The organism is Cohnella rhizoplanae, assembly GCF_948329515.1.
GTDB lineage: Bacteria > Bacillota > Bacilli > Paenibacillales > Paenibacillaceae > Cohnella > Cohnella rhizoplanae.
Genome location: NZ_CAOJCN010000034.1, coordinates 1 through 43,716, shown reverse-complemented (window position 1 = coordinate 43,716; position 43,716 = coordinate 1). Strand labels below are relative to the sequence as shown.

At 56.1% G+C, this 43,716-nt stretch carries 55 protein-coding genes and 3 tRNA genes; 50 read left to right on the top strand and 8 right to left on the bottom strand.

Annotated features, from left to right (window positions below; genetic code table 11):
* Positions 1-815 precede the first annotated feature (815 nt).
* On the bottom strand, positions 816-1,757 hold the full coding sequence (corA, locus tag PQG80_RS27205) for a magnesium/cobalt transporter CorA (RefSeq protein ID WP_271754952.1): 942 nt from the start codon (positions 1,755-1,757) through the stop codon (positions 816-818).
* A gap of 151 nt (positions 1,758-1,908) precedes the next feature.
* On the opposite strand from corA, the gene PQG80_RS27200 reads away from it, so the two are divergent.
* The 3 genes from PQG80_RS27200 to PQG80_RS27190 all read left to right on the top strand — a co-directional run bounded on the left by PQG80_RS27200 (position 1,909) and on the right by PQG80_RS27190 (position 2,234).
* Positions 1,909-1,983 (top strand) — tRNA-Glu (locus PQG80_RS27200).
* A gap of 10 nt (positions 1,984-1,993) precedes the next feature.
* Positions 1,994-2,069 (top strand) — tRNA-Lys (locus PQG80_RS27195).
* Positions 2,070-2,148: 79 nt separating this feature from the next.
* A tRNA-Leu gene (locus PQG80_RS27190) sits at positions 2,149-2,234 on the top strand.
* 125 nt (positions 2,235-2,359) lie between these two features.
* Here PQG80_RS27190 and PQG80_RS27185 read toward each other — a convergent pair.
* The 3 genes from PQG80_RS27185 to PQG80_RS27175 form a co-directional block, all read right to left on the bottom strand.
* On the bottom strand, positions 2,360-3,568 hold the full coding sequence (locus tag PQG80_RS27185) for a tyrosine-type recombinase/integrase (RefSeq protein WP_271754951.1): 1,209 nt from the start codon (positions 3,566-3,568) through the stop codon (positions 2,360-2,362).
* Between the two features lie 100 nt (positions 3,569-3,668).
* Complete coding sequence (locus PQG80_RS27180) at positions 3,669-4,085, bottom strand: ImmA/IrrE family metallo-endopeptidase (RefSeq protein WP_271754950.1); 417 nt, start codon at positions 4,083-4,085, stop codon at positions 3,669-3,671.
* A 15-nt stretch (positions 4,086-4,100) separates the two neighbouring features.
* Positions 4,101-4,511, bottom strand: coding sequence for a helix-turn-helix domain-containing protein (locus PQG80_RS27175; protein ID WP_271754949.1), 411 nt, complete (start codon positions 4,509-4,511; stop codon positions 4,101-4,103).
* A 232-nt stretch (positions 4,512-4,743) separates the two neighbouring features.
* Here PQG80_RS27175 and PQG80_RS27170 point away from each other — a divergent pair, with 232 nt between their 5' ends.
* The 19 genes from PQG80_RS27170 to PQG80_RS27085 all read left to right on the top strand — a co-directional run bounded on the left by PQG80_RS27170 (position 4,744) and on the right by PQG80_RS27085 (position 19,130).
* On the top strand, positions 4,744-4,974 hold the full coding sequence (locus tag PQG80_RS27170; protein ID WP_271754948.1) for a helix-turn-helix domain-containing protein: 231 nt from the start codon (positions 4,744-4,746) through the stop codon (positions 4,972-4,974).
* Between the two features lie 23 nt (positions 4,975-4,997).
* Positions 4,998-5,270: a helix-turn-helix domain-containing protein gene (locus PQG80_RS27165; protein ID WP_271754947.1), complete on the top strand. Its 273-nt coding sequence runs from the start codon at positions 4,998-5,000 to the stop codon at positions 5,268-5,270.
* Positions 5,267-5,467 carry a hypothetical protein gene (locus tag PQG80_RS27160; protein ID WP_271754946.1) on the top strand — a complete coding sequence of 67 codons (201 nt, stop codon included), beginning with the start codon at positions 5,267-5,269 and terminating at the stop codon, positions 5,465-5,467. The genes PQG80_RS27165 and PQG80_RS27160 overlap by 4 nt, the downstream gene beginning before the upstream one ends.
* 18 nt (positions 5,468-5,485) lie before the next feature.
* On the top strand, positions 5,486-5,665 hold the full coding sequence (locus tag PQG80_RS27155; protein ID WP_271754945.1) for a hypothetical protein: 180 nt from the start codon (positions 5,486-5,488) through the stop codon (positions 5,663-5,665).
* Between the two features lie 508 nt (positions 5,666-6,173).
* On the top strand, positions 6,174-6,446 hold the full coding sequence (locus PQG80_RS27150; RefSeq protein WP_271754944.1) for an AbrB/MazE/SpoVT family DNA-binding domain-containing protein: 273 nt from the start codon (positions 6,174-6,176) through the stop codon (positions 6,444-6,446).
* The gene (locus tag PQG80_RS27145; RefSeq protein ID WP_271754943.1) at positions 6,430-6,639 is read left to right on the top strand and encodes a hypothetical protein; all 210 of its coding nucleotides are present in this window, start codon (positions 6,430-6,432) and stop codon (positions 6,637-6,639) included. The genes PQG80_RS27150 and PQG80_RS27145 overlap by 17 nt, the downstream gene beginning before the upstream one ends.
* 324 nt (positions 6,640-6,963) lie before the next feature.
* The gene (locus tag PQG80_RS27140) at positions 6,964-7,299 is read left to right on the top strand and encodes an amino acid kinase family protein (RefSeq protein WP_271754942.1); all 336 of its coding nucleotides are present in this window, start codon (positions 6,964-6,966) and stop codon (positions 7,297-7,299) included.
* Position 7,300: 1 nt separating this feature from the next.
* The gene (locus PQG80_RS27135) at positions 7,301-8,326 is read left to right on the top strand and encodes a hypothetical protein (protein ID WP_271754941.1); all 1,026 of its coding nucleotides are present in this window, start codon (positions 7,301-7,303) and stop codon (positions 8,324-8,326) included.
* A gap of 3 nt (positions 8,327-8,329) precedes the next feature.
* Positions 8,330-9,511 (top strand): metallophosphoesterase family protein, encoded by a 1,182-nt coding sequence (locus PQG80_RS27130; protein ID WP_271754940.1) that lies wholly within the window; start codon positions 8,330-8,332, stop codon positions 9,509-9,511.
* Complete coding sequence (locus PQG80_RS27125; RefSeq protein ID WP_271754939.1) at positions 9,508-9,693, top strand: hypothetical protein; 186 nt, start codon at positions 9,508-9,510, stop codon at positions 9,691-9,693. The genes PQG80_RS27130 and PQG80_RS27125 overlap by 4 nt, the downstream gene beginning before the upstream one ends.
* Before the next feature lie 8 nt (positions 9,694-9,701).
* A complete protein-coding gene (locus tag PQG80_RS27120) occupies positions 9,702-12,236 on the top strand; it encodes an AAA family ATPase (protein WP_271754938.1) in 2,535 nt (844 codons plus the stop codon).
* 201 nt (positions 12,237-12,437) lie between these two features.
* Positions 12,438-12,590, top strand: coding sequence for a DUF6906 family protein (locus PQG80_RS28935; RefSeq protein ID WP_432432814.1), 153 nt, complete (start codon positions 12,438-12,440; stop codon positions 12,588-12,590).
* Positions 12,591-12,603: 13 nt separating this feature from the next.
* Complete coding sequence (locus PQG80_RS27115; protein ID WP_271754937.1) at positions 12,604-13,470, top strand: helix-turn-helix domain-containing protein; 867 nt, start codon at positions 12,604-12,606, stop codon at positions 13,468-13,470.
* Positions 13,457-13,804, top strand: coding sequence for a replicative helicase loader/inhibitor (locus PQG80_RS27110; protein WP_271754936.1), 348 nt, complete (start codon positions 13,457-13,459; stop codon positions 13,802-13,804). The genes PQG80_RS27115 and PQG80_RS27110 overlap by 14 nt, the downstream gene beginning before the upstream one ends.
* Positions 13,801-15,243, top strand: a complete 1,443-nt coding sequence (dnaB, locus tag PQG80_RS27105; RefSeq protein WP_271754935.1) for a replicative DNA helicase — start codon at positions 13,801-13,803, stop codon at positions 15,241-15,243. The genes PQG80_RS27110 and dnaB overlap by 4 nt, the downstream gene beginning before the upstream one ends.
* Complete coding sequence (locus PQG80_RS27100; protein WP_271754953.1) at positions 15,243-15,659, top strand: RusA family crossover junction endodeoxyribonuclease; 417 nt, start codon at positions 15,243-15,245, stop codon at positions 15,657-15,659. The genes dnaB and PQG80_RS27100 overlap by 1 nt, the downstream gene beginning before the upstream one ends.
* Before the next feature lie 3 nt (positions 15,660-15,662).
* Complete coding sequence (locus PQG80_RS27095; RefSeq protein ID WP_271754934.1) at positions 15,663-16,748, top strand: hypothetical protein; 1,086 nt, start codon at positions 15,663-15,665, stop codon at positions 16,746-16,748.
* A 53-nt stretch (positions 16,749-16,801) separates the two neighbouring features.
* The gene (locus PQG80_RS27090; protein WP_271754933.1) at positions 16,802-18,019 is read left to right on the top strand and encodes a hypothetical protein; all 1,218 of its coding nucleotides are present in this window, start codon (positions 16,802-16,804) and stop codon (positions 18,017-18,019) included.
* A 133-nt stretch (positions 18,020-18,152) separates the two neighbouring features.
* Positions 18,153-19,130, top strand: coding sequence for a phage Gp37/Gp68 family protein (locus PQG80_RS27085; RefSeq protein WP_271754932.1), 978 nt, complete (start codon positions 18,153-18,155; stop codon positions 19,128-19,130).
* A 31-nt stretch (positions 19,131-19,161) separates the two neighbouring features.
* Here the strand turns inward: PQG80_RS27085 and PQG80_RS27080 are convergent, their stop codons facing one another.
* Both PQG80_RS27080 and PQG80_RS27075 read right to left on the bottom strand, forming a co-directional pair.
* Positions 19,162-19,515, bottom strand: a complete 354-nt coding sequence (locus PQG80_RS27080) for a hypothetical protein (RefSeq protein ID WP_271754930.1) — start codon at positions 19,513-19,515, stop codon at positions 19,162-19,164.
* A gap of 107 nt (positions 19,516-19,622) precedes the next feature.
* A complete protein-coding gene (locus tag PQG80_RS27075) occupies positions 19,623-19,796 on the bottom strand; it encodes a hypothetical protein (RefSeq protein WP_271754929.1) in 174 nt (57 codons plus the stop codon).
* 116 nt (positions 19,797-19,912) lie between these two features.
* On the opposite strand from PQG80_RS27075, the gene PQG80_RS27070 reads away from it, so the two are divergent.
* Complete coding sequence (locus PQG80_RS27070) at positions 19,913-20,332, top strand: LexA family protein (protein WP_271754928.1); 420 nt, start codon at positions 19,913-19,915, stop codon at positions 20,330-20,332.
* A gap of 95 nt (positions 20,333-20,427) precedes the next feature.
* Entirely contained in the window at positions 20,428-20,910 is a 483-nt protein-coding gene (locus PQG80_RS27065) for an ArpU family phage packaging/lysis transcriptional regulator (protein ID WP_271754927.1), read from the top strand.
* Positions 20,911-20,966: 56 nt separating this feature from the next.
* On the opposite strand, the gene PQG80_RS27060 is transcribed toward PQG80_RS27065, so the two are convergent.
* Positions 20,967-22,295, bottom strand: a complete 1,329-nt coding sequence (locus PQG80_RS27060) for a hypothetical protein (protein ID WP_271754926.1) — start codon at positions 22,293-22,295, stop codon at positions 20,967-20,969.
* Between the two features lie 252 nt (positions 22,296-22,547).
* Positions 22,548-22,742 (bottom strand): hypothetical protein, encoded by a 195-nt coding sequence (locus PQG80_RS27055; protein WP_271754925.1) that lies wholly within the window; start codon positions 22,740-22,742, stop codon positions 22,548-22,550.
* A gap of 73 nt (positions 22,743-22,815) precedes the next feature.
* Here PQG80_RS27055 and PQG80_RS27050 point away from each other — a divergent pair, with 73 nt between their 5' ends.
* From PQG80_RS27050 to PQG80_RS26925, 26 genes are all read left to right on the top strand, one after another.
* Positions 22,816-23,049, top strand: coding sequence for a hypothetical protein (locus PQG80_RS27050; RefSeq protein WP_271754924.1), 234 nt, complete (start codon positions 22,816-22,818; stop codon positions 23,047-23,049).
* Between the two features lie 51 nt (positions 23,050-23,100).
* A complete protein-coding gene (locus PQG80_RS27045; RefSeq protein ID WP_271754923.1) occupies positions 23,101-24,396 on the top strand; it encodes a site-specific DNA-methyltransferase in 1,296 nt (431 codons plus the stop codon).
* Positions 24,397-24,529: 133 nt separating this feature from the next.
* Positions 24,530-24,745 carry a hypothetical protein gene (locus PQG80_RS27040; protein WP_271754922.1) on the top strand — a complete coding sequence of 72 codons (216 nt, stop codon included), beginning with the start codon at positions 24,530-24,532 and terminating at the stop codon, positions 24,743-24,745.
* Positions 24,746-24,779: 34 nt separating this feature from the next.
* Positions 24,780-25,649 carry a phage terminase small subunit gene (terS, locus tag PQG80_RS27035; RefSeq protein ID WP_271754920.1) on the top strand — a complete coding sequence of 290 codons (870 nt, stop codon included), beginning with the start codon at positions 24,780-24,782 and terminating at the stop codon, positions 25,647-25,649.
* The gene (locus tag PQG80_RS27030; RefSeq protein ID WP_271754918.1) at positions 25,642-26,925 is read left to right on the top strand and encodes a PBSX family phage terminase large subunit; all 1,284 of its coding nucleotides are present in this window, start codon (positions 25,642-25,644) and stop codon (positions 26,923-26,925) included. The genes terS and PQG80_RS27030 overlap by 8 nt, the downstream gene beginning before the upstream one ends.
* Before the next feature lie 18 nt (positions 26,926-26,943).
* Positions 26,944-28,416 carry a phage portal protein gene (locus PQG80_RS27025; protein WP_271754916.1) on the top strand — a complete coding sequence of 491 codons (1,473 nt, stop codon included), beginning with the start codon at positions 26,944-26,946 and terminating at the stop codon, positions 28,414-28,416.
* Positions 28,413-30,230 (top strand): minor capsid protein, encoded by a 1,818-nt coding sequence (locus PQG80_RS27020; protein ID WP_271754914.1) that lies wholly within the window; start codon positions 28,413-28,415, stop codon positions 30,228-30,230. The genes PQG80_RS27025 and PQG80_RS27020 overlap by 4 nt, the downstream gene beginning before the upstream one ends.
* Before the next feature lie 329 nt (positions 30,231-30,559).
* The gene (locus PQG80_RS27015; RefSeq protein ID WP_271754912.1) at positions 30,560-31,183 is read left to right on the top strand and encodes a phage scaffolding protein; all 624 of its coding nucleotides are present in this window, start codon (positions 30,560-30,562) and stop codon (positions 31,181-31,183) included.
* Between the two features lie 15 nt (positions 31,184-31,198).
* Positions 31,199-31,570 (top strand): hypothetical protein, encoded by a 372-nt coding sequence (locus PQG80_RS27010; protein WP_271754910.1) that lies wholly within the window; start codon positions 31,199-31,201, stop codon positions 31,568-31,570.
* Positions 31,571-31,594: 24 nt separating this feature from the next.
* A complete protein-coding gene (locus PQG80_RS27005) occupies positions 31,595-32,641 on the top strand; it encodes a major capsid protein (protein ID WP_271754908.1) in 1,047 nt (348 codons plus the stop codon).
* A gap of 42 nt (positions 32,642-32,683) precedes the next feature.
* Entirely contained in the window at positions 32,684-33,031 is a 348-nt protein-coding gene (locus PQG80_RS27000; protein WP_271754906.1) for a Rho termination factor N-terminal domain-containing protein, read from the top strand.
* Positions 33,018-33,410 carry a hypothetical protein gene (locus PQG80_RS26995; protein WP_271754905.1) on the top strand — a complete coding sequence of 131 codons (393 nt, stop codon included), beginning with the start codon at positions 33,018-33,020 and terminating at the stop codon, positions 33,408-33,410. Before PQG80_RS27000 ends, PQG80_RS26995 begins: the two co-directional genes overlap by 14 nt.
* A 2-nt stretch (positions 33,411-33,412) precedes the next feature.
* Positions 33,413-33,805, top strand: a complete 393-nt coding sequence (locus PQG80_RS26990; RefSeq protein WP_271754903.1) for an ABC transporter ATP-binding protein — start codon at positions 33,413-33,415, stop codon at positions 33,803-33,805.
* Positions 33,805-34,206 (top strand): HK97 gp10 family phage protein, encoded by a 402-nt coding sequence (locus PQG80_RS26985; protein WP_271754901.1) that lies wholly within the window; start codon positions 33,805-33,807, stop codon positions 34,204-34,206. The genes PQG80_RS26990 and PQG80_RS26985 overlap by 1 nt, the downstream gene beginning before the upstream one ends.
* Positions 34,207-34,210: 4 nt before the next feature.
* Positions 34,211-34,636, top strand: a complete 426-nt coding sequence (locus tag PQG80_RS26980) for a phage tail terminator family protein (RefSeq protein WP_271754899.1) — start codon at positions 34,211-34,213, stop codon at positions 34,634-34,636.
* A complete protein-coding gene (locus PQG80_RS26975; RefSeq protein ID WP_271754897.1) occupies positions 34,629-34,865 on the top strand; it encodes a hypothetical protein in 237 nt (78 codons plus the stop codon). Before PQG80_RS26980 ends, PQG80_RS26975 begins: the two co-directional genes overlap by 8 nt.
* 3 nt (positions 34,866-34,868) lie before the next feature.
* The gene (locus PQG80_RS26970; RefSeq protein WP_271754895.1) at positions 34,869-36,182 is read left to right on the top strand and encodes a phage tail sheath family protein; all 1,314 of its coding nucleotides are present in this window, start codon (positions 34,869-34,871) and stop codon (positions 36,180-36,182) included.
* Position 36,183: 1 nt separating this feature from the next.
* The gene (locus PQG80_RS26965; protein ID WP_271754893.1) at positions 36,184-36,651 is read left to right on the top strand and encodes a phage tail tube protein; all 468 of its coding nucleotides are present in this window, start codon (positions 36,184-36,186) and stop codon (positions 36,649-36,651) included.
* 20 nt (positions 36,652-36,671) lie between these two features.
* On the top strand, positions 36,672-37,094 hold the full coding sequence (locus PQG80_RS26960) for a phage tail assembly chaperone (protein ID WP_271754891.1): 423 nt from the start codon (positions 36,672-36,674) through the stop codon (positions 37,092-37,094).
* 203 nt (positions 37,095-37,297) lie between these two features.
* Complete coding sequence (locus tag PQG80_RS26955; RefSeq protein WP_271754889.1) at positions 37,298-39,691, top strand: hypothetical protein; 2,394 nt, start codon at positions 37,298-37,300, stop codon at positions 39,689-39,691.
* 70 nt (positions 39,692-39,761) lie between these two features.
* Complete coding sequence (locus PQG80_RS26950; protein WP_271754888.1) at positions 39,762-40,502, top strand: stalk domain-containing protein; 741 nt, start codon at positions 39,762-39,764, stop codon at positions 40,500-40,502.
* A 70-nt stretch (positions 40,503-40,572) separates the two neighbouring features.
* Entirely contained in the window at positions 40,573-41,289 is a 717-nt protein-coding gene (locus PQG80_RS26945; protein WP_271754885.1) for a LysM peptidoglycan-binding domain-containing protein, read from the top strand.
* A 7-nt stretch (positions 41,290-41,296) separates the two neighbouring features.
* A complete protein-coding gene (locus PQG80_RS26940; protein WP_271754882.1) occupies positions 41,297-42,286 on the top strand; it encodes an XkdQ/YqbQ family protein in 990 nt (329 codons plus the stop codon).
* Positions 42,273-42,569: a DUF2577 domain-containing protein gene (locus tag PQG80_RS26935; RefSeq protein WP_271754881.1), complete on the top strand. Its 297-nt coding sequence runs from the start codon at positions 42,273-42,275 to the stop codon at positions 42,567-42,569. Before PQG80_RS26940 ends, PQG80_RS26935 begins: the two co-directional genes overlap by 14 nt.
* Positions 42,566-42,955, top strand: a complete 390-nt coding sequence (locus PQG80_RS26930; RefSeq protein ID WP_271754880.1) for a DUF2634 domain-containing protein — start codon at positions 42,566-42,568, stop codon at positions 42,953-42,955. Before PQG80_RS26935 ends, PQG80_RS26930 begins: the two co-directional genes overlap by 4 nt.
* Positions 42,948-43,716 (top strand): baseplate J/gp47 family protein (locus tag PQG80_RS26925; RefSeq protein ID WP_271754878.1); only part of this gene is annotated, 769 nt, incomplete at its 3' end. The genes PQG80_RS26930 and PQG80_RS26925, both read left to right, overlap by 8 nt.

The window sequence follows — 43,716 nt, the reverse complement described above, 5'->3', positions numbered from 1 at the left end:
GCGTAGGGCGGCGGGGCGGGGGGCAGTTGGACGGGACCCATGGATCGCCGCATGACGTCTCGGATAGAAACAAACACCTCATCTCGCGTATCGGACGGCCACCAGACGTCTCGGATAGAAACAAACACCTCGTCTTGCGTACCGGTTGGCCACCAGAAGTCTCGGATAGGAACAAACACCCAGGCCCGCGTATCGGATCGCTGTAAGAAGTCTCGGATAGGAACAACCACCTGTTTCCATATCTGAATTGTCCTTAGCTAACCTAGTGATCGTCGATTTGCCGCCCTGGGTAGGGAGCACGCCCCTGTCCAGGCCGCAGCATGCCTTCTTGCGGGCTGTGTGCCTCCCATGCCGTTGCGCGGCCAGTGCCCCAGCCAGCAGGGCGTAGACCATCGGCAAACCTTTTTGCCCGAGATAATACCCGTATGCGCTTAACTCCCGGCACCGGCAATTTCCGTTTGCCCGAGATAGCGCCCAAATGCGCTTAACTCCCTGCACGGGCAACCCCGTTTGCCCGAGATCGTGCCCAAATACACTTATCTCCCTGCCCGGGCAATCCCGTATGCCTGAGATAGTGCCCAAATGCGCTTAACTCCCGGCACCGGCAACCCCCGTTTGCCCGAGATAGTGCCCAAATGCACTTGTCTCCCTGCCCGGGCAACTCCGTTTGCCTGAGATAGTGCCCAAATACACTTATCTCCCAAGGCTTGGTTTGTCACTGCCGCTGCCGCTCCCGCTGTCGGTCCCGCTGCCGGCCCCCCTGCCGCCTCCTTTTCCCGGATACGCGGAGCATAGACCCAAGGCTGGCCGCGGCGTTAGAGCCACTTTTTCCGCCTGTAAAACCACCACAGTCCGCCGGCGATCGCCGCCATGACGACGAGCGCGGCGGGATAGCCGTATTTCCAGCGCAGCTCGGGCATATCGTCGAAGTTCATGCCGTACAGGCCGGCCACGAACGTCAAGGGAAGGAAGATGGAGCTGACGATCGTGAGCGTCTTCATGATCTCGTTCATCCGGTCCGACTTCATGTTAAGCTGCAGCTCGAGAAGTCCCGACAGCGACTCGCGGAATCCGTCGATGGAGTCGAGAACGCGGGAAACGTGATCGTAGATGTCGATGAAGTACACGTCCGCTTCCGCTCTGGTGTACGGGAACTGATGGTGGGTCAGCTGCGCGAGCGCTGCTTTTTCGTCGGCCATGATGCGCCTGACTGTATGCAGCTTCCGCTTGAGCCGGAAGACGTCTCCGGCGATCTTCACGTGCGGATTGCGGAAGACGGCCCGTTCGTGCTTGTCCAGCACGTTCTCCACCTTGTCCGTGAGGTCCGCGTAGTCGTCGACGCAGCGGTCGAGGAGGCGGTAGAGGATGACGCCGGAAAAAGACATGAAGCGCTCCGGCGCGGCTCTGAAGTCGCGCTCGGCCGCTTCGACCGAACCCGCGGACTGGGGTGCGACCGTGATGACGTAGTTGGGGCCAATGACGTGCTCCGTCTCGATGGTCGTCAGATCCTGACCGACCTCGAAGAAGGTGAGGAGCAGATGCTTGTCGTAGCGGTCCAGCTTCGGACGCTGGTTGAGCTTGACGCAGTCTTCGACGATGAGCGGGTGGCAGCAGAAGATGTCGCGAAGCACGCGCTCGATCTCCTCTTGGGGGGAGGCGATCAAGGAGACCCAGGCAATCTCGCCTTCGCCCGGCATACGGACGGACGTCTCTTCGAGGCATTGCGTCGATTCATTATATAGAAGCATTTGAGTCATATCGGGCCCTCCCTTTATGCTCCTAGAATACACCACAAAAAAACTTTTAAAAAATTGCGCGTAGGTACTTGCGATTACTCGAATCGTGTTATATAATCATTTTTGTCGTCTGAAAGAGATCGCGGCAAACAAGCGATTGCGGTGCTTATGCGGCCCGTTGGTCAAGCGGTTAAGACACCTCCCTTTCACGGAGGTAACGGGGGTTCGATTCCCCCACGGGTCACCAACTTCAGCACGAGCCATTAGCTCAGTTGGTAGAGCACCTGACTTTTAATCAGGGTGTCGAAGGTTCGAGTCCTTCATGGCTCACCACCTTCGGTCAGCAGCTTTGATGACAGCTTTAAGAAGTTCCCCGGCACTGCCGCTTGGAGAACGGTAACACTTTTAATATGCGGTCGTGGCGGAATGGCAGACGCACCAGCTTGAGGGGCTGGCGGTAGCAATACCGTGGAGGTTCGAGTCCTCTCGACCGCACCATAACTTAAATTACGAAATCCCTTGATACATAAGGGATTTTTTTATTTTACCGGAGCGGTGAGGGCCTGATTGTCGGGGAGTATTTGTTCCAGTTATGGGCCGTGGGAGCGGTGTGGGAGCGAACTTTATTTTCCGGCACCGGCCTTTGGATCGAACTGATTAAATTTATCGGCGGTCGCCCGACTTGCCTTCTTTGTGACGTGTGCATAAAGATCGGCTGTGGTCGAATACTGGGAGTGGCGAAGGCGTTCCTGGATAATCTTTAAATCCGTGTCGTTCTCCAGCAGTAACGTCGCAGTAGTGTGACGCAGATCATGCAGACGGATCGGTTTGAGCTCGTGCCGCGCGAGGAATTTCTTCCACCATTGGGATGGATTCGAAAAATACAACGGCTTTCCATAGCCGGCATGAAATACATATAGACGCCCATCCGTATATTTCCACTTATCTCGCACCTGCATGTAGTTCTTCTTCCACAGTCGTTCATACTTCTTAAGTTCATCCATGTACCACTTGGGCATATCCACAGTAGCAGCAGAGCTTTCCGTTTTAGGATCAGCGATGATTGCCTCCCCGCCCTCAGTTAGGGAGATACTCTCATCTATCCTTATCGTGCCGGCTTCGAAGTCCACGTCGTCCCATGTCAGCGCCACGAGCTCGCCTCGCCTGAAGCCACCGATCATCGCGCCAAGCATAAACAGCCTCCACATCACAGGCTCAGTGTACAGTGCCTTTATGGCTGCCTGCGCTTCTTCGCTTGTAAAGTAACTCATCGTTTTTTTCTCAAGCTTAGGTTTTTTCACTCCCTCCATAGGATTATCTTTAATCACTCGCCACTCTTGGGCTTGATTAAAGATGCTCTTGATGACCTTGTAGATAAATACGATCGTGCTGCTGGAGAGGGTATCGCTCCGACCATCTTTGCGCGCTCCTGGCTTGGACAACTCGTCGACAAAAGTAACAATGTGCATCGTCTTAATTTGGTCGATCCGCATGTGCCCAAAGTGTGGAATGATGTGCTTTTTAATATGGCCGTCGTAGTTCTTATACGTCCTCGCCGACAGTTCCTTTTTCGCGAACTTCTCGCGCCATTCATCTACGAAGGCTGCGAAGGTCATCTTCTCGGGAGATACGTAGCTACCAGATTCGACCTCCATCTTGAATTTGACCAATTCTTCCTGCAGGTACTCCCGTAGCTTCTTTGGCGCTTTTAGAAGTGCGGTATCCTCGACAACAACGCGACGCCGCTCCATGATCTTGGAACCATCCGCGCGGTAGCCGGCGACTACATTCAGTCTCCAGGTGTTCTCGCTGCGCTTTTCAACGTAAGCCATTCCCATACTCCTTCCATAGTTAGAACATATGTTCTATTGCTGTATATGATGAACCGCCTCGCGGCGGGAAAGCGCGAGTTTGCATTTCGAGTTTGCCGAATCAGAATAGATCGTGAAGTTCCTCAGGAATCCCAAAGCTCGTCAGGAATTCAAAGTATGTCTGTCCGATCCTTGGTGTCGATTCATGTGTGAGCAGCCTGATTGCAAATTGGTTGGCCTGCCGCTCGATTCGATCTACGGACAGGAGGGTGTTACGTCGCAGGAACGGTGTATTGATCTTTGGATGCAGCACGTAATGGCCGAGCTCATGAGCTATGGTGAATCTGGCCAGGAGCTCCGGAAGCTTGTTACTGATATGAATGATGGGGATCCGATTCGCATAAGTGAAGTATCCCCATATGTTGTTTCCGAGCGCCTCGTAGAGTACAAGGATGTTTTTCTGAGCTGCGATCTTTAGAGGGTCGCTGGTTCCGGTTGACTTCGTCAGTCGGCGTACCTCGTCGCGTATAAAGCCCATCCTGCTGCCTCCGAGTCATCGGTATTTTTTCGGTGTGTATTTTTTCTTGGCCATTTGGCGGGATAGACGGAGTGTATTCTCCAGGGAGATCCGCAGGAGTTCCTTTTCTTCGTCGTCCAACGGTTCCCCATGAAACGAGAGCGCTGTATCGCTCTCCAACTCATCCATCATGGCCTCGAGCTTTTTAGCGATGTCACGTTCTTCCTTGTCGTTCAAAGGGGCTTCATTTGACTCTTCACCAAGGAGGACATGAACACCAACTTGCAGCACTTTGGCAATAGAGGTCAAAGTTTCGACGCTTGGATTATACCGATCACCTTCAAGATCGGCTAAATAAGAACGGGATAAATTAGACTTCTCGGCGAGCTCGACTTGAGTCAACTTCCTGAGCTTACGGTACTGCTTAACGTTTTTCCCGATAGTCATGCGCGTTTATCCCTTCGAATGTCGGAATTGCCGACGTATTGATTTGAGTATAAGACGGCTAGGTCGGTAACACAAGTTCTTTAATGTCGGAAATACAAGTATAAATGAGTAAAATGACGTAAATACAAGATAAAATGCCTATCTTGCTCTAAATTGCTCGAAAATCGGGCTATTTGCGGTTTTACATTAATGTCGTGAATACTGTACATTTTAGCTACAGGAGGTGATCAACTTGGCTATCGATAAAAAGGCGCTTGGAACGGTTATCCGGGAAAAACGAAAAAGTCTTAACAAGCGACAGAATGAAGTTTCCACCAAAACGGGCCTTTCAAGAAATTATATTTCCGACATCGAAAATGGTCGTTACGCACCTAGCCTCGATGCGTTATCCAAACTGGGCACATGCCTTGATCTGGATTTAAATCTAATCAAAATGCCGGAAATACAAGTTGTTGAATCATGAACGCCTCGGCGGCTTTCTCCGCGATGTACGAGCAACTGGTCGCCGAGGTGACGGAGCGAGTCACGAAAGACCTCGAAGCCAAGTTCGTGCAGTCCTATCAGGACCGGACCTTGAGTAGCAAAGAGGCGGCTGATTACCTCGGTATCTCTCCGCAGACGCTCTATACACTCTGCCGACAGAAACAGATACGGCACATTCCCGCCGGCTCGCTCACTTCTAAGAAGCCGGTGTTCCTTTTCCGGCAATCGGTATTGGAAGCGTGGATGCGGCAGCGGGAGGAGGAAAGCGTTCGATGAGCGCGGCCAATTACATCGCGAAAGCGATCGAGCATCTTCGGGAGGCACGACATGAACTGCGAACGATACGCAGCGATCAGCATGTACCGGTCGCTGTGCAGATTGCGCAACTGGAGGAGATCTTTGACGCAGTGACCGAGCCGGATCCAGCGGCAACACCAATTGAATGCGGAGACTGCCGAATCATCGGCGATTGAGGGGAGGTGAACAGGAACATGGGCAAGTCGCCATTGACCGGCATACCGATTCGTGAGGATGCCGAGTATATCGTGCTCGCCGAAAACGGCGCGGTCGCAAAGTATAGCCGCGAGAAATTTTATCTCGTAGCCGAGCCGGAACAGCCACCTCAATTGATTTACGGCCTGCATGCGATCGCCGTGCCCTTCGGCCAATGAGCATCTGGTTGGCAATCATCGTAACGGCGATCCTTACAGCGCCGCTAGGCTTTCTAATCGGTGCGCGGCTACCACGAACCGAGGTAGTTGAACTGGAGGATGAAATAGCGATTCTTAGGTTGGAGAACTCTGTCCTGCAAAAGCAAGTCGGAGAAATTTTTAGGAAGAGGTGATCGTCTTGGGAGCACGGCGATATGAAGACACGCAAGAGACGTTCGAAGAGATCTGCAGGCGAGATCTTATAGAGGACGGCAAACTGGTCCTTACAGACAGCGGCTACGAACTGACTGAGCTTGGAAAGCAAGCAGTGCTGAAGGAGTTGCGTCAAAGGTATGAGTTTAGGCCTGCGATGCTCACCATGATCGAAATCTACATCCTTAAACGGCATGAATGCCCAGTCTGGTAAAAAACAAAAAAGCCGCCCGGCATGGCGACTGAATCGCGAAACACAAATTCGATTGCTCCTATGATACCGCAGATGGCGGGGGGAGCACAAGGAGAAACGGAAATGTTGAAATCTACTGGCATTGTACGCAAGATTGACGAGCTTGGCCGCGTGGTTATCCCTATGGAACTGCGCCGAACGCTTGGCATTGGCGAAAAGGATTCCCTCGAAATCTTTACCGACGGCCCGCGAGTCGTCCTACAGAAATATTCCCCCGGCTGCATCATCACTGGCAGCCAAGACGACCTCATCCAATTCCAAGGCAAGCTTTTCAGCCGCGATGCAATTCGCGAGCTGGTGAAAGCAGCAGATAGCGCCCATGGCGTACATTCCTAATCCCGACAAGCCTTCCTCAGTTTCTACAATCCGCCGAGCACTCGACGAGTTAGCCGCATGCCGGTCGGGCGGGGGCTTCAATCTGGCCAAACTCGACAGGTGGATGCAGACGTATCCGGAGCAACTGGAGGAAGCGGCGGAGGAGATCGACGCCGTACTGGACGAGCATTATCCGCCTGACTCACCCGCCTGAAGAGCTGCCGGAGGGGAACCGGCCGAAACCGCCGCGTCGTGATGACGCCGCGTTCGCGGGAACCCGCCATAGAGGTCGAGCTGCAGATCGGCCCTTTATATAAAACCATTCTTATTCGGAGGCGAACGCTTTGGGTGATGCTGCTGAAGCAATTTTGAAAGGTCTGTACAGTCAGCATTGCGGCGATCTGATCGACGGCGACGAGCCGGGTCATCCGCGCACTTGCGGAGGCTGCCAGGAAAAGAAATAAGGCCCGCGGTATCGGGCCAATCAAAGGATGCCCTCATGATACCACGCGATTGTGAGGGCGACAAGGAGGCACTCATGGATAAGCAAGGGATTATTACGAGATTGTTGGCGCTGCCGGCGGAGATTGCGCGGGCGGAGATCATTGTCATCGAATCCAGCCAGGCGGTTTTGGAAGCCAAGTCCGCCCTGCAGGAACGCGAAGCCGAACTGCTGACGAGCTCGGCTAACCCGATTGATGGCAAGAACGAGGCAATCCGCTCCGCGCAGCTTCGCTCCTTCACCACTGAGCAGCGCGAATGGCTGACGGACCGGGAATATGATCAGGTCCGCGCGCGCGCAACGCTGTCGGCTCTCCATACGGAGATGTCCGCGCTGCGCTCCATCGCGGATCTGCTGAAGGAGGCGAATTAAATTGTCCGAGGGGAATCTTACGGTTCTGACTCAGTCCTCCGGCGGCAACGCCGGGGGCGGGGCGATCGTTGATCTGGAGTTCGGCAGCGCGACGGATCTCAGAAAGAAGCTGGATGGGATGAAGCAGAAGTTGAACCTGACGAAGGAATTCTTCCGAGAGGTCATGCAGGAAGGCGTTGACTACGGCATTATTCCGGGGACCGACAAGCCAGCACTGTTCAAAGCCGGAGCTGAAGGGTTATGCGAGTTTTACAATCTCGCTCCTACAATCCCCCCTGGAGGTAAGGTCGAGGACAAAAATCATGAAACGGGTTACTATTCCGTCGATATTACGATTCGGTTAATTCATCGAATGTCTGGATCAATCATCGCCGAGGGCGTCGGTCATGCCAATACGTACGAAAGTCGGTACCGGTGGAGGTGGGTGTCAGAGCGTGATCTTCCGAAGGGTATCGATCCTCGCGGTCTCGTTAGCAAGGAGCGTGATGGCAAGTACGGAAAATTCGTACAGTATCGGATCGAGAACGACGACATGCATTCGATCTGGAACACGGTGCTGAAGATGGCCAAGAAGCGTGCGCTGGTTGATGCGGTTCTGTCAGCTACTCGATCAAGCGGCATTTTTGCTCAGACGCAGGAAGAACTCGATGCGTACTTAAGCGGTCATGATCCGGATGGGGATCCCGAAGGAAACCCGGTGCCGCCTCCCCCGCGTCAGAACCGACAGCAGGGCGCCGGCAATAGGAACCAAGGTTCCACAGGCAGTAGGGCAGCCAGCGGGCAGGGGGCAACAAGTGATAAGAACCGGGCGCTGGAATTGTCGAAGCAAATGAACGGCGGCAACATGGATTGGAATTGGCTCGCTGAGCGCGCTTCAGAGGCGCTTGGCCGGCAGATTCAAAAGGTCGTGCAGGAAGTTCAGGCTAATGAGTGGCGGACCGTCGTTCAGTATTTGGAGCAATATGGGACTGGTCCGGAGGATGACACTGATTTCAATTTTGAAGACCTTCCGGAAGACTTGAGGTGACCCATGAAAATCGCACATGTAGCTGATCCGCATTGGGGCTTTGGGTACGCCGGACCGACGCCGGCTGCGCGCTTCGAGGACATCACTCGAAACATGGATTGGGTGGCCAGCCGGATTATCGATGAGGGTTGCGAGCTGGTCTTGTTCGCCGGCGACGCCTTTAAGGATGCCCGCGTTTTCATTGATCGGGCGACGGCGGAGATTCAGGCATTCGTAGCCTGGCTCCGCCGGCTCTCCGGCGCCGGCATTGAAGTGATCGTCATCAGCGGTACGCCGTCGCATGATGCGATCAGCGCCTATCATCTGATTCGAGAGATGCAGATCCCGGGCGTGCAAGTCTTCACGGAGCCGGGGATCGCGTCGCTGCCGACAGATGGGGACGTCATCGTCGCTTGTATTCCCGGCATGAATCGCTCGTCGTTCGCGGTGCGAGATGATTTTGTCGGACTGCCGCCGCACGAATTCCATCAGCGAATGACGGACGAGATTACGGAAACATGTCGGGAGTTGCGCGGGCAAGTCGGCGGGCAACCGGTCATCCTTAATTCGCACTTATCCTACGAGCTGGCTGACTTGGGATTCGAGGACGCGCTGATGCAAAACGAACCTATTCTGACGGACGAGGCGGCCCGCATGTTCGATCTCGTCTGCTTGGGGCATATCCACCGCGCGCAACACGCCGGCAGCAACGTCTTTTACAGCGGCGCTCCGGAGCGGCATAGCTTCGGAGACGAGGACACCGTGCCCGGGTTTTGGATTCACGACACGGAGACATTCACGACAAGGTTTGCGAACTCGGAGTTCATTTCGACATTACGACCTCGCCGCTTCCGGACAATTGACTGGTGCGACATGGATATCGAGGCATGGCTGGACGGCCAGGTAGACGACTTTTCTCAAGTCCGCGACGCGATCGTTCGCGTACGGTACGCCTGCAGCGAGGATCTTCAGAAACGGTTCGATCGGCGTTCTCTGGAAAAGGCACTTTACGACGCCGGCGCATACTTCGTCGCCGAGATCCGTGCGGAGATCGAGCGGACGGAGCGGATCCGGGATGCCGAGGTGACCGAGGCGCTCAGCCCGCTGACAGCGCTCGCCGCCTGGGGCAACAATCAAGGCTATGGGGATGCCGAGATCAGCGAACTGCAGGTAATGACGACGGAATTATTGGAGGTATCGCTATGAGCGAGTTAATTCGTTGCGCTTACTGCCGTGCTGAACGCCCGGCAAATGAAATGAAGGCTGGTAAGATCAGTTTCCGGGATCGTCACCTGGTGACTCGAAAAGCTTTTGTCAACAACAAAACGAACTACTATTGCGCCGATAAGCCTTGCCACGGGCACGATCAGATGGCGCATGAAGGGTAGGGGCCGCTTTGATTCCTCTTCGTATTGAGCTTAAGAACTTCCGCGCCGTCGAATACGCCGACATTGATCTGTCGGCGGTTTCTCTTGCGGCGATCGCCGGCCGGAATGGCGCAGGCAAGTCTTCCTCCTTCACATTGGCGCCGCGCTTTGCTCTCTTCGGCGACGTTATCTCCGGCGTCGGCCTGGATGATCTGGTTCGGAAAGGCGCGCACGAGATGGCCGTAGTGTTCGAGTTCGAGCATCAGGGCGACCGGTACCGGACCATCCGGACGCGATCGACCAAAGGCAAGGGCAAGTCCACGCTCGAACTGCAACTGCATGTCGGTGACCAATGGGAGAGCCGGTCCGCGGAAAAGATCGTCGACACCGAGGCTGTCATCCGCAGCCTTCTGAATCTCGATGACGAGACGTTTACGGCCAGCTCTATGATCCTGCAGGGCCAGGCCAACGCCTTCACGGGCGCCACGGCCGGCAGGCGAAAGGAGATCCTGTCGCAGATTCTTGGGCTCAACGTTTATGAACAACTGCAGGAGCGCGCCAGGGTGAAGGCCGGCATTCTTCATCTGGAGATCGAGAAGGGCAAGGACAAGCTTCTCGCGCTGGATGAACGGCTAAGTGGCCGGGAATCGAAGCAAGCCGAGTTGCTCGCCGCCGAGGACCAGCATGATGTGATCTACGGCTTGATCGCATGGGATGAACAACAGATCCGGGATACGGAGACGACGTTGGCCGACCTGAAAGCGAAGGCTGAGCGTGCAGGGCAGCTCGTCAAGGATATGGTCTTAATCGAGAATGAGGTCGTTAGTCTGCAGGCAGAGCGTGCTGAACAAGTCGCCCGCCGGGAACGGTCCGAGAAGATACTCGCCAACGAAGCAGCCATCGCGGCCAAGTCGGAGGAGCTCGAGCAGCTTCGCCAGCAGATCACGACGCTAAAGGCCCGCGAGCCTGAAGCCGAGCGGCTGCGGCGGGATCTGGTAGGCACGGTCGAGAAGCTGCGGCGTTTGGATGAGTCTCTTACCTCGCTGCATTCGAGGATTGCTTCTCTTGATCGGCAGTTGGCAGATAGGGAGACGCTCCGAAAGCAAGCCGACGAGCATGCGGAAGAGTCTGAGCGGCTGCTCGCCTATGAGGCGAAGGCGGAAGAGTGGAACCTGCTGGCGGCGGAAGTCGTCGATCTGCAGGCGCGGCATGATCGGGAAGTATCGCGTTTGCTGATGGAGGAGCGCATTCTTGACGAAAAGATCGCCGCACTTGAGAAGCAGGAGGCCCATATCCACGATAGCGGTTGTCTGCCGACGTGCAAGTTCCAGCTGGCGGCGGCCGCGGCGGTTGCCGAGCTTCCGGAGCTGAGGCGGCGGCGGGCGGAATTGGATCGCGAAGAAGTCGCCCGGTTGGTGCAAGCCCTCGCAGATAAGCAACTCGCTCAGCAGGGACTCGGCTACGACGTCGCGGAGCATCGCGCGTGCAAGGCTCGAGCGGACGCCTCGCGAGCGGCAGCCACAGCGTACGCGCAGTTGGCTGGGAAGGAGGAGTTACTGCAGCAGCTCCGGCATCAGCACGCGGATATGGCTACCCGCGAGTCTGAACTCATCTCTCGCAGGAATGATTTAGAGCATGAGATTGTCGTTGTTGCAGATGTTCTCGCTCCGTTGCCTAATCTCATCGCCAAATCTATCGAACTGCAGCGTTGGGCACAGCTCCGTGACCAACTTGCGGCCGCCCGCGAGACGGCCGCAACGGCGGGAGAGCGGCTGCTTGCAATTCACAAGGAGATCGACGCGAAGCAAACACGCCAGGAGGCGCTCTCCTTGGAGCGAGAAGGACTCCTGCTGGAGACGCTGGAGCACGACACTAAGCAGGACGAGTTGGCCAGGCAGCAAGGGATACTCCGCGAGCACCGCAGCCATCTCGCCGCTCTCGTCGAACGCATTGGAGGTATCAAGGCGACGCTCGCCGCCCTCGAGGCTGACCAGCAGGAGCGCGACCGGCTGTCCGACGAGCTGGCGCCGATATCGCAGCGCTGGGCGCGGTACCAGACGCTGATCAAAGCGTACGGCCGCGACGGTATCCCTGCGCTGATCATTGAGAACGCAGTGCCGCAACTTGAGCGGATCGCGAACGAGATCCTCGGCCAGATGTCGAAGGGCAAGCACTATATTCGCTTTGAGACACAGCGCGAGCTGAAGACGCGCGCAGGCTTATCCGAGACGCTCGACATCCTGATCGGCGATTGGTCGGCGGAGCGACCGTACGAGACGTTCTCAGGCGGCGAGCAGCTCCGCATCGATTACGCGATTCGCTTTGCCCTGGCCGAGCTGCTTGCGCAGCGCGCCGGCAGCAAGGTCGAGTGGCTGACGATCGACGAGGGGCTCGGCAGTCAAGACGCTGAGCACCGCGCGCTCGTCCTAGACGCAATCAAGTCGGTCGCCGGTCGTTTCCGGAAAGTGCTCGTCATCACCCACATCGAAGATGCTCAGGCGGCCTTCGATCAGGTCATTCGTTTTGATAACTCCGACGGCGCGGTGTCCGTACTTGTCGGTTGAACCGCAGTACGACGAATACGGTGTGCCACTCACGCGATCCGGCGTGGGCGAGCGCATCTGGGCCTTGTACCATTCGGATCCGACCGCATTCAAGCGCGAGGTCTCCGCCTACTTTGCGCGAGGATACCCAGGGTGGGTTGTGGTCAAGGCTAATTACAAACAGCGCGTTATTTGGATTCAGGACAACAGGGGGCGAAGCGTATGAAGCACGGGAAGCGCCCGACGCGGCGCCAAAAGTTAATGATCCAGGCAACAGGGCTGAATCCCGAGAACTGGCTCGTCGTGAAAGACACGAAACCTACGATGACAATAGTTCATCGTGTATCAGATAACACCAGGGTCATAACAGCTTAGGGGATGAGCATCGATGGCCGCAGACAGCTATCCATTCCCGATGTACTCCGGACTGCTGGAGCCAGGACACTACAAAAACATAGGCAGCGCGATCTGGCTTTTCCTGTGGTGCGTCAGCGCGACGACAGCGGAGAAGGAGAAGGATGGAATCGTCTGGGGCATCGTCCTCGGGAACAAGCCGATCCGCTCGAGTGATCTGGAGCCGATCTTTGGGGTCACGGAGCGAACAATCCGATCATGGATTCGATCGCTCGAAGAGCACGGATATATTCGGGTCACAAGGGCACCGAAGGGGCTTATATTAACGGTCAAAAACTCCAAAAAGTGGAGTCGCTGGATGGCAGAACGGCCGGAAGTGCAGTCCGAGAGACCGGAAGGAAACTTCCGATCACTCGATAGTGATCGGAAAAATACTTCCGATCACTCGGACGAGAGACCGGAAGAAAACTTCCGATCCAATAAAGATATTATAAAAGATCTTGCTGTTGATATTGATACGGCATTTTCCGAGATCATGAACGCCTATTGCAGCATACACCAGAAATTGGACATACAGGTCAGGCCGCTGGACGTGAAGCTGATGTACAAGATGATCGCCATGGGGGTGCCATTCCCCCTAATCATTCGGGTCATGCAGCAAATACACGCTGGAAAGATGGCGAAGGGTGAACGCATTTCAAGCTTCGCGTTTTACGAGGGAGCCATCTTGGACGCCTGGAAGACGGAACAAGCCATAACCGAAGGGGTGCCAATCCCCGAGGGGGTGCCACTCCCCCCGGTCGCCATTGGTGAGCCGTTGCCTCGTAAGTCCAAGCAGCAGCGTGAGCTTGAGGAGCTGCAGCGCATGAGAGAGGAGGCCGAGCGCGTTGAATCGCTCTGAGGTTATACGCATCATGGAGGTCATCAAGCGGACTTATCCGAGCTTCGACGTCAGCGCCGCCAGCATCGATCACTATGCCAAACGGCTGCTGGACTTCCCGTTTGACGCTGCGCTCGAGAATGTGGAGCGCCATGTTCTGACCGAGCGCTTCCCGCCGGTGCTTGCCGACATCCGCGGCCGGCTCGGAGATCAACTGGACAGTCAGCGGAGCAAGACAGAGGCGGCCGCCTATGAAGCCCAGCTTGAGGCATGGCGATCTGGATCGCTCGCGAGCCCGCCGCCGCCCGGCTACTGGGACGAAGTAAAGGCAAAGATTCGGGGGCGGAGCGGTTGAGCAGCATTGACGAGTTTCTCGGCATCGAGACGCCGGCAGACGTCGAGGCAGAGTGGGCAGTACTGGGTGCAGTCCTCGCCTTCCCCGCCGAGGCGGCTGAGACATATCAGACTGTCCAAGGCATTCTGCAGGGCGGAGAGTTTTTTGACAAGGCTAATGCCCGCGTATACAGGGCTATGTGCCTGCTAGCAGGGGAAGAGCAGCCAATCGATCTTGTCTCAGTGACCACCCGACTCAAGGAGACGGAAGAACTGGAAGCGATCGGCGGGGTAACGTTCCTCGCCAAGCTGACGAAGTCAGTACCAACCAACGCGAACGTCGATTTCTACGCCACTCGGGTGCACGAAATGTTCCTGCGGCGCCAGGCGATCGAGACGGCGATGGAATTGCTGCGGCAGGCGGCGCGCGCCAACGATGTAACCGGGTTCGTTGCTAACGCCGAGGCTGCCGTGTCCAAGCTGTCCGATCAAGCGACGCCTGCGAAAGAGTTCCAGCGGATCCGCGACGTCGTCCTGCAGGTTTGGGAGGATGCCGAGGACCGGTATAATTCCCGCGAACTGAACCGAGGCATCAGCGGGATGGAATCTGGCTATCCGGATCTGGACCGCATGACGGCAGGCTTCCAGCGGGGCGATCTTATCATCGTCGCGGCCCGGCCATCGGTGGGGAAGACGGCGTTCGCCCTGAATGTCGCACAAAACGTGGCCGTGAAGGTGAAGGAGACAGTCGGGGTATTCAGTCTCGAGATGTCTGCCGCGCAGCTCGTGCAGCGGATGATATGCGCGGAGGCTCAGATCGACGCGAGCCGCATGCGTACCGGATACTTCGAGGGTGATGATTGGGAGAAGATGAGCGGTGCTGTCGGCGTACTGGCGGACGCGAATATCTTCCTAGACGACACCCCAGGCATCACGGTTAACGAGATCCGCGCCAAGTGCCGCCGGCTGAAGAAGGAGAAAGGGCTCGGCTTAATCCTGATTGATTACCTGCAGCTCATTCAGGGCCGCGGCGGTCGCGGGGTCAACCGACAGGAAGAGGTGGCGCAGATTTCGCGGACATTGAAGCAACTCGCCCGTGAACTCGATGTACCGGTCATTGCACTGTCGCAGCTGTCGCGCGGCGTCGAGCAGCGGCAGGACAAGCGGCCGATGATGTCGGACCTGCGCGAGTCCGGCGCGATCGAACAGGACGCTGACATCGTCGCATTCCTGTACCGGGACGACTACTACGACAAGCAATCCGAAAAGAAGAATATCATCGAGATCATTATCGGCAAGCAGCGGAACGGCCCAACCGGAACAGTCGAGCTCGTCTTCCTGAAGGAATTTAACAAGTTCGTCACGCTGGATCGCTCGCACCATGAGGAGACGGATCCAGAACCGCCAAAGTCGGGCGCCAGGATCCCGGACATGTATCGGCAAGGGAGGCGTGGCGCGTGATCATCCAATTCATCGTCCTGGGAGAGCCTGTCGCTCAGGGACGGCCCCGGGCTTCTACGGCGACCGGGTTTGTCAAATTTTACGATCCAGCCAAGAGCAAGGATTACAAGGATTACGTTCGGCTAGCTGCCGCAGAACATGCGCCGCCGAAACTGCTCGAAGGACCTTTAGCCATCATGCTGATCGCCTATCGATCGATTCCTAAAAGTTTTAGCAAGAAGAAGGCGGCTGCAGCTGAAGCCGGTGAGCTATATCCGGTTTCGAAGCCGGATGCGGACAACTATCTGAAAGGCGTAAAGGATGCGCTTAAGGGCGTGATGTGGGTCGACGACAGCCAGGTTGTTGACGCCTACGTCCGGAAGCGTTACTCCGCTAAGCCTCGGATCGAAGTCAAAATCAAAGAACTGGGAGTGTGACATATGGGATACGCAGAATTTAAAGCAAGCTTGAAGAAGATCAACTTGAAGCCAAAGGGCGTTAAGGAAATCGTGCTCGAGGTGTCCGACGGCGCCTTGGCCGGGAAGATTGACCTGCTCTCCGAGCTGATCGACAGTCGGGTGGCCATCCAGATCGATTCGGAGGTCGTTCGCTACAACGTGCAGATCAACGCGCGGACGGAGCGACCGATCAAGTCTTATCGGGTTGACGACAAAGGCGTCGTATCGGAGGTAAAGCCGGAGGGCGAGCAGGTCGAATTGGAGTTGGGGCTGCCGAAGGAGAAGCAGCAAATCGTAGAAGTTCCGGAAGAGATCGACCTGCAAATCGTCGACGAATTCATCATGGAACTGCTCGCGCCGCAGTTCGACGACCTGCCATATCCGTTTTACGCATGGGTCACGCGCATGGTAGAGGACGGGGAGACCTACAGCAAATTCGCTCGGGAGTGCGATCTGACTGCAGCCAAGGTCGCCGAGCTGGTTGACGACTATCGTTCCCGCGTCGCACCGCTCGCCAAGGCTTGGGACGAATGGCGCCAGGGGAACGGCGGAGCCAGTGCGGAGGATCCGCGGGAGGAACAGGATCCGGACAGCGACGGCGAGCCGGCGGAGGAAGGAACGGCTGACAGCGGAGATGCTGACGGAACATCCGAAGGAGACTCGAACGGATCCGACATCGAAATGGAAGACGGAGACGGCGAATCTGAACAGCATACTGGTTTGAACGGAGGAGAAGCCGAATCGGGCAAGGCAACGGAAGACGAGCTCAGCGACTGGGAACGGGAGGTCATGACCGGCAACGATCCCAAGGCAAATCCATCCGCGGAGCCCGCGGCAGCCATACAGCCGGCCGCATCGGAAGAGGATATCGAATCCTACATCCTGAAGGCCAAACCGACGTATCCCGACATTCAGTACGATTTTCCGTCGTTGTTGGCGAGGAGGAAGTCCGGCGAAACATGGCTGGAGATCGCTCGCTCCCTGGGCAAGTCCTCAGGTACGCTGTCGGCCGCATGGTCCAAGTACAAAAAGCGCGTCGCTGAAGAGCGCGGCCACGGCGCCGCTTAATCCATCGCCCGTCGCTCCAAAAGGGCGGCGGGTTTCCGGAAGGGGAAGGAAACATGCGGGAATACACTTTAACGCCGGAGGAAAAGGAAGCAGAGATCCGACGCCTTGAAGCGATGGGGCCGCGGCGCGCCAAGCCCTGGGAACTGAAGATTGACCGGGAGCAGTACCTGTCCGAGCGCGCCGCTGGCAAATCGGTTGAGGATATGACCCTGAAGCACTTTAACAATGAGCGTGCAAAGCTGACCAAGCAGTTAAAGGCTTGGGGCATGAGCTCGGAAAGCGATGAAGCCGCGGAGGTGGAGGCATTAGCACAAGGCGTGAAAACGGAATTGAAGGTCACGAAGCAGGAGTACCTGCAGCGCCGACTGGCTGGTGAAGGCCGGGCTAATATTATTCGGACTTGGGGCGTTTCCCCCAATAAGGCATACAAGCAATTAGAGGATTGGGGTATTCGTGAGATGGACGCGGAGGAGCGTGAGCTCGAACTACTTTCCCCGCCTAAACCTGCTATTGAAGTCGATCGCCGAACTTCGGAGATGCTGGAGCAGAAAGAAGAGCTGCGCGCGGAGCCTCTCTCGGAGTGCGCTGAGATTTCAGGTCGAATCGAACAGCGCGCGGCAGACCGGGAGCAAGAGCTGGCGAATCTGCAGGCGGCCGTCGTTATGTGGAAGCATTCTGCGGAACAGAAGGATTTGAAGATTCAAGCGTTCGAAAGAGAATTGCAGGATGCGCGGGCAATTTCTGCAGCACTTGAGGAGCAATTAGCGACCCAACGCCTGGCTTACGAAGGGCAGTATGAGCTCGACAAGACGCGGGTGACCAACCTCGAAGAAGATCGGAACCGATTGAAAGACGGATTTGAAAACGTGGTGAACGAGCTTAACCAGGTACGAGCACAGATCGGTGAGCTTGAGACGGAGCGCGCCGTCCTGCTGCAGACGATAGAGGCTGCCGCCTCTACCGAATCTTCATCCGGATATGCTCGCATCCTTATTCCTATCGTCGCCTCGAACGAGCCGATCCGGCAGCGAACGCTTGTATACCGGAACATGGACAGCTTCGTGGCAGCCGTTGAGGAGCAAGCAATAAATCGCGAGCTCGCAGCGCAGGAGCTTTTCAAGCTCGTTCAGGCATACGTGAGTTTCGTGGCCGCAGAACTCGGTGAGCTGCTTCCTGGTCAGTCCGTCGAGAATTATGTTCAGAGCTTCATTGCTCATCATAACCACCGTCACATCGCCGCTGTCTCCATTCCAGGACAGGCCGCCGGATGAACGAAATCACGACTACAACGTTATCGCCTGCGGAGCTCGAACGTCTGCGGGCGGTCCCCTCGAAGCCCCCGACCAACTCGGTCGGGCTGCCGCAGAAGAAGCCCATCATCATACCACAAAGGCGGAGGACGCCATGAGCGATAAAAGCGAATGGACGGAAGCGACGTGGAATCCGCTTCGCGGCTGCAGCAAGGTGAGCGACGGCTGCCGCAACTGCTATGCCGAGACTGTCGCTAATCGTTATTCCGGACCCGGAATGCCGTATGAAGGCACTATCACCGATGGCCGTTGGAATGGAATTATCCGTCTCGTGCCGGATGCTTTGATTAAGCCGGTGCGCTGGCGGCGCCCGCGGCGCATTTTTGTTAACAGCATGAGCGACCTGTTTCATCCGGAAGTGCCGCAAGCATACATCGATAAGGTTTTCGCAGTCATAGCGTTGGCGCCGCAGCATACTTTTCAGATTCTGACCAAGCGGCCGGAGCGAATGCTGCATTACCTGCAGGGCTTGGAGAAGCGCGGCGCCCACCAGCTGTTAGCCGACGCAGCTGAAGCTGTTACAGGCGATGAGGATGCTGGGATATTCGTCGCCAATCGAATCAGCGCGGGGGCATCCAGCAAGCCAGGCTGGCCACTGAAGAACGTCTGGCTCGGCGTCAGCGTCGAGAACCAGAAGGCGGCGGACGTACGTATGCCGTTGCTACTGGAAACGCCGGCTGCGGTCCGCTGGCTGAGCTGCGAGCCGTTGTTGGGAGAAGTGGACCTCTTCAAAGCAGGCGGTTTGCAAGGCGGCGCAGTGGGAGAAACCGAATTTGACGCGCATGGCTTGGTAGATTGGGTCGTCGTCGGCGGCGAGAGCGGCCACAAGGCGCGCCCGATGATTCCGGATTGGGCGCGAAGCCTGCGAGATCAATGCCAGGCAGCAGGGGTTCCGTTCCTGTTCAAACAATGGGGAGAGTGGCGCCAGACGCACGACTTGTGCGCGGGGCAGCCGGGCTACATCGGGAAGCAGTGGTTTACCTGGGATCCTGACACTTCCATGTGTCGGGTAGGCAGGGCGGCAGCGGGCCGCGAGCTGGACGGCCGGATTTGGGATGAGTATCCGGATTAAAGAAAAAGCCGCCTTATCGGCGGTGTATGACTTAACCCTTTTCAGCAAAGCGTCCATAGAATCGACCATTCAAATCAACACGTTCAAGGACTCCATGATCAAAGTAGAGATAAATTGCAACGTAGTTCCGAAAGTCATACCAATTTCCAGAAAAATAGGTGTATTTCTGATAGGCACCAAAATCACGTTCTGATAGCTTTTTGGGCTTTCCACCCATTATATCTACTACTTCTTCATAGGTCATGCCTTTTTCTAAGGAATTGTATTGAGCTTCATTAATGAAGGGATGGTGATTGTATCTAGAATATTTGTCCGCCCATTGAATGCCAACCGCAAGCAATCCGCCGACTGCCAAAAGACACAAGATAAAAACTATAGCTCTCAAATTGGACCGACCTCTCAATGTTTCGAATGCGGGATTTTCGTAATTAAATTCCAATAGTTGCAAATATGTAAATTATAATACAACACGAATTAGCAAGGAATAGGGATTTACGGAGCAGTTGTCGTCAGTAGGTCCAGCGTTTCCCGAAATGCCATGACTTCACGTTCGATCACGTAACCCGGAATCTCGCGGACGCGCAGCCAGAATTCAAAGCGCCGTACCAAGTCGCCGGCCATATATCCATTGATCTCGCTGCAAAATTGATAGGCTAGTTCGCTCATAAGATGCACCTCATGGCAAGTATAAACCGGAACGTTTGTTCGGGATAGGAGTTTGAACAATATGTGAATAAGTTGAAGACCTACCCACATTTCATCCACAGGAGCGAGGGGTTTACATGAAGAAGGTACTTACCAAAAAAGAGGCAGAGGCGCTGGAGACAATCAAATCATTCATCGGCCGTAACGGATACTCGCCAACGATCCGGGAGCTGGCTTCCGTTCTGAAGTACAGCTCGAGCTCAACGGTGCATGCGCTGACCGATCGATTGAAGGAAAAGGGATACCTGAGCAAAACGGAGGCGGGGCCGCGGACGATGCGTGTTTTGGAGGACCTGCAGCCTCCGGTACCGGCAGGCTTTCATGCGATCGGATCCAGCGCTGTCTTTTTTAATCCGGAGACGTTAGAGCTCGTTCTGACCGGCACGCCGCGGGAGGACGATGACACGCATTCCTGCGACGCGCTGGGCTGCTCATCGGTATCGCATGTCATCTTCCGGGGACATATGGCCTCTTTCACGTACAGCGCTGTAAAATAAAAATATCCCCCGCACCTTGGCCGGCCCGCGGGGGAATTTTAAAAGAAATGTCATGCTCACACCCGAAAGTATAGCACATCATGGAGGTGTGGGGCATGGCACAGATTCAGTTTCCCTTTGAAATCGATAGAGAAGCGACTCGGACAGCTGTAGAGGAGCGTCTGGAGTCGGCCCGCATATACAAGCAGGTCGGATTCGTTCGGCGGGAAATGAAAACGACGTCGGCTTGGGAGCCGCGGTTTCACGGCGCGACCAATGTGGTAGGAAAGCCGGCAGAGGAAATCGCCGTTCAGAACGTCGACGCCGAGGAGCGCATGCTTCAGCAGTACGAGCAGGTCGAGCGTGCTGTCGGCCGGCTGGGAAGAATGGAGCGTCGCGTCATCGAGCTGCGGTACCTGGAGGACGACGAGGTCTTCGATTACAACGTTGTTGCCGAGCTTCACTTGAGCGAGCGGAAGTATTATCGAATCAAGAGCAGCGCAATATACAAGTTAGCATTCGCATTGCGGCTGGAGGTCTACATTGACCCAGACAGCAATCAGACAAATCCATCCAAATATGGCTTGAGAGCAAGATAGGGACGTTAAAATGAGCAGCAGCCAGGCTACTGCTCATTTTAACGAAATCTGAAGTACTACTTTTTAGCCACTTGTTGAACAGTCTCCAGAGCAGTTTTAATTACATCTAACGAACCTTTAGACGGTTCCTCTCCTGATGGTACCAAGTCCTCTTTCCCAAAAAATTTATCAACCATGGTACGTTTAATCTCCAATATTTCTTTAACCTCAAAGCCAACGAGATATGGTCCAATTGCTTTAAGCTCCAACTCCATTTTCCTATTTGCTCGTTCTGCTTGGCCATGTAAACTTGCTTGTCTTGCAGCAAACGCGACAAGTGTGCCAACGGAGAGCGCACCAAATATTTTTGCGCCTAGCGTAACGAGATTGATCTTAGTTGTGTATGATTCAAAGGCAATGAAAACGGCAAAGCCGATTAATAGAAGCATTGAGCCCACTGTAATTCCTCGCCAAAATCGTTTTGCCTTTCTCTCGTCTTGAGCCACGGCTCGGTAACCACTGGCTAATCCAGTATCAGTAATGGCACCGACGAGTTCTTCAACTTGTGATTTATGACTTTTTATTATATTTAATATCCCTTCTGACTCTGATCTAAAGCTTTGTTGAAGTCTTACGTTATCTTCAGAAAAGTTTTGCGAAATTTCGTCGTTTCGGTTTGTTAAGGAATCGATGATCTCTGTATAGGTTTGTAGACGACGATCTCGTTCATCGTCAAATTCATTTTTCCAATCTTCCATTTCCTTAGTGAACTTTTTTTTCCAATCCTCCATTTCATCATTAAATGCTTCCCTGCGTTTCTCTTCCGCTTGTGAAAACTGTTGTTGAAATGTATTAATTTGTTGCTGAAACTGGCCTACAATTGTATCAATTCGTTGTTTCTCAGAGTTTATTTGTGCTGTCATTTCCTTGATTGTTTGACTTAACTTATTATTTTCAGATACCAACTCCTTAAACTGCTCGTCCGAATTTCTAGCATGCTGTGCTACGGATCGTCTGAAACTACTAATGCTTTCACGAAAATTCTCAACTTCTTCTGGTGACCTGGGAGCTAGAACAAACGGAATTTGATTCAAAAAATTATCAATATAATTGTTAGCGTCATTTAAGTAGGAGATTTGTCGATTACTATGGAAGTTTGACAAGTAATTATTAGCATTCTGTATATGGCTAAGCGCATTATTTAATGAATTTACTGGAATTAGCGCTTGATCGTAGTTTCTTAAAGTGAAATCAATTTGATGGTAGACATGTTGTATCCTTTCGGCACCTTCCCTCGCATTTGCATCTAGATTATCGATATGTAATATACTGTCAATCTGCGCGATACCGGCGTTTAATAATATAAAGATTTGATGATTCTCAACACGTTCTATGTAACTAATCAATTTAATCCCTACCCTTTTATTTTTTATGTATCTGAAACCTTTCTCTCAAATCCAGTTGGCTGTTCTTCTAGGACAACATTCTGAAATGACATTCGAAATGCACTTTGAATAACTACTAAAGAACAGGCAGAAAAAGGGCAGACTTTTGACAGTTAAAAGGCAGAGCGTTTGCAAGTGATCATGATATATTTATAGCGTGCCAGGTGAGGACACCAGCCCCCATCCATCGCCGCTCCTCCGGGGGCGGCTTTGTTACTTCCGGATTTTGAAGACGTGCAGATCCTTGAGGTACAGGCCGCCGTTGATGTATACAGCCTCTTCGGCAATTTCGCTGATCGTACCGCTGTGGAGATACTGGCCGACCTTGTACACCTCAACCTCCTGCTGGTTATGCCGGGCAGCTGCTAGCTTCCCAGGTGTATCGAGTATGAAGCCGCGCATGAACATACCAATCCCTCCCATGTCTAATATAGCAGAACTTTGGAAGATGCTGTATAGTTGTGCTGGAGGAGGTGGGCAGATGCTTGAAGAATTATTTTTGAGCGATAGCAGGACAAAAAAGTTAAACGATATTTATCAGAGGCATCTTCACGGAAGTGCGACAGTGAGGGTAGATCTTGCTCAAATAGGCGGAGAGAATATCCTCGATTTCTGGTACCTTATCGACAAAGATTATCTTAAGTTGTTGGAATTAAACATATCCGAAATAAAAGTACGCTTGTCAGCTAAGGGAATTGAATATTTGCAGAGATGAGCACCTTCGGGTGCTTTTTATTTTGAAAACCGACTCAATGAGGTGAAGGGCATGAAGATCCAGCGCATTCCTATCGAGCAGATCAACCCGGCCGCCTACAACCCACGCGTCGATCTGCAGCCAGGCGATCCGGAGTACGAGCAGCTGCGTCGAAGCATTGAGACGTTCGGGTATGTGGAGCCGATCGTCTGGAACCAACGGACCGGCAATCTGGTCGGCGGGCATCAGCGGTTCAAGATTCTTAAGGCCCGCGGCGATCCTGCCGTCGACGCTTCCGTCGTTGACCTGGACGACAAGCAGGAGCGGCTGCTGAATCTCGCGCTGAACAAGGTCGAAGGCCGCTGGGACGACGAGGCGCTCGCCCGGCTGCTGGCCGAGCTGCAGGCGGACGGCGCGGATATGGACCTGACCGGCTTCGGGGCGGAAGAGATCGCCGAGCTGATCAGCGGGCTTCCCTCGGACACGTCGGTGGACGACACGGTAACGGAGGACGACTTCGACGTCGGCAAGGCGCTCGAGGGAATCGTCGAGCCGGACACCTGCCGCGGCGACGTGTGGCAGCTCGGGCGGCATCGCCTGGTATGCGGTGACGCGACTGATCCTGCGGACGTGGCCAGGCTCATGGATGGTGCGCGCGCTGCTCTGGTCGTGACGGATCCGCCGTATAACGTAGCCGTTGAGAGCGATTCGGAACGGCTGGCCGCCGACGGCCGCAGCAGCATCATAAACGACGACATGCCCGCGGAGGAATTCGCGGGCTTTTTGCATGCGGTGTTTCAGCGGTACGCCAGCATCATGAATCCCGCCGCCGCGATCTACGTCTTCCATTCCTCGTCCTATCAGCGCGAGTTCGAGGATGCGATGGAGGCCGCTGGCATCGCTGTCCGCAGCCAGTGCATCTGGGTGAAGAACAATCCCTCGTTCGGCTGGTCGCAGTACCGGTGGCAGCACGAGCCGATCTTCTATGCGCACCTCCGGAACCGTGCGCCTGCCTGGTACGGCGACCGCCGGCAGTCTACAGTGTGGCGGGCTGGCCTGCCCGGAGAGGAGCCGGCGCCAACTACGGTGTGGGAGATATCGCGCGGCGACGTGAGCAAGTACGTCCACCCGACGCAGAAGCCGCTGGAGCTGCTTGCCATTCCGATACGGAACAGCAGCGTGGCCGGCGATGTGGTCGCGGACTTTTTCGGCGGATCCGGCAGCGCGCTAATGACATGTGAGCAGATGGGGCGGGAGTGCAGGACACTGGAACTTGATCCGATCTTCTGCGACGTCATCCGGCGACGCTTCCAGGAGGCGACTGGCATCGAGCCGGTACTTGTTTCTCGCATCGACACGGCAGTATAAAAAGAGAGGGCGCGTGAACGCCCCCTCCGGTAACCGGGTTCCCCCGGCTGAGATGGCGGCCCGCCGCGCGCGGCATTTTGCAGACATCCGCCATCTCGTTCTCAATTCTATATGAGAGCCGAGGGGAACGACAATGGGAACAGAAGGCAACGAGGATTTGCTGCAGGAGCACGAGACGGCTGTCCTGTTGAGCATCGCGGAAACGAAGGAGCAGTATCGGCAGATCATCAAGGCGGCCGTCGCCCGCTGGGTGAAGGACTTCCGGGACGGACATATCGAGATCAAGACTGTCGACGATCTGCGGAAGCTGATAGAGATGGACATAGAGCTGCAAAAGGACGAGCTGTAACGACTCTCTTTTTGTTGGGGGTGGTGATCGTGTAGTGGCCAGAGAGCGCAGCCCGGACAGGGACAAAGCGGAACGCATGTGGCTGGAGAGCGGCGGGAAGATGAAGCTGAAGGACATCGCTGCCGCCCTCGGCCTGGGCGAATCTCAGATCCGCAAGTGGAAGAGTCAGGACGTCTGGACGTCCAAGCTCAAAGGTAACGTTACCAATGAATCCAATAGTAACGTTACCAATCGAAAGGGAACACAGGGGGGCGTCCCGCGGGCGGGTAAAGGTCCGGGAGCGCCGAAAGGGAATCAGAACGCGAAGGGGAACCGCGGCGGCTACGGCGGGCCGGCCGGCAACAAGAAGGCGGTCCGGACCGGTGAGTTTGAGACGATTTGGTTCGACATGCTCGAGGAGGACGAGCAGCAGCTGCTGGGATCAATCAACACGGACCTGATCCGGCAGGCTGACGAGTCTATTACGCTGCTAACGATCCGGGAACGCCGGATGATGCAGCGAATTAAGGCACTGACCGACGGCCTGACCGAGCCGCAGCGTCGCGTGCTGCAGCAACTCCGTACAAAGAAAGAGGCTATTCCGCTCCACGATGAGCGCACGGGTAAGACTAGCACCGTCGTGAAATCTCGGGACGAGCTCGTCGTCTCTGAAATCGAGGAGACGTCCTATCGGGCGATCGAGGATATTCTTCGGATAGAGGAGGCGCTCACGCGCGTCCAGAACCAGAAGATCAAGGCGCTTGACCTGAAGAACCGACTGCTGGATGAGGAGAAGACTGTTCGTATCGAGAAGCTAAAGTTCGAGTTGCAGATGCTCCGAGGCGGCGAGGGCGACGACGTCCATGATGACGGCTTCATTGAAGCACTGAAGGGGAAGGCGGCCGAGGTGTGGGCCGATGGCTAGGCTGAAGCTCAAGCCGCCACCGTTCAAGTGGAAGCCGTTCTCGGCGAAACAGATTAAGGTCTTAACCTGGTGGATGCCGGAGAGCCCCCATCAAGACAAGGACGGAGTTATCTGTGACGGTTCCGTTCGCGCCGGCAAGACAGTGGCTATGTCGCTCAGCTACGTGTTCTGGGCGATGCAGTCCTTCAACGGCGAGCAGTTCGGCATGGCCGGCAAGACGATCGGCGCGCTGCGGCGGAACGTGATCGGGCCGCTCAAGCGCATGCTGACCAGCCGTGGGTATAGTGTGCATGATAACCTGACGGACAACGTCCTGACGATCAGCCGTGGGCTCGTCGTGAATTACTTCTTTCTGTTCGGCGGTAAGGACGAGCGGTCTCAGGATCTCATCCAGGGTATCACGCTCGCCGGTATGTTCTTCGACGAGGTCGCGCTGATGCCGCAATCATTCGTGAACCAGGCAGTGGCGCGCTGTTCGGTTGACGGCCGGAAATACTGGTTCAACTGCAACCCGGCGGGTCCGTTCCACTGGTTCAAGGTCGAATGGCTCGAGCAGGCAGCCGCGAAGAATGTCCTGCATCTGCACTTTACGATGGACGACAATCTGTCGCTGTCAGAGAGAATCAAGGAAGGCTATCGCAGGCTGTTCACCGGCGTGTTCTATCGTCGTTACATTCTCGGCCTTTGGGTGCTGGCCGAAGGTGTCATCTACGATATGTTCGACAAGGACAAGCATGTGGTGCCATCGGAGGAGCGGCCTTACACTCAGTATTTCATCAGCTGCGACTACGGCACGCAGAACCCGACGACGTTCGGGCTATGGGGCCAGAGCAAGGGCGTATGGTACAAGGTCAAGGAGTACCATTACGACGGGCGAGCCCGCGGCCGCCAGAAGACAGACGAGGAATACTGCGACGATCTCATAGCGTTTGCCGGGAAGCTGCCGATCGAGGGCGTCATCATAGACCCTTCGGCAGCTTCTTTTATTGCCGCGGTGAAGAAGCGCGGCGGGCTCCGCGTGATCAAGGCCGACAACGACGTGGTCGACGGGATCCGCGACGTCGCATCGGCGCTGGTCGAGGGCCTCATCAAGTACACGGACGTCTGTGTAGAGACGTTCCGGGAGTTCAACTCTTATGCATGGGATCCTAAAGCGCAGCAGCGTGGCGAGGACAAGCCGCTTAAGGAGCACGACCATCAAATGGATGCGGATCGATATTTCGTTCGCCGGGTCATCAAGCGCAAGGGCGGCGTGTTCTTCCCGGATGCCGGATAGAGAGGAGGGAATGCGATCGTGTTTTTCAATTTTGGCAATGAGCTGCAGGCGCTCGAGAAGATCATCCAGGATGGGGCCAAGTCGGCCGCAACGGTCTTGCAGATCATTAATATCGAAACGGGCGAATGGAAGAAAGACGAGCGCAGGAAGTGGATGCTGACCGGGGAGCAGTACTACCGGGTCAAGCCGGATATCCTGAATCGCACGCGCACGGCGATCGGCGAGAGCGGTGCGAAGGAACCGGTGACCAACCTGGCTAACAACAAGCTGGCTAACGGATTCGTGCGGAAACTGGTCGATCAGAAGGTCGGGTATCTCTTCGGCAAGCCGATAAGCATGCAGGCGGAAAACGAGGAGTATCAGCAGGCATGGACGGATCTCTTGAATGACGCGTTTATGCGCCGTCTGCAGAATACGGGCAAGGAGGCCGTGAACAAAGGCTTGGCCTGGTGGTTCGTCTATTACGACGAGGATGGCGAGCTGAGTTTTCGTCTCATGAATTCGGAGGAAATCATCCCGCTCTGGCGCGACGAGGCGCATACGATGCTCGATGCCGTCATCCGTGACTATGAGGTCGTCGTCTACGAGGGGCTTCGCAGGACGACGGTCCGGAAGATCGAGTGGTGGGATACTAACGGCGTCCGGCGGTATGTCGCCGGCGGTACCGGACTCATTCCGGATGTGGAGGCTGGGGACGAGGCGACGCACTTCGCCGTTCAGCGCGACGGGAATGTGGAAGGGCTGAACTGGGAACGCGTCCCGTTCATCTGCTTCAAGTACAACGAAGAGGAGCAGCCGCTCGTTGAGATCATCAAATCGTTGGTGGACGACTATGACCAGAATAAGTCCGACAACAGCAACAACCTGGAGGACTTGCCGAATAGCATCTTCGTCGTAAAGAATTTCGGCGGCACGAAAGCTTCGGAGTTCCGGAGGAACATTGCGATCTATCGTACGGCTTTCGTGGAAGGCGAGGGAGGCGTCGACACGATCGGTCTGGAGATTGACACGGACGCGTACAAGACGCATATGGAGCAAGCCCGCAAGGACATCTACGAATTCGGTCGCGGGGTGGATACGCAGCAGGCAGAGTTCGGCAGCGCGCCGTCCGGGATTGCCTTACGCTTCCTATACAGCGACTTGGATCTCGATGGCAACATGATCGAGACGGAATTTCAGGCAAGCCTGGAGCAGCTGAAATGGTTTGTCGATGCGCACCTCTACAACACGACCGGCACGGACTACAGCGGGGACGAGGTCAAATTTATCTTCAACCGCGATATGCCGATAGACGAGTCGGCCATCATCACCAATATCCGAAACAGCGAGGGCATTCTCTCCAAGGAGACGCAGGTCGCCCAGCATCCTTGGGTGACGGATCCGCAGGCAGAGCTGGATCGCTTGGAGAAGGACAAGCAGCAGGCGCTTAAGGAGGCGCTGGAATACGGCGGGCTGAAGAAGGATGAGCCGCCCGGCGGTGACGATGAATGAAGCCGGACGCATACTGGACGGCGCGGATGGAGGCGCTGAACGAAGCGCTGCTTGGCCGCGGTGAGGCGTACATTCGGACAATGAATGTAGAATATGGCCGGGCGATGGCGTCCATTCAGCGGGACGTGGATACTTTCTACCAGCGCTTCGCCGTTAACAACAGCGTCGACCTTGCATCGGCCCGGCAGATCCTCAAAGCCGGCGAGCTGCGCGAGTTCAAGTGGACGGTTGAGGATTACATCAAGGCCGGGCGCGAGAACGCGATAGACCAGCGCTGGATGAAGGAGTTGGAGAACGCATCTATCCGTGTCCGCGTGAGCAGGCTTGAAGCGCTGCAACTGCAGATGCGGCAACACGTCGAGATGCTCGCGGCCAGGCGGCAGGCGGGTACAGCGGGGGTGCTGGGGGGCATCTACAAGGACGGGTACTATCGGACCGTGTTTGAGCTGCAGCAGGGCACGGGCATCGGATCCTCGTTCGCCAAACTCGACAGCCGACAGATCGACAAGCTGCTTGTCACGCCCTGGGCGCCGGACGGCAGTAACTTCTCTGCGCGGATCTGGGGAGACAGAACGAAGCTGGTCACCGAACTTCAGACTACACTGACTCAGGGGCTTATCCGCGGTGACAGCTCCGACGCCATGATTGACCAGATTCAAGCGCGGATGGGCGTCTCTCGTTCCGCGGCCGCCAGCCTGATACTGACCGAGTCGGCATACTTCGCTGGCCAGAGCCGCGCCGAGGGGTACCGCGAGCTCGGCGTCGAATCGTACAAGTTTACGGCTACGCTCGATCGGCGCACCTCGGCGATCTGCCGTGAGATGGACGGCAAGGTGTTCTTGGTGGCGGATATGCAACCGGGCGTCAATTACCCGCCGCTGCATGTACGCTGCCGCTCGACGACGATCCCGGATTACGAGGACAACGTGAAGCAGCGCGGGGCCCGCGGAGACGACGGCAAAACGTACGATGTGCCGGGAGACATGACATACAAGGAGTGGGCTGCGGCGAACGTCCCTCCGGATCCGCCAATGCCGGATCCGCCGCGGCCGGTCACTCCGCCGGCATCGTCCCCGGTCACTCCGCCGCCGGACGCCGGCCCGCCCGCGCCGCAACCGTTTCGCCCGGCTGGCTCCATCAAGGAGGCCGAGGAGGCTGCTCGCCGGGACTATGGCTTCGTCGACGTTGATCTCAGCGGGATGGACCTGGAGAGTGCGAACGATCTCAACAAGGCGATCGATATCGCGCTGCAGGAGTTTCCCGGCGTTAAGGGCTTCGTCAAAACCCTGAAGGCCGTCGACACTGACGAGTATGTCGCGCAGATGGCGATGGGGCTGCTCGATGCTCCCGATGTCCTGCATGCGCAGCTGACGGTATCGACGCACTACTACAACCCTGCTGATATTGATGATACAATCAAGGCATCGGTCGACGCGAAGTTCTGGCCGGCCGGCTCCAATCGACAGTCTGTGTTCATTCACGAATTTGGCCATGTCGTGGAATATGCGCATGCGCTGAAATTGCTCGGCGGATGGACAGGTATGCAGATGGCAGTAGATGATCTGCAGGTCGCGGGGATGCGTATTGACCGCGGGTCGCTTTCCAAGGCAATCGTGGCTGAAGCGCTAGTCGCTCTCGGCCTCGAGAATACGCCGGAGAACATCGTGGATGAGCTGAGCGAGTATGGATCCAAAAATACGAAGGAGACGCTGGCCGAGGCAGTCGGCGAAGCAGTCGGCACCGATAACCCGCGCCGGTTGGCCGTCAAAATCCTGGAGATTTTAAAGCGAAAAATGAAGGAGGCAGGGATGTAGGTGCAGCCATACATACCGCCTAAACTATTGCCTTGGGTCACTTTTCGGAATGACGAGGTCCATCTTAAGGACGGCGCGCCGGATGACGTCGTGCCGCTTTACGAGAAGCTTAAGGCGGATTTTAAGAAAGCGAACGACAGAATGCCCAAGAACGGATCATTCCCTAAACTATGAGCACTCCCGCCACGGCGAGGGTGCTTTTTGTTTGCTCGGAAATGGGCTGCGGCTGAGACTGCCGGAGCCCTCTTCGCCGTTGCCTGCGGCGCAAAACAAAAGGCCATCACCGGACGCGACCGGGAAAAAAGCGAAGATGACAGGAGGAAACAAACGTGAACAAAGAGCAATTTATAGCTTTGGGTTTTACCGACGAGCAAGCGACGAAAGCCGCTGCCGCATCTGCTGAAGAGCTGAAGGGCTTCGTACCGAAGGCGCGCTTCGACGAAGTCAACGAAGGCAAGAAGCAAGCGGAGAAGGATCGAGACAAGGTCTCCGGCCAGCTCGAGGAAGTGAAGAAGTCCGCTGGCGACAACGAAAAGCTGAAGGCGCAGATCCAGACGCTGCAGGACGAGAACAAGACCGCCAAGGACAAGTACGAGGCCGACGCGAAGGAACTGCGGCTGTCGACGGCGCTCAAGCTGTCGCTCGCCGGTAAGGTGCATGACGCCGATCTCGTTGCCGGACTGCTGGACAAATCGAAGATCGAGCTGGACGACACCGGCACCGTGAAGGGCGGTCTCGACGATCAGCTGAAGGCCCTGCAGACGAGCAAGGGCTTTTTGTTTGTCTCCGATGACAAGGGCGGCAAGCCCCGGTTCAAGGGTGCGACTCCGCCGGACGGTGGCGGTGGCGGCGGAGCTGGTGGAGAGAAAGACGGCGACTTCGGCAAGCGCCTTGCCGAGCAAGGAAAGGTGAACGAGGGCCTGGCGAAGGCTCAGCAATCCTATTTTGAATAACGGAGAGTGATCCAAGTGAGCAAATTCGTGGAGACCACTTACACGAACAAGAAAGAGATTCTGAAGTTCCCGGACCACTACGTGGCTCTGGCGGTGACGGTAGACAACACCGGCATCAGCGCCAACGCGGACGGTAAGAAGATCGTCCTTGCAGGCACGATCGTTGGCAACGGCATCCTGACGGACCAGAACAAGTTGGCGAAGAAGGCCTTAACGACAACGGGCGTATCGAACGCCGAAGGTGTGCTACTCAACGATGTGGACGTGACCTATGGTCCGGCGCCAGGCGCCATGGTTATTCATGGGTTCATCGCGCTTGACCCGCTGCCGGCTGCGCCCACGGCCGAAGAGATCACCGCGCTGAAACAAATCACATTCATCAAGTAAAGAAAGGATAGGTGACTACCTACCATGCCAACCATTTATGATCTCGTCCGGGCGCCGGAGATCGCCGCCTACTACCAAACGAATCCGTCCAACGCGATCCCCTACCTGGGCGCGACGCTGTTCCCTGCCGACAAAAAACTCGGTCTCGATTTGAGCTGGATTAAAGGATCCAGTGGCCTGCCGGTTGCGCTGATGCCATCGGCCTTTGACACGAAGGCGACGCTGCGGGATCGCATCGGCTTCAGTAAGGTTGAAACGGAGATGCCGTTCTTCCGCGAGGCTATGCGAATTGGCGAGAAAGAGCGGCAGGAGCTACTCCGTTTGGCCGAAACGAACAATGGTGCCTATGTCGAGGCAATCATTCGCCAGATTTACGACGACGTGAATAACCTCGTCGGCGGTGCTGAAGTCAATGCAGAGCGCATGCGGATGCAATTGCTTTCGACCGGCAAGATCCTGATCACGGCGAACCGCCAGAATTACGACTACGATTTCAAGATGAAGTCTGGTCATAAGATAACGCTGACGGGCACTGACAAGTGGAGTGATTCCGCAAATGCAGACATCATTGGTGATGTCCAGGAGTGGCAGGATCTCATCGAAGATGAGCAGGGTGTTCGCCCGATGAAAGCGATCTGCACGCGCAAAACTTGGGGATACATCCTCAAAAATGCCAAGATCAAGCTTGACATGAATCCACTTGGTGGCCAGAACATCATTATGACGGATGCGCTCATGAAGGCGTACCTGCTGAACAAGCTTGGTCTGACCGTCGCCGTCTACAACAAGAAGTTCGCGTTGCAGGACGGCAGCTCGAACCTGTTCTTCCCGGATGACACCTTCACGCTCATCCCTGACGGCAATCTCGGCAAGACCTGGTTCGGCACGACGCCGGAAGAAGCAGACCTGATGAGCGGAGCGACGGAGGCGGAAGTATCGATCGTCAACACCGGCGTCGCGATCACGACGATCAAGGAGCCGCACCCTGTCAACGTCGAGACGATCGTCTCGGAAATTGTGCTCCCGTCGTTTGAGCAGATCGACAATATCTTCATCGCCAAGGTGGCGTAACGGCGGGGGCTTCGGCCCCTCCCGTAGAAAGGAGAGATCCAAGTGGCCAAAGAACAAACACAGCCGGTCGAGTTCCTCGTCCAGGCTAAATACCGTACGATCACGTACCCAGCGGGTGCCCGGGTGGACGTGCTGCCTGATGATGTCCCGGGCCTCATCACTGACGGCGTAATCGCGGCGGATACGGAGGTCGCGGAGAGCGGTGATAAGCCGCTCGAGAAGATGACGGTCGCCGAGCTTCGCGAGCACGCCGAGTTCCTCGGCATCGATCTTAGCGATGCGGCGAAAAAGTCTCAGATCCTCGCTGTGATTCTGGCAGCACAGCATCCGGACGAAGATGAACAGCCTGGGGGCACGCCGAACGGCGGTGCTGCTGGTGGCGATCAATAAGCTGGAGGTATTGGCCATCACCAAGCAGCTGGTCGGGCTGGATCAGGTGCTGGAGGACTTCGATGGCCTGATCACGCTGTATATGGACATCATTGGACAGCGGATTCTGAATTACATCCACCATAGCAGCATACCGGACGGGCTCAAGTACACTTGGGCGGCGATGACGGCGGCCGCGCTCCAAGCGGAGCAGATGGCCGTTCTGTTTCCGCCGGATCCGGAAGACGCGGAGGCATACGAGGTCAGCCTCGGCGACTCCACGGTCAAGCCGATCAAGCCGGTGGCGAAGCTGGCAACAGGTCCGTCGCTCGTCGTACAGGACGCCGTGCTTTTTGACTACCAATCGGAGCTCAACGGCTTCCGGCGTATGAGGTGGTAGCCATGGGCGTCAACTTCGCAAAGTACCGCGCCGCGCTCGAGCGGCAGTACACGGACCGGGCGACGATCGAGCGACAGCAAGAAGTGGTTAAGCCGAACAAGGCGACCGTGACCGAGCCGATCGTCGCTTACGCTGACCAGCCCTGTCGGATCTCGCAGACCGGACTGCCGAAGGACGGTCAGACGGAAGCGCAGAATGATGTCGACTATCTGGCCAAGCTGTTTGTGTCGCCGGACATTGAGATTCGGCCCGGCGACACAATTACCGTGCAGCGCGGCTATGTCGCCGCTACCGACTGGATACCGCTCGGCGCCGCCCGGTCCTACCAGGCAGGTGAGCCGTTCCTGTACCCAACACACCAAGAGATTAGCCTGCACCGAGAGGACTATGCCTGATGGCCAGGCTGGGAGACTTTGATTTCGGCGATATGCGAGCGTTGCAGCTGAGCCTGAAGGAGATCGAGAGGGGATTCCCCGGTTTTCTCGTGGAGTGTATCCGCGAGTTGGCGGGGCACCTGCTGGCTAAGACGATCGCCCGGACGCCGGTCGATACCGGCCTGCTCCGCCGCAGTTGGCAGATCGGCGAGATTAAATGGACGCCGACAGGCATTGAAGTCGAAATCATTAATCCGGTCGAGTACGCAATGTATGTGGAATATGGCCACCGGACCCGGAACCATGCCGGGTGGGTGGACGGCCGCTTCATGTTGACGATCTCCATCCAGGAGCTCGAGCGCGAGTTGCCCGCGTTCCTCGAGCGGAAGCTGCAGCAATATATCAATCGGCACATGAGGTGATGCCGTGAGCACGATCACTATTAACGATGTACGCGACGCCGTCGTCGGAGCGCTTGTTGATTCCTTCCCCACCATTAAGGTGTCGGACGAAGAGATTAAGCAGGGGCTCGGGCCACGGCGTTTTTATGTGAAGCTGCTCGACGCCGATCAGCAGGCGCTGGTGGGCAACAGGTACCGGCGGGAGCATTCCTTCGACGTGCACTACTTCGGGCCGAATAACGCCGAGCTGAACGACGTCGCCGAGCAGCTCTACGACGTGCTTGAGCTAATGCCGACGCCAGGAGGCGACTTGCGTGGGATCCGCATGCGGCACGAAACGGTTGATGAAGTGCTGCACTTTTTCTTCATCGTGCAATTCCGGATCGCGCGTCAGCCGTCGTCCGGACCGATGATGCAAACTCTGATTGAGGAGGTCGATTTGATTGGCTAGATCTGAGAAGGAAGCGCCGGTTTATCAAGAGCCGGCTGGATTGGCCGCGTCGGTTGATGAACCGGTTAGCACGCCAGCGCCGCAATTTACCCGCGCGCAGCTGATCACCAGCGAGCGTTATGCCGCTCACCGCGACGCGCTCGCTGCGTTGCTGCAGGATGGTCTGCTGTACACGGCCGCCGATGTCGAACAGCGACTCGATGAATTTCTGAACAAGGAGGCGAAATAAACCATGGCAGGCGGAACATACACGGTCATGAACAAAGTCCGCCCGGGCGTGTATATCAATTTTGTCTCGAAGGGCTCCGCGGCGACGCTGGGCGAGCGCGGTACCGCTGCGATCGGTCTGACGCTCCCTTGGGGTGCACCGAAGACGATCATCACGCTCGAGGCCGGCGAGGATCCTTCGACCAAGCTCGGGTATGACATCACGGCGTCCGAACTGCTGCTGGTCCGCGAAGCGCTCAAGCGCGCAAAGACGCTCCTGGTATTCCGGCTTAATACCGGAACGAAGGCGACGGTCACGTCGGGCAATCTGACAGCAACGGCCAGGTATGGCGGCGCCAGAGGTAATGCTCTGTCGGTCGTCATTGCAACGAATGTTGACGACAATGCGAAGTTCGACGTCTCGACATTGCTGAACGGCGCCGTCGTTAACAAGCAGACGGTGGCTAACATCGCCGGGCTTGCCTCAAACGACTGGATCGATTGGTCCGGGACCGGCGCGCTCGCTGCATCCGCCGGCGCTCCGTTGACGGGCGGCGCGGACGGCACGGTCGTGAACGGCGACCACACTGACTTTCTGGGGGCAGTCGAGCTGCAGGATTTTCAGACGCTCGCCTATACGGGGACGGACAGCACGCTCAAAGGCGTGTACGCAGCGTTTGCGCGCCGACTTCGTGACGACGAAGGCCGCAAGATCCAGGTCGTCGTCGAAAACTATCCGTCCGCCGACCACGAGGGCGTCATCAGCGTTAAGAACGGCGTCAAGCTCGACGATGGCACCACACTGACGGCTGGCCAGGCGACGGCGTGGGTGGCGGGGGCGGCTGCGGCAGCAGCGGCCAACGAATCGCTGACCTACACCGCCTACGACGGCGCGGTGGACGCAGGCACGCGTTACACCAATGCGCAAACCATCACTGCGCTGCAGGGAGGCGAGTTCGTATTTACGGCGCGCGCCGGTGGGGTGGTCGTGGAGCAGGACATCAACTCGTTTCACTCCTTCACCCCGACCAAAAGTCGGTTGTTTGCGAAGAATCGGACGCTCCGTGTTCTCGACGGGCTGGCGAACGATTGGAAGAACACGTTCGAGGCTGCCTACATCGGCAAAGTCGGAAACGACGACGCCGGGCGCGCACTCTTCCGGAAGGATTGCGTCAAGATTGTGACGGCATATCAAGGTATCGGCGCCGTTCAGAACTTCGACCCCCTGACCGACATCACTGTGGCCCAAGGTGATGATGCCGATTCGGTAGTCGTGACGGCGTCTATTCAACCGGTTGACGCTATCGAAAAAATCTACATGAAAGTGCAGGTGAGGTAAAATGGCGGGTTTTCTGAAGGCTGGTGACACGATCGCTGGCAACGCAGGCACAGCTACCGCCACGATCGGCACGGAGACGTTCGAGATGTTCATGGTTCGCAATTTGAGAGCGACAGCGACCAAGAATAAAGCCGACGTACGCGTGTTGGGTAACCGGAATACCCAGAAAAAGGCGACGGGTTGGGAAGGAAGTGGGACGATGACGATCTATTATGTCACGTCCCGTTTTCGCGAAATGATGTACGACTACATCCAGAACGGCAAGGACACCTATTTTGACATCCAGATCACCAACGAAGATCCGACGTCCGCTACCGGTAAGCAGATCGTTACGCTACTCGACGTGAACCTGGATGAAGTCGTCATCGCCGCATTGGACACCGAAGCGGAAACGCTTGACGAGGAAGTATCCTTCACCTTCCAAGGTGTGGATCTCGGAACCAAATTCACGGCCCCGACGCTGGGATAATTGAAATGGAGGATTAACCAATGACTGATATGAGTTTATTCTTTGCCGAGAACGTCGCTCAAGCCGACGAGGTCGAGGTAGTCGTCTCTGATCGGTACAAGGACAAGGACGGCAAGACGCTCGCATGGTGCCTGCGGGCAATCTCGGAGGACGAAAACGATGAGCTGCGCAACGCGGCCACCAAGCGCGTCAAGGGGAAGAACGGCGTGCAGGTACCCGAGACGGACTACGCCGCCTATCTGGGTCGCCTGATCGCGGCATGCGTCATCTATCCTAATTTGAATGACACCGCGCTGCAGACATCGTATGGCGTCAAGGGCGCGCCTGCTCTCGTTCGCAAAATGCTGCTATCCGGCGAATATGCGACGCTCGCGGCGAAGGTGCAGGAGATCAACGGTTTTGACCGCGATTTGTCCGAGATGGCGGATGAAGTAAAAAACTAATCAAGGAGGGCGTAGGCGAGTGGGTTTACGCGTACTACGCCCTCAACGAATATAGCATGATGCCGTGGACGTTTGCCGAGCTCTCCGCGCCGAAGAAGGCTGCGCTAATCGGAATGATTCGTGTACGGGTCGATGCTGAGAAACAAACGCAGGCACAAGTCAGAGCGAAGAACAGAAAAAAATAGGGAAGGAGGGAGATTACGATGGCGACACTCGCGGCGTCTATGTCCCTGTACGATCGCTTTACATCCAAACTGCGAAGCGTCAACGAGGCCATGCAGCGGACAATTAACCTGGCCTCGCAGCTTCGAGAGGCGATGCGGTCTGAGGTCACCATCCGGATCAATGCCGGCGAGGCCGTCGCTGAAGTGGAGCGGTTGCGTACTAAAATCAGTGCAATGGGCTCCGGTGTGCTGCAGGTGCTGATCGACTCGAGCCAAGTGACCCGGGAGCTCACCCGCATCCAAGCACAGGTCAGATCCGGCGCCGCGGGCACTGCTCTTCGGCTTAACGTTGACACAGCGCATCTGCGCACTCAGATAAACACGGCAATGAGCGGTTTGCATCATGCTCCACTTCGCATCGATGAGGTTGTGCGGCTTGATACGGCAGGCGCGCTACGACAAGCGTCGCTCCTGCGTCATCAGATCGATGCTCGTATTGGTTCGATCGTGGCACGCGTGCAGCTCGTCGTCAATGCGCAGCTCGGGGGATTTATGGGGGACCTGCGCTCCACGATGGACAGGCTGATCGATGCAATTCATCGACTCATTACTAAACTCGACGGCAGCGGTCCCGGTGGTGGAGGCGGCGGGGGCTTCGGTGGGATCCGTGGGCTCGCAGGTGTTGTTTCGAGCGTTCTTGCCTCGCTGGGCCTCGGTACAGCATATAAGTCGGCTGTTGGCGGCGCCATGCAGCAACAGCAAACGCTGGACACATTCTCGGCCCGCGCGGGCAGCGAGGCGGCAGGCGGAGCAATATTCGATACCCTCACCAAGCAGGCGTTGGCGTTGGGGCAAAACGTCGACCAGGCGCTGTCCGGAGCAATGTCATTTATGAGCAACACGACGAATCCGAAACGGCTTGCTGAGCTGAGCAAACTTTCTATGCGCCTGCAGAAGCTCAACCCTTTCGAAAACCTTGAGGGTGCCGCATTTTCGATGAAGGAACTTCTCTCGGGCGACTACACATCGATCGTTGAGCGTTTCAACATCGGCCGGGCACAGATTAAGAACAGCGATGCGCTGAAGGCGGGGAAGGCGGGAGACATAGATGGCTTTATCAAGGGCATGGATAAACTGCTGAACCAGCAGAACATGTCTGAAAAGGCTTTCGAAAAAATGCTCGATAGCCCTGCAGCGAAGTGGCAGCGCGTGCTGCAGACATTCCAATTCCGGTTTAAGCAGGCCGGGCAGGGGGCGTTGAACGCGCTCGAGCCGCTGTTTGATTTCTTGAATAAAGGGTTCGAGTCCGGAAGGTTTGAACCGTTCTTTAAAGCATTCGAGACAGCGTTCTGGGCGATATCAAAAGCGATTAACGTTGCCGTCCATGCTGCCGTCGCTTTTGGCGATGCGATGGTAGAGTATTGGCCATTTGTTTTTGCGATTTTGGGCGCCATAGCTTACATCTACATCCCGGTAATCACAAAGGCCCTTTGGGGTATGGTCCGGCCGATATTGGTAGCAGTCGGAGCATTCCTGGCGGCGAATTGGGCGGTACTGCTAGTAGCCGTCGCGGTTGGCGGTCTAATCTACTGGCTTAAAGAATCGGGGGTGACGGCGGCAGAGGCAGCCGGGGTGATCATGGGCTCGTTCTCAATGATCAAGCTTCATTTTGAAAATGTTCTTATATCCCTCAAGAACGGGTGGATATCGTTTACAGATTTTCTGCACAACATGATGGTCGACCCGGTTTATGCCGTCCAAAAATTATTCTTTGATATGGCGATGAATTTCTTTAACCTGATCTATGAGATGACCGTAGCGGTTGAAGGATTCGCCGGCGGGCTTGCCAGCAAGATCGGCGACGCGATTAATCACGTCTTGGGCGGCGTGGACAAGCTGGCAAACGCTCTCTCTAAAATTCCCGGGTTCGGAGAGTTGGGAGGGTTCACCTCAACCAAGGTCGATACCTTTAATCCTCATGGTTTGAGCAATTACGTAGATACCTTGCGTTCGGAACTGGAGAAATACAGGCCGACCAGCGACAAGGACGTAAGGGATACGGCCAAGATCCCATTTAAAACCGGGAAGGACTACATCGATTCATTTAACGCGGGCTATCAAAAAGGCTATAATTTCGTGGGTAAAATCACGGACAAGTTGGAAAAGTATGACCCGACTAAGATTGATAGTATCGGCAAAGTCGGTGAGGTTGGCAAGATCGGGGACACCGTCGACATCAGCAGCGAGGATCTGAAAGTCATGCGTGATTTGGCTGAGATCAAAGCGATTCAGAACTTCGTAACGCTGACGCCGACGGTCGAGGTGACGACCGGGCCCATCATGAAGGAGATGGACGTCGACGAGGTGATTATCCGGATTAATCGAAGCATGGAGGAGGAAATCGCCTCAAGCGCGCAAAGCGTCTTTGCATGAACCATTCTCACGGAATCTATCGTATAATCCGATATATGGGAAAAGCGATAATTTTGTGGGAGGGCTCATTTTGAAGAAGACGATATTGACGCTGACGCTCGGCATGCTAATCGGTGCGGCGGCTACGGCGGCATCGCCGGCATACGGAGCGGCCAAGCAGTACGTGCTAACGCTGTTTGAAAAGCCGGTCATCGTGAACGGGACCAAGTATACCGATGCTGCCAACCCGATCCTCAATTACAACGGCAGGACGTACATCCCGCTGGCTAAGATCGGCGACCTGACCGGGGTCCAATACAAGTGGAACGCGGCGAAGAACCAAGTCGAGATTGGCGGCAGCGGATCATCGTCGAGCGGCAGCGGATCATCGTCGGATATCGGCACGCCGGCCACTCCTTGCGAGTCCGCCGGCCAGAAGGGCTGCACTCTCAACCCGGACACGCCGATCGAGGAGCCGGCCGTCGTCGGGTACAAGGGACATGCTGATTCGGAGGATCCTTCATACCAGATGGCCATCGCGATGGGACGCGCTGCAGATGACTATCCGCCTTTGATGAGTCAGGGATGGATATCGGAAGCCATGCTCGAAGAGATAGCAGGGACTCGGTACGCCAAATCAAAAGATGAGGCTGGCGTTGATCTTGTGACCGGTCCTACTTGGAATGCTAAGGTTCTGTTCACTTTTCATTTCACAGAAGACTTTAGCAAGTCAAGCGACGGGGAATTTATCGTAGATGGTATTCACGTAATAAAATACTATGGGAATGTTTTTTTCAAAATAGGGGATCTGGAGACCGCAAAAATTTTGTGAATTAATCTTTATGGGCACCCGCGAGGGTGCCTTTTTGCTAGGCAGATAAATTTGGAAAGTGGTGAGCCGGATGGCGCAAACCAAGCCCTTTCAAATGCTTATGAGTTGGAATAACGCTGCTGAAGGTTTCGACTTTCCAGTTCTTCCCGAGAGGATAGATATCAAAAGGGCAGGATCTGGTAAGGACTATGACATTGTAGGCCTTGGGAAAATCAGAACCATTGAGAGAGCTGAATTGGCCGAAATTAACATCGAAAGCTTCTTTCCAAAACAGAGATATCCGTTCGTAAGCGAAACGGTTTTGGTTAATCGCGATAAAGAACCGGATCCAAATCAGTACGTGAATTACATTAACAAATGGATGCACAGCGGATATCCAATCCGATTTATTTACGTCGGAATTGATGCTGAAAATGACAAATACAAAATCAGTTTGCCCATGTCGATCGAGTCTTTTGAACGCTATGAGGTGGCCGGCCAGCCCGGCGACATCTTCTACACGCTGAAGCTTAAGGAGTACGTATTCTACTCGGCGCAGAAGATCAAAGCCGTTCAGAAGAACGGGCAGACCGTGCTGCAGAAGGAGCCGGCCAAGCGACCGGACGAACGAGTCCCCGCCACGACGTACACGCTGAAGCCTGGCGACACGCTCATGTATGTCTCGCGCATGCAGCTCGGTGATTCGGGCCGCTGGCGGGAGATCCAGACGTTGAACGGGATATCGAACGCGGAGCTGAACAATCTGCCCGTAGGTAAGGTGCTGCAGTTACCATCGAAGAAGGAGTGAGCCCGCCGTGCCTAAATACGAGATTGTCGTCGACAACCTGAATGGCACGCTTTGGGACCTGACGGACGTCACCTCCGAAGTCACCTGGAAGACGTCACGGATCGGGAAGCCTTCTTCGCTTGACCTGACGTTCATCCGCGACGATTCCTATCAGGCCAATGGCTTCGACGTCAAAAACGGTGATGTCATCCGCGTCAAAGTCGACGGCGACGGATTATTCTGGGGACGCATTTTCACTGTCGAGCGAAGCAGAGACGCACCGGTCCGGATCCTGGCGTACGATCAGCTCCGCTATCTGTCGGAGTCGGATACATACGTCAAAAAGAATATCCGCGCCGACGAGGTTATCCGGGACCAGTGCCAAGCCGTCGGGATCTCCGTGGGGCAGCTCGTCAACACGGGATTCGTCATCCCTAAGGTGTCTGAGGATGGCCAGAAGCGGCTCGACATCGCCTTCCGTGCTTTGGACACGACGCTGATGGGCACCGGGAACTTGTACGTGCTGTACGACGACTACGGCAACGTGAAGCTCTCCCATGTCCGCAACATGACGATAGACTTGATCTTGGGGGAGAGCAGCCTGGTATATGACTACAAGATCAAGGACTCCATCGACGAAGACACGTACAACCAGATCAAACTGGTACGGGACAACAAGGAAACGGGGCACCGGGACGCTTACCTGTACAAAAACAGCAACGCAATCGATCGGTGGGGCCGGCTGCAATACTACCAAAAGGTAGATGACGGACTTAACGAGGAGCAGATCAAGGGTATCGCCCTGCGGCTGTTGCAGCTGAAGAACCGGGAGCAGCGGAAATTTACGCTTGAATCACTCGGGTACTTTGGGATGCGGGCTGGTGTAAAGGTGCAGGTCACGATCGACAAGGTAGGCGTCGACAGCTTTTTCCTCGTTGAAGAGTGCACACATAAGCTGTCCGGTGATGATCACACGATGAGCCTGGATTTGGTGGTGTTTCCTGATGAGTATAAATGACAACGTCAAGGCGCTTGCGAAGGGATACATCGAATCCCTGAAGCTCGCGGACGTAATGTACGGCGTGGTGAAGTCTAGCGATCCTCTTCTGGTTCTTGCCGATCAGCGGCTTGAGCTGGACGAGGATTTTTTGTTGGTCCCGGAACACCTGACCGAATACAAAGTGACGATCGACGGCGCGGAGGTGCTGATCCGCCGCGGGCTGGAGGCGGGCGACAAGGTCGTGCTGATTCGGCAGCAGGGCGCGCTCAATTTTTATATGGCAGGGAGGCTGACAGAATGATCATCCCCGGTGCATCACTCGGAGCCGTGGAGGAAGAGGAGCGACAGCCGAGCCGCACCTTTTCCATCGACCTGCAGAACGCCAGGATTGCGGGCACTATCGACGGCGTTGAAGCAGTACGTCAGGCCGTGTACAAGATCCTGGATACCGACCGCTTCGCCCATTTTATTTATTCGACTAACTACGGCACGGAACGGCGATTCGGCGGCCTTTATAGCAACGACATTGAACGTTGGGTGTCCGAGGCGCTTCTGGTTGACGACCGAATCATGGCGATCGAGAATTTTCAAACGGCCGTAAGCGGAGACGAGGCTCTCGTCAGCTTCACGGTCGTTTCCATGTTCGGGGCCGCGCAGATCGAAAGGAGGGTGACAGGAAATGTATGAGGATCGGACGTTCGAGAATATCCTCGCCGAGATGCTAGACCTCGTGCCAGCGGATCTCGACAGGCGGGAAGGGAGCGTCATATACGACGCCTTGGCGCCGCCTGCCCGGAAGCTAGCCGAGGCGTACGCGGCCATGTCGACGGCCAACCTGCAACAACACGCGCAGACGGCGAGCGGAGACGCTCTACGTGCGCGCGGAGCTGACTTTGGGGTGGACTCGAAGCTGGCGACGCCGGCGGTGCGGGAAGGCTTTTTCTTTGACAGCGCGGGCACGCCCTTCGACGTCCCGATCGGAAGCCGGTTCGGGGCCGGCGGTCTTGTCTACGATGTGACCGAGCGTATCGCGGCGGGTGATTATAGCCTGACGTGTGAGACCGCGGGCGTCGCTGGTAACGTCCCAGTCGGTGCTCTCCAGCCGATCGATTACGTCAATGGGCTGGCCACGGCGACGTTGGGCGCCGTACTGACGCCAGGGACAGACGACGAGACGGACGACGCCTACCGGGCGCGGCTATACGCCCACGTCCGGACACCGCCGACGAGTGGCAACCGTGCTGCATACCGCGCGTGGGCGCTCGAGGTGGCGGGCGTAGGCGACGCGTATGTCGTACCGACATGGGACGGACCCAACACGGTCAAGATCAGCCTGCTCGGGCTAGACAAGCTGCCTGCGTCATCCGGTGTCGTCGCCGCGGTCAAGGCGTACATCGACCCTGACACCGGGCTCGGCGAGGGGATGGGGGAGGGCGTCGCGCCGGCGG

Excerpts from the sequence above, each read along its gene's own strand:
- corA (WP_271754952.1), bottom strand. The coding sequence starts at position 1,757 with ATGACTCAAATGCTTCTATATAATGAATCGACGCAATGCCTCGAAGAG.
- PQG80_RS27185 (WP_271754951.1), bottom strand. The coding sequence starts at position 3,568 with ATGGCTTACGTTGAAAAGCGCAGCGAGAACACCTGGAGACTGAATGTA.
- PQG80_RS27180 (WP_271754950.1), bottom strand. The coding sequence starts at position 4,085 with ATGGGCTTTATACGCGACGAGGTACGCCGACTGACGAAGTCAACCGGA.
- PQG80_RS27175 (WP_271754949.1), bottom strand. The coding sequence starts at position 4,511 with ATGACTATCGGGAAAAACGTTAAGCAGTACCGTAAGCTCAGGAAGTTG.
- PQG80_RS27165 (WP_271754947.1), top strand. The coding sequence starts at position 4,998 with ATGTACGAGCAACTGGTCGCCGAGGTGACGGAGCGAGTCACGAAAGAC.
- PQG80_RS27160 (WP_271754946.1), top strand. The coding sequence starts at position 5,267 with ATGAGCGCGGCCAATTACATCGCGAAAGCGATCGAGCATCTTCGGGAG.
- PQG80_RS27155 (WP_271754945.1), top strand. The coding sequence starts at position 5,486 with ATGGGCAAGTCGCCATTGACCGGCATACCGATTCGTGAGGATGCCGAG.
- PQG80_RS27150 (WP_271754944.1), top strand. The coding sequence starts at position 6,174 with ATGTTGAAATCTACTGGCATTGTACGCAAGATTGACGAGCTTGGCCGC.
- PQG80_RS27145 (WP_271754943.1), top strand. The coding sequence starts at position 6,430 with ATGGCGTACATTCCTAATCCCGACAAGCCTTCCTCAGTTTCTACAATC.
- PQG80_RS27140 (WP_271754942.1), top strand. The coding sequence starts at position 6,964 with ATGGATAAGCAAGGGATTATTACGAGATTGTTGGCGCTGCCGGCGGAG.
- PQG80_RS27130 (WP_271754940.1), top strand. The coding sequence starts at position 8,330 with ATGAAAATCGCACATGTAGCTGATCCGCATTGGGGCTTTGGGTACGCC.
- PQG80_RS27125 (WP_271754939.1), top strand. The coding sequence starts at position 9,508 with ATGAGCGAGTTAATTCGTTGCGCTTACTGCCGTGCTGAACGCCCGGCA.
- PQG80_RS28935 (WP_432432814.1), top strand. The coding sequence starts at position 12,438 with ATGAAGCACGGGAAGCGCCCGACGCGGCGCCAAAAGTTAATGATCCAG.
- PQG80_RS27115 (WP_271754937.1), top strand. The coding sequence starts at position 12,604 with ATGGCCGCAGACAGCTATCCATTCCCGATGTACTCCGGACTGCTGGAG.
- PQG80_RS27095 (WP_271754934.1), top strand. The coding sequence starts at position 15,663 with ATGGGATACGCAGAATTTAAAGCAAGCTTGAAGAAGATCAACTTGAAG.
- PQG80_RS27090 (WP_271754933.1), top strand. The coding sequence starts at position 16,802 with ATGCGGGAATACACTTTAACGCCGGAGGAAAAGGAAGCAGAGATCCGA.
- PQG80_RS27085 (WP_271754932.1), top strand. The coding sequence starts at position 18,153 with ATGAGCGATAAAAGCGAATGGACGGAAGCGACGTGGAATCCGCTTCGC.
- PQG80_RS27075 (WP_271754929.1), bottom strand. The coding sequence starts at position 19,796 with ATGAGCGAACTAGCCTATCAATTTTGCAGCGAGATCAATGGATATATG.
- PQG80_RS27070 (WP_271754928.1), top strand. The coding sequence starts at position 19,913 with ATGAAGAAGGTACTTACCAAAAAAGAGGCAGAGGCGCTGGAGACAATC.
- PQG80_RS27065 (WP_271754927.1), top strand. The coding sequence starts at position 20,428 with ATGGCACAGATTCAGTTTCCCTTTGAAATCGATAGAGAAGCGACTCGG.
- PQG80_RS27055 (WP_271754925.1), bottom strand. The coding sequence starts at position 22,742 with ATGTTCATGCGCGGCTTCATACTCGATACACCTGGGAAGCTAGCAGCT.
- PQG80_RS27050 (WP_271754924.1), top strand. The coding sequence starts at position 22,816 with ATGCTTGAAGAATTATTTTTGAGCGATAGCAGGACAAAAAAGTTAAAC.
- PQG80_RS27045 (WP_271754923.1), top strand. The coding sequence starts at position 23,101 with ATGAAGATCCAGCGCATTCCTATCGAGCAGATCAACCCGGCCGCCTAC.
- PQG80_RS27040 (WP_271754922.1), top strand. The coding sequence starts at position 24,530 with ATGGGAACAGAAGGCAACGAGGATTTGCTGCAGGAGCACGAGACGGCT.
- PQG80_RS27030 (WP_271754918.1), top strand. The coding sequence starts at position 25,642 with ATGGCTAGGCTGAAGCTCAAGCCGCCACCGTTCAAGTGGAAGCCGTTC.
- PQG80_RS27020 (WP_271754914.1), top strand. The coding sequence starts at position 28,413 with ATGAAGCCGGACGCATACTGGACGGCGCGGATGGAGGCGCTGAACGAA.
- PQG80_RS27005 (WP_271754908.1), top strand. The coding sequence starts at position 31,595 with ATGCCAACCATTTATGATCTCGTCCGGGCGCCGGAGATCGCCGCCTAC.
- PQG80_RS26990 (WP_271754903.1), top strand. The coding sequence starts at position 33,413 with ATGGGCGTCAACTTCGCAAAGTACCGCGCCGCGCTCGAGCGGCAGTAC.
- PQG80_RS26985 (WP_271754901.1), top strand. The coding sequence starts at position 33,805 with ATGGCCAGGCTGGGAGACTTTGATTTCGGCGATATGCGAGCGTTGCAG.
- PQG80_RS26970 (WP_271754895.1), top strand. The coding sequence starts at position 34,869 with ATGGCAGGCGGAACATACACGGTCATGAACAAAGTCCGCCCGGGCGTG.
- PQG80_RS26965 (WP_271754893.1), top strand. The coding sequence starts at position 36,184 with ATGGCGGGTTTTCTGAAGGCTGGTGACACGATCGCTGGCAACGCAGGC.
- PQG80_RS26960 (WP_271754891.1), top strand. The coding sequence starts at position 36,672 with ATGACTGATATGAGTTTATTCTTTGCCGAGAACGTCGCTCAAGCCGAC.
- PQG80_RS26955 (WP_271754889.1), top strand. The coding sequence starts at position 37,298 with ATGGCGACACTCGCGGCGTCTATGTCCCTGTACGATCGCTTTACATCC.
- PQG80_RS26945 (WP_271754885.1), top strand. The coding sequence starts at position 40,573 with ATGGCGCAAACCAAGCCCTTTCAAATGCTTATGAGTTGGAATAACGCT.
- PQG80_RS26935 (WP_271754881.1), top strand. The coding sequence starts at position 42,273 with ATGAGTATAAATGACAACGTCAAGGCGCTTGCGAAGGGATACATCGAA.
- PQG80_RS26930 (WP_271754880.1), top strand. The coding sequence starts at position 42,566 with ATGATCATCCCCGGTGCATCACTCGGAGCCGTGGAGGAAGAGGAGCGA.